This is a genomic window from Curtobacterium sp. ER1/6 (genome assembly GCF_001742745.1).
Taxonomy (GTDB): Bacteria; Actinomycetota; Actinomycetes; order Actinomycetales; family Microbacteriaceae; genus Curtobacterium; species Curtobacterium citri.
Genome location: NZ_MJAK01000001.1, coordinates 57,672 through 115,342 on the forward strand (window position 1 = coordinate 57,672; position 57,671 = coordinate 115,342).

Consider the following 57,671-nt stretch of genomic DNA (forward strand, 5'->3'; position numbering starts at 1 on the left):
TCGCCGAGCGGTGGGACGTCGACGTCGCCGCGGACGTCATCGGCGACGTGCCGCAGCGGCTGCCGGCGTCGGACCGGTTGCTCCGGCCCGGGGACCAGGTGACGGTGCTCCGCCGGTCGGGCCGGTTCGGGCAGGGCGTCGGCATCACCTCGCGGTGGGTCGCGGTCGGGCGGCTGCGGGACGCCGGGGTGCGGATGGTCGGCGGCGTGCAGGAGTACCTCCGGATCGAGCCGGGCGCGCTCTGGATCCGCGACGAGGACGGGCTCGAGCGGGCGGTCCCGGCCGACCACGTGGTGGTGTGCGCCGGCCAGGAGCGGGCGTCCCGACCGGACACCGACGGCGTCGACGGCCTGGTGGCGGCGCTCCGTGCGGCGGGTGTCGCGCACGAGGTGGTCGGCGGTGCCCGGGACGCCCGGAGCGTCGACGCGGTGCGGGCGACGAGCGAGGCGCTCGAGGCCGTCCGACGCCTCGCGCCGTGACCCGGTGATGCACCGGCGCGTCCTGACTCGCTTCTCGGCGGGAAACCTGCAAGAATGAACGGTCGAATCGCGTCTGCTCGACCCTCTATCCAGCAGGTCGCGACTCCCTTCGAGCTTCCACCGCGCGTGCCCCCACGCCCGCGGTTCCGGTTCAACCACAACAACACGCAACAGGAGTAATTGTGGCTGTCAAGATCCGTCTCAAGCGCCTCGGCAAGATCCGTGCGCCCTACTACCGCATCGTCGTCGCCGACTCGCGCACCAAGCGCGACGGTCGTGTGATCGAGGAGATCGGTCAGTACCACCCGACCGAGGAGCCCTCGGTCATCAAGATCGAGTCCGAGCGTGCGCTCTACTGGCTCGGCGTCGGCGCGCAGCCGACCGAGCAGGTCGCGGCGCTCCTCAAGCTCACCGGCGACTGGGGCAAGTTCAAGGGCGAGGGCAACACCGAGTCCACCGTCAAGGTCGCCGAGCCGAAGCAGGCCTTCGTCGCGGACACCGCCAAGAAGGCCGTCCTCAAGCCGAAGTCGGAGAAGACGGCCCCCGCCGCCGCTCCGGCCGAGTCGGCCGACGACGCCGCCGAGACGACCGAGGCCTGATTCCTTGCTCGACTCTGCGCTGACGCACCTCGTCAAGGGGATCGTCGATCACCCGGACGACGTCCGCGTCGCCAGTTCCACCTCCGCGCGTGGCGAGGTCCTCGAGGTGCGTGTGCACCCCGAGGACCTCGGTCGCGTGATCGGTCGCGCCGGACGGACCGCGAAGGCGCTCCGCACCCTCGTCTCGGCTCTCGCCGACGGCAAGCGGGTGCGGGTCGACGTGGTCGACACCGATTCCTAGGGAGACGACCCAGCTCCGGGTGGGTCGAATCACGAAGGCGCACGGGCTCAAGGGCGGCATCAAGCTCGAGCTCTACACCGACGACCCGGATCGTCGGTTCACGCCGGGGGCCGAGTTCACGCTCCAGGTCCCCGCGGACTCCCCGTGGTCGGGCAAGACCCTGACCATCGACGAGCTCCGCTGGTACAACGGCCACCCGGTCGCCTTCTTCGAGGGCGTCGCGGACCGCACCGCTGCCGAGTCCCTCGCGCGGGCGATCCTCTGGGTCGAGCAGGACGCCGATGCCGAGACCGGTGAGGACGACGCCTGGTACGACCACCAGCTCGTCGGGCTCCGGGTCCTCCGCGACGGCGTCGAGGTCGGCACCGTCGCACGGGTCGACCACCTGCCGGCGCAGGACCTGCTGGCCGTCGACACCCCTGACCGCGGCGAGGTGCTCGTGCCGTTCGTCTCGGCGATCGTGCCGTCGGTCGACATCGAGGCCGGCACGGTCACGGTCACGCCGCCGACCGGCCTGTTCGAGGACACCTCGCGGCCCGAGACGATCTCCTAGGCCGCCGTGCGCATCGACATCGTCACGATCTTCCCGGAGTTCTTCTCCGTGCTCGACGTCTCCCTGCTCGGGAAGGCCCGCGTCGACGGGCTGCTCGACGTGCACGTGCACGACCTGCGCTCGTGGACGACGGACCGGCACCGGACCGTCGACGACACCCCGTACGGCGGTGGCGCCGGCATGGTGATGAAGCCGGAGCCGTGGGCGCAGGCGCTGGCGTCGGTCCTCCGCGAGGACGGCTCGTCGACCCTGGTCGTCCCGACCCCGGCCGGTCGGCCGTTCACGCAGGCGATCGCGCGGACCCTCGCCGCGGACACCGACCACCTCGTGTTCGCCTGCGGGCGGTACGAGGGCATCGACGCCCGCGTGTTCGAGTGGGCGGCGTCCCGGTGCTCGGTCGTCGAGCTCTCGCTCGGCGACTACGTGCTGAACGGTGGCGAGGTCGCCGCGATGGCGATGATCGAGGCCGTCGGACGACTGGTGCCCGGCGTCGTCGGCAACCCCGAGTCCCTCGTCGAGGAGTCCCACGAGGACGGCCTGCTCGAGTACCCCTCGTACACGAAGCCGGCGGTCTGGCGTGACCTCGAGGTGCCGGACGTGCTGCTCAGCGGGCACCACGCCCGGGTCGCCGCGTGGCGGCACGAGCAGCAGGTGGAGCGGACGCGGCGCGTCCGCCCGGACCTGCTGCCGGACGACTCTGCGCGCTGACTCGACGACGAGGCGGACGGGAGGCGCGGTACCAGCCGGTACCGCGCCTCCCGTCCGTCAGTCGGTGGTGTCGGCGCGCTGGGCGCGACGCAGGGTCAGGACCTCCGGACCGGTGTCGGTGACGGCGACCGTGTGCTCGACGTGCGCGGCTCGCGACCCGTCGACGCTCTTCAGGGTCCAGCCGTCCTCGTCCTGCACCAGCTCGTCGGTGCCCTGCATGAGCCACGGCTCGATCGCGACGACGAGGCCGGGACGGAGCTTCAGGCCACGGCCGGGGCGGCCGTCGTTCGGCACGTGTGGCTCGCCGTGCATCGTGCGCCCGACGCCGTGCCCGCCGAACTGCGTGTTCACCGCGAACCCGGCGTCCTTCGCGACGCGGCCGATGGCGTACGAGACGTCACCGAGCTTGTTGCCCGGGCGGAACTGCTCGATGCCGGCGGCCAGGGCGCGCTCGACCGTGCCGATCAGCCGCTGGTCCTCGTCCCGCGCGGTGCCGACCTGCACGGTCACGGCGGAGTCCGCGACCCAGCCGTCCACGCTCGCGGCGAAGTCGAGGCTGACGAGGTCGCCGTCCACGAGCACGCGGTCGTGGGGGAGTCCGTGTAGTGCGGCGTCGTTGACCGACGTGCAGAGGTTCCGGCCGAAGGGCGAGTTGCCGAAGGACGGGTGGTAGTCGACGTAGCAGCTCACCGCACCCCGGTCGGCGATCAGGCGCGCGGCGACGCGGTCGAGGTCGAGCAGGTTCACGCCCACGTCGACGGTCTCGAGCAGTTCGTCGAGCACGTCGGCGACGAACCGACCGGCGGCGCGCAGGCCCTCCAGTTCGGCGGGGGTGCGGAGTTCGATCATGCCCCCATCCTGCACCGGTTGGCGGGGACCGCCGTCCTGTGGCAAGATGGATCGCTGTGCCCTGGCTGGACTCTGCCACGGGGGAGTCGCCGATTCCGGGTACACCACTTCCTTCCACCACCGATCCGCGGCGACCCGTGCGCGTCCGCAGAGAGTGAACGACCATGCAGCTCCTCGACCACGTCGACGCAGCGTCCCTGCGCACCGACGTCCCGGACTTCCGTCCCGGCGACACCATCAAGGTGCACGTCAACATCATCGAAGGCACGCGCTCGCGTGTCCAGGTCTTCCAGGGCGTCGTCATCGCGCGCCAGGGTCACGGCCTCGGTGAGACCTTCAAGGTCCGCAAGGTGAGCTTCCAGGTCGGCGTCGAGCGCTGGTTCCCGGTGCACTCCCCGATCATCGACCACATCGAGGTCGTCACCCGCGGTGACGTCCGCCGCGCGAAGCTGTACTACCTGCGCGAGCTGCGCGGCAAGGCAGCCCGCCGCAAGATCAAGGAGAAGCGCGACGCCTGATCGCCTTCACAGTGAGCGCCCGCGAGCCGGGTGCCGCTGGACGCCCCTCGCCGATGTACGGTTGTGCATCGACGGGGGGCTTTCCCGTCGTGCGCGCCGTCGGGGCGCGGACGGTCTGCACGCTCGTCGAGCGTGAGTGGGAACCTGCACGCTCCTCGAGCGTGGGTGTGAACGAGAGCTGGGATGACGGACACGACGCAAGGATCGGGGCGCCGCCCGCAGACCGAGAAGAAGGGCAACGGCGTCCTGACGTTCCTGCGGGACCTGGTCATCATCTTCCTCGCCGCGCTGCTCGTCTCGTTCCTCGTGAAGACGTTCCTGATCCGGTCGTTCTACATCCCGTCGGAGTCGATGGAGGACACCCTCCACGTGAACGACCGCGTGATCGTGAACGAACTCGTGCCGGACGTCGTGTCACTCAAGCGCGGCGACGTCGTCGTCTTCAAGGACCCGGGTGGATGGCTCACCGGCTCCGAGGTGCCGAGCGTGGCACCGACGACGCAGCCCGCGAAGGCGATCGACTTCCTGCTCACCCAGGTCGGGCTCGGGACCGGCGACAGCGACGACCACCTCATCAAGCGGGTGATCGGCCTGCCGGGCGACAAGGTGACGTGCTGCAACGACCTCGGCCAGATGTCGGTGAACGGCGTGCCGCTCAAGGAGCCGTACACGCTGTTGCCGAACGGGGCGCCAGCCTCCGCCGACCCGTTCTCGGTCACCGTTCCCGAGGGCACCATCTGGGTGATGGGGGACAACCGGAACAACTCGCGGGACTCCAGGTACAACCGCGACACCCCGTCGAAGGGCTTCGTGCCGCTGTCCGACGTCACCGGTCGCGCCTTCGTCATCTCGTGGCCGATGAGCCGCTGGACCTGGCTCGACGACCACCCCGAGGTCTTCGCGGGCGTGGAGGAGAAGGACGAGTGACCGCCGTCCGGCCGTCGCTCCGTGTCGAGAAGCGGTTGCTCGGCGCCGGTCGTGTGACGGTCATCGGCATGGACGAGGTCGGCCGCGGGGCGATCGCGGGTCCGGTCGCGGTCGGGGTCGCCGCCGTGACGATCGACGTCGGCCGCGTACCCGAGGGGCTCGCCGACTCGAAGCTCCTGTCCGCGACCCGGCGCACCGAGCTGGTGCCCGTGGTGCGACGGTGGGCGCGCACGGCCGTCGGGATGACCGCCGCCGAGGTCGTCGACCAGCAGGGGATCGTCCCGGCGTTGGGTCAGGCCGGCGCGGCAGCCCTCGGCGCATTGGTGCGCGACGGACTGTCGCTCGACGGTGCCGTCGTCGTGCTCGACGGGTCCTCCGACTGGCTCTCCCGCGCGCTGCCGCCGGTCCTCGCCTCCACGGACGGGCCGCTCGAGGTCGTCGTCCGCGTCAAGGCGGACCGCGACTGCGCGTCGGTCGCCGCGGCGTCGGTCGTGGCGAAGGTCGAGCGGGACGCCCTGATGGTGGCCGCCCACGACGACGCCCCGCACTACGCCTGGGCATCGAACAAGGGGTACGGGTCGACGGCCCACTACGACGGAATCCGGGCCGTCGGAGCGCACGCGCTGCACCGGAAGAGCTGGCTGCACCAGGCGTCGGCCGTGGCCCTCGACGGCTTCGACCTGCTCTCCGCCGTCGGCTGAGACCGCGTCGTCCATCGTCGGTCCGGTCGCCGTAGACTGTGCGGGCGATGGATGACGACGAATTCGACGACTACGACCGCGAGGTCGAACTTGCCCTGTACCGCGAGTACCGCGACGTCGTGTCGCAGTTCCGGTACGTGGTCGAGACCGAGCGGCGGTTCTACCTGGCGAACGAGGTCGACCTCGTTCGCCGTGACACCGAGCACGACTTCTACTTCGAACTGACGATGAACGACGTGTGGGTCTGGGACGTCTACCGTTCCGACCGGTTCGTGAAGTCCGTCCGTGTGCTCACCTTCAAGGACGTGAACGTCGAGGAACTCACCTCGCGGGAACTCGAACTCCCGAAGGAACTCGCGCTCGACGAGTGATCTTCGACTTCGTGTCCGGAATTGCGACGCGAGGGCATTCCGGTGACATTCCTGCAATTGTCGCGCTACGGTGGTGGAGATCCCCACCCCTCGACCCAGGAGCACGACATGGCACAGAAGGTCACCGTCCAGCTCGTCGACGACCTCGACGACTCACCCATCACCGCCGGTGAAGGCCGGACCGTCGAATTCGCATTCGACGGTTCCAACTACGAGATCGACCTCTCCGACGACAACGTGGACAAGTTCCGCGAGGCGATCTCCGACTACGTCGCCGCAGCACGCAAGGTCTCCGGCCGTCGTTCCGGTGGGAGCGCTGGTTCCGCGCCGAAGTCCGCCCCGAAGCGCGGCAACTCCGAGGAACTCGCCAAGATCCGCGACTGGGCGAAGGAGAACGGCTACGAGGTCTCGAGCCGCGGCCGTATCTCCACGCAGGTGCAGGAAGCGTACGCAGCCGCACACTGACGCTGTCGTTCCAGGACCCCGGGTGATCGCGCATCACCCGGGGTCCTGTCATTCCTGCACAGCAATTCCATGACATGTGCTTCTCCACAGTCTGCGTTCTCCACCGGCGGTGGAACGCCTCGTTCGGTGATCGTCGTGTGCGGAGGCGACGACATGGAACGACGAACACTCGGCAGGTACGGCGAAGACCGCGCCGTGGAATGGTTGACCGCGCAGGGGTACCGGGTGGTGCAACGCAATTGGCGGTGTGCACGGGGTGAGATCGACGTCGTGGTCCAGCAGGACGACACACTCGTCTTCGTCGAGGTCAAGACGCGGGCCGGTACGACGACCGGTCACCCGCTGGAGGCGATCACGCCCCTGAAGGTCGCCCGGCTGCGTCGGCTGGTGCCGATGTGGTTCGCCGCGCACCCCGGGGTGCACGCACGGGCGATCCGCGTGGACGCGGTCGCGGTGCACGTCGACGGCGACCGGTGCGGGTTCGAGCACGTGGCGGGTGTCCTGTGAGCGGCATCGGTCGGTCCGCCGCGGTCGCGCTGCTCGGGGTGACCGGGCGGCGGATCGAGGTCGAGGCGCACCTCACGAGCCAGCTGCCGGCCTTCAGCATCATCGGCCTGCCGGACACCTCGTTGGGCGAGGCCCGCGAGCGGGTCCGGGCGGCCGCGGCGAACGCCGGAGCCCCGCTGCCCGCACGGCGCATCACGGTCAACCTGACCCCGGCGGCCGTCCCGAAGCGGGGCTCCGGGTTCGACCTCGCGATCGCCATGGCCGTCCTGGCCGGGGCGGACGTCGCGCCACACGTCGACGAGCGGGTGGTGTACATCGGCGAGCTCGGGCTCGACGGGCGGCTCCGTCCCGTCCCGGGGGTGGTCCCGATGCTCCTCACGGCGCGGGACGCCGGGGTCGACCGGGTGGTGCTGCCCACCGGCAACGCCGACGAGGCCCGGTTCGTCCGCGGGGTCGACGTCCATCCCGTCGACTCGCTCCGCGCCGCGGCCATCGACGCCGGGGCGCTGCTGCCACCGGTCGAGGTCGAGCCGGTCCTCGTCCCGCCGGCCCTGCCCGAGCGGTCGCCCGTCGCCGAACTGGCCGACGTCGTCGGGAACCCCGTCGGCGTGCGTGCCCTCGTCACCGCGGCGGCCGGTGGGCACCACGCACTGTTCGTGGGACCGCCCGGAGCGGGGAAGACCATGCTCGCGGAGCGGCTGCCCGGACTGCTGCCGGACCTCGACGACGAGGCCGCGCTCGAGGTCGCGGCGGTGCGTTCGGTCGCCGGGCACGGAGCGGCGTCCTGGACCACCCGCCCGCCGTGGGAGGCCCCGCACCACTCCGCCTCCGCGGTGTCGCTGATCGGTGGCGGGTCCGGCACGGTACGACCGGGTGCGGTGTCCCGTGCGACGCGGGGCGTGCTCTTCCTCGACGAGGCGCCGGAGTTCCCGCGCGCGGTGCTCGACGCACTCCGGCAGCCGCTCGAGTCCGGGCGGATCACCGTGCACCGGGCAGCGGGTGCGGCCGAGTTCCCCGCGCGCTGCCAGGTCGTGCTCGCCGCGAACCCGTGTCCGTGCGGGAACGCCGGGTCGGCGCAGCAGCCGTGCGAGTGCCCGCCGGCGGCCGTGCGGCGGTACCTCGGTCGGATGTCCGGGCCGCTCCTCGACCGGATGGACGTGCGCGTCCGGGTCCCGCGGGTCACCACCGGGCTGATCCGCGGTGCGGACGGCGCCACCCCGACGACCGCCGAGGCCAGGCAGGCCGTCGCGGCCGCCCGGGCCGTGATGCGCGACCGGCTCGCCGGGACGGGCTGGACCCGCAACGCCGAGGTCTCCGGGGCGTGGCTCCGCGGTCCCGGTCGTGCGGTCCCCGGAGCCACCGCGGTCCTCGACCACGCGCTCGACCTGGGGACGCTGACGATGCGGGGGTGGGACCGCGCGATGCGCGTGGCCTGGACCCTCGCGGACCTGCAGGGCGCGGACCGGCCGGACGACCGGCACGTCCGTGACGCCCTCGCGCTCCGGAGTGCGCTGTGAACGGCGGTGTCGACCTGCTCGCGGCCGTCCGCACCCTGCTCGGGCCGGTCGGCGGTGGCCCCGCCGATGCGGTCGACCCGGTCGAGGCCGCCGCGCGGGTGGCGTGGTCGGCCGTGGTCGAGCCCGGGGATGCGGTCGCCGGTGCGCTCGTGCAGGGACTCGGGGCGGAACGTGCCCTGGCGTCCGTCCGGGCGGCGGAGGACGACGGTCCGCTCGCCCTGGTCGAGGAGTGCGCGGACGCCGGGGTCCCCGGCGCAGAGGACCCGGTGGCGTTCCTCGGCACCGTGCGCTCGGCGCTCGAGCGGTGGGGACCGCGGCTGGCCCGCTCCGACGTGTTCGCGGTCGTCGCGGCGGCCGGGAAGAGCAGCGCGCGGTTGCTCGTCCCCGGGTCGGCCGCGTGGCCAACAGGGGTGGACGACCTCGGACCCCACGCCCCGGTCGTCCTCTGGACCCGGTGCGGACGAGCAGCACCGGGACCGGCCCTCGCCGTCGTGGGGTCGCGGGCGAACACCGTGGCGGGCGCCGAGGCGACGGCGGAGATCACCTCGGCGGCGGCCGATGCCGGGTGCACGATCGTCAGCGGCGGCGCCTACGGCATCGACGCCACCGCGCACCGGGTCGCCGTCGCGGCCGGCACCCCGACGACCGCGGTCCTCGCGGGCGGGATCGACCAGCTCTACCCGGCCGGCAACGTCGAGCTGCTGCGGAACGTCGCGCGGCAGGGCGCGCTGCTCGCCGAGTCGCCGCCCGGGACGCGACCGACCCGGTGGCGGTTCCTCGCGCGGAACCGGCTGATCGCCGCGCTGGGGAGCGCGACCGTGGTGGTGGAGGCGGGAGCGCGGTCCGGGGCGCTCAACACCGCACACCACGCCGCGCAGCTGGGCCGCCCGGTCTTCGCGGTGCCCGGGGCGTTCTCCTCGCCGGCGTCGGTGGGGTGTCACCGGTTGGTCGTGGAGGGGCGGGCGCAGCTCGTCGTCCGGCCGCATGACCCCGTCGACGCGGTGGTCGGTCCACGCCGTCCGCGGGGCGGTCGGCACGTGCTCCACCCCGACGAACCGCTCGCGCCGGGGCGGGAGGACCCGGAGGTGCTGCGGGTGCTCGACGCGCTGGGCCGGCGGGCGCTGGGGGAGCAGGAGCTCGCCGTCCGCTCGGGGATGTCCTTCGCCGAGGTCGCGGACGCCCTCGCGCTGGCCGAGCTGCAGGGGCTCGTCGTGCACGGCGTCGGCGGGTGGACCCGATCGTGACGCGGCACGCGCCTACCCTGGGGTCGTGGCGGAGCGGACGGACGGACGGATCGTGGCGGCGGTGGAGTCGTTCCTCGAGCACGTCCGGCACGCCAGGGGGCTCAGCGACCAGACGGTCCGTGCGTACGCGAACGACCTCGACCAGTTCGTCGCCTTCGCTGCGGCGCGGGGGAGCACCGGCCTGCAGGACCTCGGGCTCGAACTGCTGCGCGACTGGCTCTGGGAGGCGGACCAGCGCGGACTCGCCCGGTCCACCATCGCGCGTCGGTCGTCGTCCGTGCGGGCCTTCACGCGGTGGGCGAGCGAGACCGGCGTGCTCGCCACCGACCCCGGGGTGCGGTTGCGCGCGCCGAAGGGCGCCGCGCACCTGCCGCGGGTGGTCTCCTCGGGCCAGGTGCGCACGGTGCTCGACCAGCTCGCGGCCCGTGCGGACACGGACGACGCCGGTGCGCTGCGAGACCTCGCGGTCGTCGAGCTCCTCTACGCGGCCGCCATCCGGGTGAGCGAGCTCGTGGGCATCGACGTCGTCGACCTCGACCGCTCCCGGCTGACGGTGCGGGTCCTCGGGAAGGGCGGCAAGGAGCGCGTGGTGCCGTTCGGGGTGCCCGCCCGCGACGCCCTGGAGGCCTGGCTCGAGCGCGGACGGCCGGTGCTCGGCGGCCGGACGACACCGCCGGAGCCCTCGGCGCTGTTCCTCGGCGACCGGGGGGCGCGCCTCGGGGTGCGGAGCGCGTACCGCATCGTCGCCCGGGCCCTCGAGGGGCTGCCTGGTGCGGGGCCGAGCGGGCCGCACACCTTCCGGCACACGGCTGCGACACACCTGCTCGACGGGGGAGCGGACCTGCGTGCCGTGCAGGAGCTGCTGGGGCACGCGAGCCTCGGGACGACCCAGGTCTACACGCACGTGTCCTCCGCCCGGCTGCGGGAGGTCTACCGCACGGCGCACCCGCGCGCCTGACCGGCCCCGGTCACCCCGGCCACCCCGGTCATCCCTGCCACGCCGACTCCGGCAGCAGCACGGGCCAGTCGGCCGACGGCAGGTAGGGGAGCGGATCGACGTACCGTCCGTCCACGCGCGCACCGAGGTGCAGGCACGGCGCGGTCGCGGGACAGTGCCCGGCGGCGACCGTGCCCACGGTGTCGCCCTGTGCGACCGTCGCGCCGGCGGTGACCGCCGGGTCGACCGAGTCGAGGGTGCTCACCAGGCCGCCGCCGTGGTCGATCGTCACGACCCCTCGCCCCGCCACCGGCCCCGCGAACGTGACCGTGCCGTCCGCCACCGCGACCGCCGTCGTGCCGACCGGCGCGGCGACGTCGATGCCGCGGTGGCCGGCGGCGTACTCGTCCGACGGCTGCTCCCAGCCCCGGACGACCTCGCGCGCTCCGGTCGGCCACACCCACGGCGCGGCAGTCTCGCCGGGCCGGTCGCCGTCCGGGGGCACCGCGGCGGACAGCAGCCGCGGTGCACCGAGGACGATCGACTCCGGCGTGACGACCACGGCGGTCGTGGACCCGGCCGCGACGCCCACGGCAGCGGTGACGACCACCGCAACGACCGCCGCGACGACCACCGTGACGACCGTCCGTGGTCCGGTCCGTGTACCTCGCGTGCGCATGACCCGAGCCTCGCGGACCGGGACCACCTCGGACACGACCACGGCGTGCGCTGTGGACGGCAGGCCGCCCCACCCACCCCGTGCAGGAACGCCGCGCCCCAGCGACGGAGCCGCGCCCGGCCCGCACGACACCTCCGCTGCGACACTTCCGCCACGACACCTCATCCGCGACACCGCACGCGTCGATCGACACGTGGAACGTCGCAGAACGCGTGCGGGCCCAGGCACTCCCCGATCCCGGCCCCGGCGCGCCCACCGCACCCCGATGTGCCCCGGCGGCCACCAGCGAGTACAGTCGGGCGCGCTCCGGAACCACGCAACGCCGCTCGGACGGCGAACAAGCCGACCGCCGGGGCACCGTGCGCCACCCAGCACGGCGGCAGGAACCTGGAGCACCGTGTCGAACACGTCCACCCAGCACGGCGAGGACCGTGCGTTCAAGGGGAAGGTCACCCTGTTCGCCATCGCGGCGGCAGTCGGTGGGTTCCTCTTCGGATTCGACTCCTCCGTCATCAACGGAGCCGTCGACGCGATCAAGGGCGAGTTCGGCCTGTCCGACGCCGCCAGCGGCTTCGCGGTCGCGTCCGCGCTCATCGGCTGTGCCTTCGGCGCCTACTTCGCCGGCCGCCTGGCCGACCGCTGGGGTCGCACCCGCGTGATGTTCTGGGCAGCCGTGCTGTTCTTCGTCAGCTCGATCGGCTCGGCGTTCGCGTTCGCGACCTGGGACCTCGTGATCTGGCGCCTGGTCGGCGGTCTCGGCATCGGCACCGCGTCGGTCATCGCCCCCGCGTACATCTCCGAGGTGTCCCCGAAGGCCATCCGCGGCCGTCTGGCGTCGTTCCAGCAGCTCGCGATCACGCTCGGCATCTTCGCCGCCCTGCTGTCCGACCAGCTCTTCGCGGTCACGGCCGGCGGAGCCTCGGAGCAGGTCCTCGGCCTCGCGGCCTGGCGCTGGATGTTCCTCGTCGGCGTCGTCCCGTCGGTCGTCTACGGCGTGCTCGCCATCACCCTGCCGGAGTCGCCGCGCTTCCTGCTCGCCAAGGGCCGGAAGGACGACGCCCGCGACGTCATGGGCAAGATCGTGCCGCGTGACACGGTGAACACGAGCCTCGAGGAGATCCAGGACGGCATCGAGAAGGAGGCCACCGAGAAGAAGGGCTCGATCCGGGGCAACCGCTTCGGGCTCCAGCCGATCGTCTGGGTCGGCATCATCCTCGCCGTCCTGCAGCAGTTCGTCGGGATCAACGTCATCTTCTACTACTCGACCACGCTCTGGCAGGCGGTCGGGTTCAAGGAGGAGCAGTCCTTCCTCATCTCGACGATCACCTCGGTGGTCAACGTCGCCGTGACCTTCATCGCGATCTTCACGGTGGACAAGCTCGGCCGGAAGCCGCTGCTCGTCGCCGGGTCGTCGGGCATGTTCGTGTCGCTGACGATGGTCGCGATCGCGTTCTCGCAGGCGTCGATCGTCGACGGTGAGCCGCAGCTCCCCGGCGCGTGGGGCGTCATCGCGCTGATCTTCGCGAACCTGTTCGTCGTGTCGTTCGGCGCCACGTGGGGCCCGCTCATGTGGGTGCTCCTCGGCGAGATGTTCCCGAACCGCATCCGTGCGACCGCGCTCGGCATCGGCTCGGCCGCCAACTGGGTCGCGAACTTCGTCGTCACGATCTCGTTCCCGGTGCTGTCCGGCTTCAACCTGACGGTCACCTACGGCATCTACGCCCTGTTCGCCCTGCTCTCCCTCTTCTTCGTCATCGCGAAGATCCCGGAGACGAAGGGCCGCTCGCTCGAGGAGATGGGCATCACGGCGGAGGGCGAGACGGTCTCCGCGAAGTAGCGGGGACCGAGCGTCACCACCTGACGGGAGGCGCGGTGCGGGTCGGACCTGCACCGCGCCTCCCGTCTGTTAGCATTGCCACCGCAGCGCGCTCCAGCGCGCTGACTTCGCGCGTCCACTCGCGTTCCCACCGGCCACCGGTCCTGCTCCCACGAGCGGGCGGCCGTGCGGACAGGACGCCAGGGGTCGCGACCACCGGGTCGCGACCGACACAACCGCAACCGTGCGCACGGCCTGACAGCCGCGCGCCGAGAAACGAGGAGGCACGGCATGGCCGTCGTCACCATCCGCCAGCTGCTCGACAGCGGCGTCCACTTCGGACACCAGACCCGTCGGTGGAACCCGAAGGTGAAGCGCTTCATCCTGGCCGAGCGCTCGGGCATCCACATCATCGACCTGCAGCAGTCGCTGGCCTACATCGACCGCGCGTACGACTTCGTCAAGGAGACGGTCGCGCACGGTGGCACGATCCTCTTCGTGGGCACCAAGAAGCAGGCGCAGGGCTCCATCGCCGAGCAGGCGACCCGCGTCGGCCAGCCGTACGTCAACCAGCGTTGGCTCGGCGGTCTGCTCACGAACTTCCAGACGGTCTCCAAGCGCCTCGCGCGCATGAAGGAGCTCGAGGAGATCGACTTCGACGACACGACGAAGGGCTTCACCAAGAAGGAGCTCCTCATCAAGAAGCGCGAGCTGGACAAGCTCCACAAGACCCTCGGTGGTATCCGCAACCTCACGCGGACCCCGAGCGCGCTCTGGATCGTCGACACGAAGAAGGAGCACCTCGCCGTCGACGAGGCGCAGAAGCTCGGGATCCCGGTCATCGGCATCCTCGACACCAACTGCGACCCCGACGAGATCACCTACCCGATCCCGGGCAACGACGACGCCATCCGCTCCGTCGGTCTCCTCACCCGCATCGTCGCCGACGCGGCGGCCGAGGGCCTGAAGACCCGCCACAACGGTGGCGACGAGGAAGAGGCCGAGCCGCTGGCCGAGTGGGAGCAGGAGCTCCTCGCCGGCCAGACGCAGGGCGAGGGCGCGACAGTCCAGGAGAACGACGCCGACGCGCAGGTCGCCGACAAGGAGATCGGCGAGCCGATCGCCGACGCCGACAAGAACGCGGAGCCGACGGCCGAGGCCGCCGCCGCCGCAGAGGCCACCCCGGCCGAGTGACCACCGGGGGCGCCGGGCCGGACGGCTCGGCGCCCCTTCCTTCTCTCTCGAACACACACAGTCCAGAAAGGACTCCAGTCAATGGCCAACTACAGCCTTGCTGACGTGAAGAAGCTCCGTGAGGACCTCGGGGCCGGCATGATGGACGCCAAGAACGCCCTCGTCGAGGCCGACGGCGACTACGACAAGGCCGTCGAGCTCCTCCGCATCAAGGGCGCGAAGGCCGTCGCCAAGCGCGACGACCGTGCGACCTCCGAGGGTGTCGTCGTCGCGTCGACCGAGGGCGGCGCCACGACCGTCGTCGAGCTCGCCAGCGAGACCGACTTCGTCGCGAAGAACGAGAAGTTCACCACCCTCGCCGACAAGGTCGTCGCCGCGGTCGCCGCCGCCGGTGCGTCCGACGTCGAGGCCGGCAACGCCGCGCCGCTCGACGGCAAGACGGTCGCCGAGGTCATCGACGAGGCCGCCGCCGCGCTCGGCGAGAAGCTCGCGCTCCGCACGGTCACCCGTGTCGAGGGCGACGCCTTCGAGGTCTACCTGCACAAGACCAGCCAGGACCTGCCGCCGCAGATCGCCGTCGTCATCGCCTACTCGGGCTCGGACGCCGCCGAGGCGCGCTCCATCGCGCAGCACGTCGCGTTCGCCAACCCGACGTACCTCACGCGCGACGAGATCCCGGCCGAGGCGATCGAGAAGGAGCGCGCGACCGTCGAGGCAATCACGCGCGAGGAGGGCAAGCCGGAGGCCGCCCTCCCGAAGATCGTCGAGGGTCGCCTCAACGCCTACCGCAAGCAGGTCGCGCTCCTCGAGCAGGACTACGCGAAGGACAACAAGCTGTCCGTCGCGAAGGCCGCCGAGAACGCCGGCATCACGATCCAGGGCTTCGCCCGCGTCAAGGTCGGCGCGTAACGAACCCGTGACGGGGCTCGGAACCACATCGGTTCCGGGCCCCGTTTTCTACGCGCTGCGACACGCGCGGACCCGGCCGGGAGGCACGACCTCCTCCGCCGGACCGGCTGCGGCCGGGTAGATTCCCACGAGACATTCGACGAAGGGTGCGCCACATGACGAACGAGAAGACCGGACGCCGCCGGGTCCTGCTGAAGCTGTCGGGGGAGGCGTTCGGAGCCGGGTCCCTCGGGGTGAACCCGGACGTCATCAGCACCATCGCCAAGGAGATCGCCGCGGCCGCGCAGGACGTCGAGGTCGCGATCGTGGTCGGCGGGGGCAACTTCTTCCGCGGCGCCGAGCTGTCGCAGCGAGGCATGGACCGCGGTCGTGCCGACTACATGGGCATGCTCGGCACCGTGATGAACGCGCTCGCGCTCCAGGACTTCCTCGAGCAGGCCGGTGCCGCCACGCGCGTGCAGTCCGCGATCAGCATGACCCAGGTCGCGGAGCCGTACATCCCGCGTCGCGCCGAGCGCCACCTGGAGAAGGGCCGCATCGTCATCTTCGGTGCCGGCGCGGGCCTGCCCTACTTCTCGACCGACACCGTCGCGGCGCAGCGTGCGCTCGAGATCGACGCGCACGAGGTCCTCGTCGCGAAGAACGGCGTCGACGGGGTGTACACCGCCGACCCGAAGAAGGACGCCACCGCCGAGAAGCTCCACCACGTGACCTACCAGGACGCGCTGCTGCAGGGCCTCAAGGTCGTCGACGCGACGGCGTTCTCGCTCTGCATGGACAACGGCATGCCGATGCACGTCTTCGGCATGGAGGGCGAGGGCAACGTGGCCGCCGCGATCCGTGGGGAGCGCATCGGCACGGTCGTCAGCAACTGAGCCGCACGCTGACTAGACTCGACGCAGTACCGAAGGAGAACCACCGTGATCAGTGATGTCCTGACCGAAGCCACCGAGAAGATGGCGAAGGCCGTCGACGTCGCCAAGGACGACTTCGCGACCGTCCGTACCGGACGCATCAACGCCGCCCTCTTCCAGAAGATCCCGGTCGACTACTACGGCACGCCGACGCCGCTCGCGCAGCTGGCGTCGCTCCAGACGCCCGAGGCACGCACGCTCATCGTCACGCCGTACGACAAGTCGGCCCTCAAGGAGATCGAGCGCGCGATCGCGACGTTCCCGAACCTCGGCGCCAGCCCGTCGAACGACGGCGAGATCGTCCGCGTGACGATCCCGGAGCTCACGCAGGACCGCCGCAAGGAGTTCGTGAAGCTCGTGCGCGGCAAGGGCGAGGACCACAAGGTCGTCATCCGCAACATCCGCCGCAAGGCCAAGGACGACCTCGACGCGCTGAAGGGCGAGATCTCGGACGACGAGATCAGCCGTGGCGACAAGGACCTCGAGAGCCTGACGAAGAAGCACGTCGACCAGATCGACGACGCGCTGAAGAAGAAGGAAGCCGAACTCCTCGAGGTCTGATGCGTCTCCCCGAGCCGGGCGGTGACCGCCCCACCCCACCGCGCCCGTCCGCGTCCGAGTCGACCGCGAAGAAGGGGCTCCGCCAGGACTTCGACGCCCGTGCCCGTGCGGCACGCGCCGACTTCGAGGCGCAGCTCCGGCAGCGGAAGGCCGACCTCGGTGCGCGCAACGAGGCCCTGACGGCGCGGACCGGCCGGAACCTGCCCGCGGCGATCGGGATCGCCCTGGCGTTCGCGGTCGTCATGCTGGGGTCGCTCCTGCTGTGGACGCCGTCGTTCATGGTCGTCGCCGCGTTCCTGCTCGGCGTGGCCGTCTACGAGCTCACGAGCGCCATGCGCTTCGCGGGTCGAGACGTCCCGCGCATCCCGAGCGTCGCGGTGAGCGTCGCGATCGTGCCCGCCGCCTTCCTGGGCGGGCAGGTCGCGGCGCTGTTCACGCTGCTCGGCGGCATCGTCCTCGTGTCGCTCTGGCGACTGGTCGAGGTAGCCGTCGCCCGCGACAAGCCACCGGCCGGGCACGTCGTCCGCGACCTGACGAACGGCCTGTTCGCCCAGGCGTACGTGAGCCTGCTCGGTGCCTGCGTGGTCCTGCTGTCGGCGCAGCCGAGCGGCCCGCTCTGGGTGATCGCGTTCATCCTCGTGGTCGTGGCGGTCGACACCGGTGCCTACGCGACGGGGCTGAACCTGGGCAAGCACCCCATGGCACCGCGGATCAGCCCGAAGAAGACGTGGGAGGGCTTCGCCGGCTCGGTCGCCGCGAGCATCCTCGTCGGCATCCTCGTCACCTGGCTCATGCTCGGCCTGCCCTGGTGGACCGGCATCGTCCTCGGCGTGCTGATCTCGGGCTCCGCGACGCTCGGCGACCTGACCGAGTCGATGATCAAGCGCGACCTCGGGATCAAGGACATCTCGTCGTTCCTGCCCGGTCACGGCGGGTTGCTCGACCGGATCGACAGCATCCTGCCGTCGGCGGCCGTCGGCTACGTGATGTACCTCGTCATCGTCCACTGACGGATCCCTCGAGCGCCCCTCCGCGGCCTGTGCGGCGAGTTCGCGCGTCCAGGTGGCGCCAGGCTCCGGTGCTGGCAGAATGTCGCCGTGGCCACCACCTTCCCCACCGCAGACCGCCGAGCACTCGGGTACGACGTCGACGAGGTCGACCGGTTCCTCGAGGACGCCCGCCGTGCGTACACCGCGGCGGACACGGCGCCCGGCATCGAGGCCGCGAAGATCCGCGCCACGGCCTTCTCGATGCGCAAGGGCGGGTACTCCACGGCGCACGTCGACGCCGCGCTCGAACGGCTCGAGGACGCCTTCGCCGCCCGGGAGCGTGAGCGCGAGGTCGCGGAGGTCGGGCAGAAGGCCTGGTACGCCGAGGCCCGCGGCAAGGCCTCGGACGTCGTCGCGCGCCTCGAGCGCCCCACCGGGCAGCGCTTCGCCCGGACGAGCTTCCTCGGCACCGGGTACCACCCGAAGGACGTGGACGCGTTCGCCGAGCGGCTGGCCGGCTACTTCCGCGACGGCAAGCCGCTGAGCCTGACCGAGGTCCGGTCGGTCGTCTTCCGGCCGAAGCACGGCGGCTACCGCGAAGCGCAGGTCGACGCACTGCTCGATGCGGTCGTCGAGGTCATGCTCGCGGTCCGCTGACGACGCGCGGGGGACCGGTGCTTCCCTCCCCGTGACCGTTCCGTTATCCTGGACGGACTCATGGGCAGGCACACGGCAGATCTCAGCTCCGACCGCGGTACCCGCGAGCACCTCGACCGTCCGGTCGTCGGTGAGCGCCGCGCGGCACGTGACCGACTCCGCACGTCGGAGCACGCGGTTCTCCACGCGACCCCGCAGGTCGAGACGGCGACGCTGCCGTTCGCCCCGCTGAGCGCGCCCGCGACCACCCGTTCCGCAACGGGGACGCCTGCGACCGGTCCGGTCCCGACCGGCGCGGTCCTCTCGCGTCCGGCTCCCGCCGACACCGCCCGCGGTCCGCTCGGTGTCCGCTCCGTCAAGCAGGGTCGCGCCGTCGCGCCGGTCGAGCGTGCACCGCGCACCGTCAACTCGGTCATCCGCGGCCGGGGCACGATCCCCGTGCTGTCCTTCGTGGCCGTCTTCGGGTTCGTGGGCGGATCGCTCTTCAACCCGATGCAGCCCGACGTCGCGCAGGCGGCGGTCACCGCTCCGGTGCTGGTCAAGGCGCCGGTCGAGCCGCAGCAGTACACCGCGCACGGCACGTACGCCGCGTTCGACCTGACCCGCGACGGGTACGGCGTCACCGTCCCGAAGCCGAAGGTCACCGCACCGCCCGCGACCGACGACACCACCGACGCGACGGACACCGACGCAGCGAAGGACGGCACGGCGAAGACGGTCGAGCCCTCGAACACCCTCGCGGCAGCGGCGGCGACGCCCGACCCGGGCAGTGCGCAGGCGATCGCCCAGCAGATGGTGGCCGACCGCGGGTGGGGTTCCGACCAGTTCAACTGCCTCGTCTCGCTGTGGAACAAGGAGTCGGGCTGGCGCGTCAACGCCTACAACCCGAGTGGTGCGTACGGCATCCCGCAGTCGCTCCCGGGCAGCAAGATGGCGTCCGCCGGTGCCGACTGGCAGACCAACCCGGCCACGCAGATCACCTGGGGCCTCAACTACATCTCCGGCGTCTACGGCACCCCGTGCGGGGCCTGGGCGCACAGCGTCGCCAACAACTGGTACTGATCGGCGCCCGGGGGTGCCGCGCAGCAACCGACCGCGGCGGCCCCGCGGCGTCGGGCCGGAGTCGGTCGACGAGGAGACCGGTCTCGACCGGCTGATGAGTTCCTGGCGGCGGACCGAGTTCCGTCGCGGGCGCGAGTACACCGTGCAGCCGATCTCGTCGGCGTCCGCGCAGAAGGAGTACGTCTGCCCGGGTTGCGGCGGCACGGTGCTCCCGGGGACCGCGCACGTCGTCGTCTGGCGTGCGGACGGGGTCCTGGGCGACGAGGCCGACCTGGCATCGCGGCGTCACTGGCACAACCACTGCTGGAGCATCGCATGAGCACTGACGAGACGAGCACTGACGAGACGCGCACCGACGAGACGCGCACGGAGATCCGGTCCGGCACCGAGCTCCCGGCACGGCGCACGGACGTCGAGCTGGTCACCGACGACCACCTGACGCTCGTTGGGGAGCTGGCCGAGCCGCTCGGACGCCCGGCCCGGGGCACCCTCGTCACCCTGCACCCGCTGCCCACCGCGCAGGGCTTCATGGACTCGCACGTGCTCAAGAAGGCCGCGGCCCGGCTGCCCGCCCTCGCGGACATCGCGGTGCTGCGCTTCAACTTCCGGTCGGTGACCTCGCCCCGCGGGACGTCGGAGGGTGTCTTCGGGGACGGTGTGTCCGAGGGCTTCGACCTCCGCGCCGCGGTGCACGAGACCGTGGCGCGCGGCCTCCCCACGCCGTGGCTGCTCGGCTGGTCCTTCGGGACCGAGGTGGTCCTCAAGCACGCGCTCGAGCACGTCGCGTCCGGCGACGTCGCCGGCGTCGTCCTGCTGTCCCCGCCCCTGCACCGCACGTCGGAGGCGGAACTGGCACGGTGGGCGGACGTCGACGTCCCCGTCGTCGCCCTCGTGCCGGAGCACGACGACTTCCTGCGGCCGGACGAGGCCGTCGAGCGGTTTGCCGTCGCTCCGAACGTCCGGGTCGTGCCGGTCGCGGGTGCGAAGCACCTGTGGGTGGGGGAGCGGTACGTCCGCATCGTGCTCGACGCGGTCGCGGACCTCGTGGTGCCGGGCAGCGCGCCGCTCCCGACGCACGTCGACGGCTGATCCCGGGTCCGGCCGGCGGGTCGACCCGTCGACGACGTGAGCCGGACGCGAGGCGCTGGTCGCGCCTCCCGTCCGGCTCACGTCGTGCGGTGGCCCGGTCTCAGCGCCGGGCGCCGTCCTCGGGGCCGGTCGCGTCGTCGGGGCCGGTCGCGTCGTCGGGGTCGGCCGCTGCCGGACCGTCGAACAGGCCGGTCGCGTGCGTGAGGACGCCGCGCAGGTTCTCGAGGTACCCGGCAACGGCGTCGCGCTCGGTGCGGATCGCGGCGAGACGGTCCTCGGCCTCGGCGACGACGGCTGCGCTGCGCTCCTCGGCCTCGGCGATCATCCGGTGCACCCGCTCCTGCGTCTCGGCGACCAGGGTGCGGGCGCGCTCCTGCGCCTGCGCGGTGCTCGAACGCTCGAGGTCGTCGGCCTCCTGCTGGAGCCGCTCGGCGCGTTCCCGGGCCTCGGTGGCCCGGCGGGTCGCCTCGGCGAGCTGCAGGTTCGCCTCGTCGAGGTACTTCTGCGTCTCGGCCACCGTCTCGTGGTGCTTCTGCAGGTACTCCTGCTCGGCGTCGTCGCGTCGGGCGGCGAGTTCCGACTCGAGTGCAGCGGCGGCCTGGTCGCGCTCCCGGGCGATCTCGGCGCGCCCCGCGTCGCGGTCCCGCTCGAGGTCGGCGCGCATCGTGTCGATCTCCTGACGGAGGGCGGTGCGCTCGGCCTCGAGGCCGGCGAGCTCGGCGACGCGGCGGTCGGCGATCTCGGTGTCCACCTCCGCGTGCTCGCGCTCACGACGCGCGGCCAGCTCGTCGGCGTGCTCCCGCGCGGCGCGTTCGGCGGCGTCGGCGGCCTCGGCCCGCTCGCGCGCGATGCGGCTGCGGTGCTCCTCGAGCTCGGCCGCGATGCGCTCGGCGGTCTCCTGCACGAGCCGCTCGTTCTCGGTCCGGGTCTGCTCCTCGTCGACCCGCAGCTGGGCACGGGCGGCCTGCAGCTCCTGGTCGAGTGCCGTGCGGGCCTCGGCGACCTCGCGCTCCCATCCGGCGCGAGCGGCGGCGAGCTCCTCGTCGAGGGCACGGCGGCGGTCCCCGACCTCGGCGTCGAGCTCGCTGCGGCGGCGTGCTGCCTCGGCGTCGAGTTCGGCGCGCTCGGTCTCGAGCGTGAGGGCGTGTGCGCGCTGCTGCTCGTCGCGTTCGCGCTGCCACGCTGCCCGACCCTCGGTGACCTCGCGCTCGAGCGCGGCGCGGCGGGTCTCCTCCTCGCGGGCGAGGTCCTCGGTCCGTCGCGTGTGGTCGGCCTCGAACACGCTGCGCCGGTGCTCGGTCTCGCGGTCGAGCTCGGCCGCGGCGGTCCGTGCGGCCTCGGCGGCCTGCTGCGCGTCCTCGCGGAGCTCGGCGGTCTCGCGTGCGACGCGGGCACGGAGGGCATCGGTCTCGCGGATCGCGACGGAACGGACCTCCGCGGCCTCGGTGACGGCTGCACCACGGACGGCGGCGGCCTCGTTGCGGGCGTCCTGCGTCAGCAGCCCCGCCTCGGACCGGGCCCGCTCGATGGTGTCCGCCGACTCCGCTCGGGCACGGGTGAGTTCGTCGGTTGCGCGGGAACGGGCGTCCTCGAGGGTCTCGGAGGCCTCCTGCCGGGCCTCGCGCAGCAGCCGCTCGGCCTCGTTGCGGCTGGAGGCGCGGAGTCGCTGGGCGTCGATGTCGGCCTGGCTGATCAGGCGGGTGGACTGCTCCTCGGCGACCCGGAGCGTGGACTCCAGGCGCGTCCCGAGTCCGCTGTACGTGGGCGTGCCGGCCTCGTCGAGCTCGCTCTGCAGGTCGGCGACGCGGGCCTGCAGGAGACGGATCTCCTTGGCGGCCTCGGCGCGGTCGGTGTTCGACTTGATGAGCTCGCGACGGAGTTCGTTCAGGGAGCGATCGACGTCGTCGCGGCGGTACCCGCGCAGCTCGGTCCCGAACTCGGCCTCGTCGTTCGCCACGTGTTGCTCCTCGGGGTCGGCGGAGGGCCAGCACCTGGCCCGGGCACGATCCTAGCGGCGGCCCTCCGACCGGGACTGAGACCGCGGCCAGCGGTGGGGGATGCGACGTCCAGGGTCCCTCGCTATCCTGGAGCGCTGATTCGCGCGCCGACCCCCCACCCCGGCGCGGTAGGGAGAAGATCCGTGCGATTCGTCCTGGCGATCGTCAGTTTCGTCATCGGTCTGCTGCTCGTCGCGCTCGCGGTCGGGCAACGCACCGTGTTCGCCCCGCCCTCGTCCCTGGTGGCGCAGTCCTCGAGCTCGGCGTCCGCGCCGGTCACCGTCATCCCCGGGTCGACGCTCACCGCGAACCCGGGCTACCAGCGCATCAACGTCTCCGGCTCGGGCAAGGTCTTCGCCGCCTACGGGCGCACGAGCGACGTGCAGGCCTGGGTCGGCGACGCGAAGCACACCACGCTGCGCTTCGACGCCGAGCAGGACCGCCTGGTCGGCAGGACGACCGGGAGCGGCGACTCCGTGCCCGACCCCTCGGGCAGCGACCTCTGGTACCAGGAGTGGGACGGGGCCGGTCAGTTCACCGTGCGCCTGCCCGCCGACGTGTCGATGGTCGTGCTCAGCGACGGCTCGGCGGCCGCCCCCACGGACGTCTCCGTGACCTGGCCGCGCGACACCGCGACGCCCTCGGTCGGACCGCTGCTCGTGGCGGGCGGGCTCTTCCTGGCCGGCGGCATCGCGCTGCTCGTCTGGGCGTTCCTCCACCAGCGCCGCGGCCGGGGTCCCCGTCGCCGCAGCGGTGGCTCGCGTCCGCCGCGCGTGCGGGCATCGCGGCGTGCCGCCGCGGCCGGCGCCCAGGTGCCGGCCCGCGCACGTCGGGGACGCCGACCGTTCGTCGTCGTGCCGATCCTGGTCGTCGGCGCGCTCGGGCTCACCGGCTGCTCGTCCGACTACTGGCCGCAGGGCGGCGGTGCGGCCGCGACGCCGACCCCGACCGCCTCGGCCACCGGCGCCGCCGAGGACACGACCCCGACGGCGGCAACCTCGCAGCAGATCCGCCGGATCGTGCAGCGCGTCGCCGAGGTCGCGTCGAAGGCCGACGGCGACCGCGACGCCTCGCTCCTCGAGTCGCGCTTCACCGGCGCCGCGCTCGAGCTCCGGAAGGCGAACTACGCCATCCGCGCGAAGGACGCCGACGTGGACGCCCCGCCGGCGATCTCCGCCGAGCAGGTCTGCGTCGCGCTCCCGCAGCAGACCGACAGCTGGCCGCGCACGGTGTTCACGGTCGTGGCCGAGGACTGCGGTGCGAAGACCGCTCCGCAGGCCCTGACGCTCGTGCAGGAGAGCGCGCGGGACGACTACAAGGTCGCCTACGACGTGTCCCTCGAGGCCGCGGCGGAGATCCCGAGCCTGGCACCGACGTCGCTCGGCGCCGCGCAGCTCGCCGGGGACACGAAGCTCCTGCGCATCGCGCCCGACGACATCGCGGCAGCGTACGGCGACGTCCTGTCGAAGGACGCCGACAGCGAGTCCGCCTCGCTCTTCGCGTCCGACGGCGACGGCCTCCGGTCGACCATCGGCAAGGCGTACAAGGACAAGAAGGCCGAGTCGCTGCCGGACACCGCGAAGATCGAGTACTCGTCGGAGGTCCCCGACGACAGCGCGATCGCCATCGCGACCGACGGGGCCGGCGCGCTCGTGTCCGCCGACCTCGACGAGATCGAGAAGGTCACCCCGACGGCGAAGGGCGCCGAGGTCAACACCGAGGGCGCCGTGAAGGCGCTCTCCGGCGTCGACTCCAGCACGAAGGGGGTCAGCGCCACGTACAGCGTGCAGCTGCTCTTCTCCGTGCCGCCGGTGGGCAGTGATGAGAAGGTGGTCCTGCTCGGGTTCACGCAGGGCCTGACCGCAGCGAGTGAGGTGCAATGACCAACGTCCCCCCGACCCCGTCCGGTCTCCGCGGAGCCGTCGACCTGTCGTCCCTCGTCGACCGCGCACAGCGGCCGGCGCAGCCCGGACCGGCGTCGACGGCGGGCGGCCAGCCCGGGACCGCCCCGACCGGGGCAGCCCCGGCGGGTGCCCCCGCGGCCGGTGACCTGACCGTCCCGTCTCTCGTGCTCGACGTCACCGACCAGACCTTCCAGGACGTGCTCCAGCTGTCCTCGGTCGTGCCGGTGATCGTCGACATCTGGGCCGAGTGGTGCGGCCCCTGCAAGCAGCTGTCGCCGATCCTCGAGCGGCTCACCGCCGAGTACGACGGCCGCGTGGTGCTCGCCAAGGTGGACGCCGACACGAACCCGCAGCTCGTGCAGGCCTTCCAGGCACAGTCGATCCCGACCGTCGCCGCGGTCATCGGTGGCCGGCCGCTCGGCCTGTTCGTGGGCGCACTGCCCGAGGCCGAGGTGCGCGACGTGTTCGAGCAGGTCGTCGCCGCCGCCGAGCAGAACGGCGTCACGGGCCGCGTGACGGTCGACGGCGCGTCCGCCGCCGAGCCCGTGGGTGAGCCCGAGCCCGAGCCGCTGCCGCCGCACCACCAGGCCGCGTACGACGCGATCGAGCGGGGCGACTACGCCGCCGCGGTCCAGGAGTACCGGACCGCGATCGCACAGGACCCGAACGACCAGATGGCCGTCGCGGGGCTCGCGCAGGTGTCGCTGCTCGCCCGGCTCGACGGCCGGACCGCCGACGAGCTCCGGAGCGCGGCCGCGTCGGCGCCGCAGGACGTCGAGGCCCAGATGGCCGTCGCCGACCTCGACGTCAGCGGCGGACACGTCGAGGACGCCTTCGGGCGGCTGCTCGACCTGGTGCCGACGGTGTTCGGCGCGGAGCGCGAGGCACTGCGCGTGCGGCTCGTCGAGTACTTCGAGCTGATCGGTGTCGACGACCCCCGGGTGGCCGTCGCGCGGCGGCGGTTGGCGAGCGCGCTGTACTGACGCAGGCGGGCAATCGCGGGTCGCGACCGCACGACGGACGGGAGGCCCGGTGCCAGCTGGCACCGGGCCTCCCGTCCGTCGCGTGGTGGGTCGCTCCTGTGGCGCGTCAGTCCGCGAGCCGCAGCCAGACCGCGCCGAGCGGCGGCACGACGAGGTGCGCCGAGGCCGGTCGGCCGGCCCACGGGGTCTCCTCGGCGGTGACGGAACCGAGGTTGCCGACACCGGAGCCGCCGTACTCGGTGGCGTCGGTGTTGAGCACCTCGACCCACTCGCCGGCGGTCGGCAGACCGAAGCGCCGCTCGACCGGTACGCCGGAGAAGTTGACGAACACCGCGAGCCGCTCGTCACCGGCCTTCCGCAGGAACCCGATCGTCGAGTGCGGTGCGTCCCCGCCCTCGATCCACTCGAAGCCGTCGGCGGTGGCGTCGTGCGTCCACAGCGCCGGCGTCTCCCGGTAGACCCGGTTGAGCTCGGCGACCAGGCGCTGGACACCGTTGTGCCCCGGGTCGTCCGCCTGCCACCAGTCCAGCCCGCGCTCCTCGGACCACTCGGCGACCTGCGCGAACTCCTGGCCCATGAAGAGGAGCTGCTTGCCGGGGTGCGCCCACATGAAGGACAGGTACGCGCGGACGTTCGCGAGCTTCTGCCACTCGTCGCCGGGCATCTTGCCGTAGAGGGAGCCCTTGCCGTGCACGACCTCGTCGTGGCTGATCGGCAGGGTGAACTGCTCGCTGAACGCGTAGACGAACGAGAAGGTCAGCTCGTCGTGGTGGTACGCGCGGTACGCCGGGTCGCGCTGCACGTACTCGAGCGAGTCGTGCATCCAGCCCATGTTCCACTTCTGCCCGAAGCCGAGACCGCCGGCACTCGTCGGCTGGGTGACGCCCGGCCACGAGGTGCTCTCCTCGGCGATCATCACGATGCCGGGGTAGCGCTTGTACGCGGTGGCGTTCGTCTCCTGCAGGAAGGAGATCGCCTCGAGGTTCTCGCGACCGCCGTGGATGTTCGGCAGCCACTCCGTGCGCGAGTAGTCGAGGTAGAGGATCGAGGCGACGGCGTCGACACGGAGCCCGTCGATGTGGAACTCCTCCATCCAGTACAGCGCGTTGGCGACGAGGAAGTTCCGCACCTGCGGCTGCCCGAAGTCGAAGACGTAGGTGCCCCAGTCGAGCTGCTCGCCGCGTCGGGGGTCCGGGTGCTCGAACAGGGCGTGGCCGTCGAACTTGGCCAGGGCCCACTCGTCCTTCGGGAAGTGCCCGGGGACCCAGTCCATGATCACGCCGATGCCCGCGGAGTGCAGCCGGTCGATCAGGTACCGGAGGTCGTCGGGCGAGCCGAACCGGGCCGTCGGCGCGTAGTAGCCCGTGACCTGGTAGCCCCAGGAGCCGCCGAAGGGGTGCTCGGACAGCGGCAGGAACTCGACGTGCGTGAAGCCGAGGTACTGCACGTGCCCGATCAGCTGGTCGGCGACCTCGCGGTACGAGAGCCCCGGGCGCCACGAACCGAGGTGCACCTCGTAGACGCTCATGGGCTTGTCGTGCGTGGTCGTCGCTGCGCGCTGGTCCATCCAGGCGCGGTCGCCCTCGGACCACTCGTACCGGGAGTCGGTGATCACCGAGGCGGTGAGCGGCGGGACCTCGGTGCGGCGCGCGAACGGGTCCGCGCGCTCGACCCAGCCGCCGTCGGTGAGGATCTGGAACTTGTACCGCTGCCCCTCGAGGGCACCGGGCCAGAACAGCTCCCAGACGCCGAGGTCGTTCAGGCGGCGCATCGCGGTGGTGCGGCCCTCCCAGCCCTCGAAGTCGCCGATGACGCGGACGGCCGTGGCGCGCGGCGCCCAGACCGTGAACGCGACGCCGTCGACGCCGTCGACCGTGCGCACGTGGGCGCCGAGGTGCTGCCAGAGCTGCTCGTCGCGGCCCTCGCCGAAGAGGTGCAGGTCGAGCTCGCCGATCGTGGGCGGGAAGCGGTAGGCGTCGTCCGTGGTCCAGGTCGCGTCGTCCGCGTCCGATGCGTCGTCGAGGTCGTAGTCCGCCTCCACGCGGTAGCGCCCGAGCGTGTCGGCCGTGGCACCGGCCCAGAGGCCGTCGCCCTCGGACTCGAGCTCGATGTCGTCGCCGTCCAGGCGGACCAGGCGCACCGCGGTGGCGAGGTGTCGGACCACGCGCACGCTGGTGCCGCCGTCGACCGGGTGCGGGCCGAGGACGTCGTGCGGCTGGGACCAGCGGCCCTCGGCGACCTGTCGGCGGAGCCACTCCTCGACCGGTGCCGGACGGGGCGCGCCGGCCGGGACCGGTGCGGTGCCGGCGGTGGGGGCCGCGTCGTCGGGAGCCGCGGTCGGGGCGTCGGGCGTGCCCTCGACCAGTTCGGCAGCCGTCGGCACGACGTGGCGACCGCCCTCGGACAGCGGCGCGTCGGCGCCGTCGTCGGCGGACGTCTGTGCACCGGGGGTCGGGGTCGCGTCGGGGGTCGGCGCCACGTGGGCACCGGTCCCGGTCCCGCTCGTCGGAGCCCCGCCCGACTCCGGGCGCTCCCCACCGGCGAGGGTCGCCGACTCCTCGACCCCGCGGTCCGGGGTCTCCGGAGCGGCCGGAGCGGCGCCGGGCAGGTCCTCGCCCGGTGCGGAGGCCCGCGGTTCGTACCGCGGACCCGTCTCGTCGTTCGCGGGCACCGCACCGGGCGCCCGCACCCGGGTGACGGGCGGCGGGGGCGGCGGCACCGGCGGGACGCTCGGTCCCTGTCCGCGGGCGGGGGTGGCGGGGTTCGGTCGGTCGGAGCCCATCGGCGGGTTCCCCTTCGGGTCGCGGTCGGTCATCGGTGGGGTCCCTCCACGACGAGCAGGTGCACGGGTTCCTGGAACGCGTCGAGCCGGACGTAGTTCGACGAACCCCAGACCCAGCGCTGGCCGGTCACGACGTCACGGACGTCGAAGGCCTGCTCCGTCGGCAGCCCGAGGGCGGCGAGGTCGAGGTGGACCGTGGTCTCGCGCGCCGAGTGCGGGTCGACGTTCGCCACGACGATGACGGTGTCGTCACGGCCGGAGCGGGTGAAGGCGCCCGGCAGGTGCTTCGAGTAGACGACGATCGCCGGGTCCTCGGCGTGGTGGACGTGGAGGTTGCGCAGCTGGCGGAGCGCGGGGTGCGCCTGCCGGAAGCGGTTGAGCATCGTGACGTACGGCGCGAGGCTCGCGCCCTCGGCCTCGGCCAGCGCGAAGTCACGCGGCTTGTACTCGTACTTCTCGTTGTCGATGTTCTCCTCGGAGCCCGGTCGGGCGACGTCCTCGAAGAGCTCGTAGCCGGCGTACATGCCCCAGGTCGGAGCGCCGGTCGCGGCGAGCGCGGCGCGCACCTTGTAGCCGGCGCGACCGCCGAACTGCAGGTACTCGGTGAGGATGTCCGGGGTGTTCACGAACAGGTTCGGGCGGAGGTAGGCGCTCGTCTCGTGACTGAGCTCGGAGAAGTACTCCTCGATCTCCTCCTTCGTGTTCCGCCACGTGAAGTACGTGTAGGACTGCTGGAACCCGGCCTCGGCGAGCGCCCGCATCATCGCCGGACGGGTGAACGCCTCGGCCAGGAACACCGTGTCCGGGTGCTCGTCGCGGACCTCGCGGATGACCCGCTCCCAGAACCAGAGCGGCTTCGTGTGCGGGTTGTCGACGCGGAAGATGCGGATCCCGAACGCGATCCAGTGGCGCAGGACCCGGTGGACCTCGGCGACGATGCCGTCGGGGTCGGAGTCGAACTGGATCGGGTAGATGTCCTGGTACCGCTTGGGCGGGTTCTCGGCGGTCGCGATCGACCCGTCGGCGCGGACCGTGAACCACTCCGGGTGCTGCTGCACCCACGGGTGGTCCGGGGAGCACTGGAGGGCGAAGTCGAGCGCGACCTCCATCCCGGTGTTCTTCGCCGTCTCGACGAACTCGCGGAAGTCCTCCTCGGTGCCGAGGTCCGGGTGGATGGCGTCGTGGCCGCCCTCGGGGGCACCGATCGCCCAGGGGCTGCCGGGGTCGTCCGGCCCCGGGGTGAGGGTGTTGTTCGGTCCCTTGCGGGCCGTGGTGCCGATCGGGTGGATGGGCGGCAGGTAGACCACGTCGAAGCCCATGCGCGCCACGGCCGGCAGGCGCCGTGCGGCGGTGCGGAAGTCCCCGCTCTTCCAGGAGCCGTCGGCGTTCTTCTTCGCGCCCTCGCTGCGGGGGAAGAACTCGTACCAGGCGCCGACGCCGGCGCGCTGGCGCTCGACGTCGAGCAGCTGCACGGGGGAGTGGGTGCGGAGGGAGGTGAGCGGGGAGTCCTCGACCTCACCGGTGATGCGCGGGTCGTCGACGGCGGCCAGACGGTCCGCGGGCTCGAGCGCGGTGTCCCGGAGCTGCTCGGCCGCCCGGACGGCGGCGGTGGAGTCGGTCTCCTCGGCGAGACGGTCGAGCAGGACGGCCCCGTCGAGGAGCGTCGCCTCGGTGTCGACGCCGGCGGCGATCTTGAGGCGCGCGGCGTGCAGCCAGGTCGCCCAGTCGTCGGAGAAGGACTCGACGTGCCAGGTCCAGACACCGACGTGGTCGACCTGCACGGTCGCCTCGTACCGGTCGGTGCCGGGCGCGCCGAGGAGCATCGGCACCGTGCGGGTGCCTCCGTCGGGGCGTTCGAGCACGAGGTCGGCGCCGATGATCCCGTGGCCCTCGCGGAAGACGGTCGCGCCGAATGTGATCACCTCGCCGTCGAACGCCTTGCCCGGGAACCCGTTCGGGGTCGTCGGAGCGAGCTGGGTGATCGGGATGCGTCCGATCTTGGGTCGGCGAGGTCGGTCTGCGGTGGCCACGGAGCCGACGCTACCCGGCTGGCGGGTCCACGTTCCCCGGATCGCGTCCGCGGTGCGCGGTCGGGCGTGCCGAGGAGCCCGTGCCGGGGAGCCCGGGCGCGGCGGGTGACGCCTGCGCGGGCCGCGGCCTACGCGACCTCGAACAGGTGGATGCCGGGCCCGTACGCGGTGAAGACCTGTCCGCCCGGTCGGAGCCGCTCGTGGTCGCGGTGCTTCTCGCTCGACCACGCCAGCCGGTACCCGCGCACGTCATCACGCGCCGGCAGGGTGAGGTCGCGCGTCCGGCCGCTGCCGTGCACGACGACGAGCACCCGGTCGACGGCCTCGTGCGCCCCGTCCGGTGTCGGTGTCGACTCGGCGAAGTACTGGACGACGCGGTGGATCGGCTGGTCCCACCCGGCGGTCGTCATCGGCTGCCCGTCCGGCCCGTACCAGGACATCCGCGTCGCGCCGGGGGTCTCCTGCCCCTCGACGCCGAAGCGCGTGGGCCGGAGCGCCGGGTGCGCGGCGCGGAGCCCGGTGAGCGCGGCGACCGCCTCGGTCATCGCCTCCGCGTCCTCGTCGTCCGTCCAGTCGACCGGCGTCAGGTCCTCGGACACGACGTAGGCGTTGTTGTTGCCGTGCTGCGTGCGGCTCCGCTCGTCGCCGGCGGTGAGCATCGGCACGCCCGCCGAGAGCAGGAGCGTCCCGACCAGGTTCCGCATCGACCGTCCCCGGGCCGCGCGGACCCCGCGGTCGGCGGTGTCCCCCTCGATCCCGTGGTTGAAGGACCGGTTGTCGTCGGACCCGTCCCGGCCGTCCTCGCCGTTCGCGGCGTTGTGCTTGCGGTCGTGGGAGACGAGGTCGAGCAGGGTGAAGCCGTCGTGGGCGGTGACGAAGTTGATGCTCGCGAGCGGGCCGCGCTCCTGCCCGAACGTGCTGCGCGAACCGGTCATCGCGTCGGCGAGCCGACCGATGCCCGCGTGGGGCGTGCCGTTCCGGCGCTCCTCGGCGATGTCGGTCAGCCAGAACTGCCGCACGGTGTCCCGGAAGCCGTCGTTCCACTCGCTCGTGCCGACGCCGAAGGCGCCCGTCCGCCACCCGTCCGGTCCGACGTCCCACGGCTCGGCGACGACGAGCACGTCCTGCAGGTCCGGGTGCTGCCGGATCCGCTCGAGCAGGGGGTGCGCGGGGTCGAAGACGTGCCGGCCGTCGCGGGCGAGCGAGGCCATGAGGTCGAAGCGGAAGCCGTCGACCTGTACCTCGCGCGCCCAGTAGCGCAGGCTCTCGACGACGAGGTCCGCGGTCGCCCCGACCGAGGTGTCGAGGGTGTTCCCGCAACCGGTCGTGTCGTAGTAGGCGGCGTCGTCCTCGGTCCAGCGGTACCGGTTCGCGCCGTCGATGCCGCGCAGCGAGGTCGTCGGACCGCCGGGCCCCTCCTCAGCGGTGTGGTTGTAGACGACGTCGAGCAGCACCTGGATGCCCGCCTCGTGCAGGAGCCGCACCATCCCCTTGAACTCGCGGAGGACCGCCGTCGCGCCGGCGGCCCGGGCGTCCGAGGACGCGTACGCGGCGTGCGGTGCGAAGAAGCCGAGCGTGTTGTAGCCCCAGGCGTTCTCGCGCCCGGCCGCCCGGAGCCACGCCTCGGTGTCGAACGCCTGCACCGGCAGGAGCTCCAGCGTCGTCACGCCGGTGCGCCGCAGGTGGGCGATCGTGCTCGGGTGCGCGACCCCCGCGTACGTCCCGCGCAGGTGCTCGGGGACGTCGGGGTTCGCCGCCGTGAGGGTGCGGACGTTCGCCTCGTACACGACGGCGCGGTCGCGGGGCACGTCGGGCTTCCGGACGTCGCCCCAGTCGAACGACTCGTCGACCACGACGCCCGTCCAGCGCGGGTGGGCACCCGTGGGGTCCGCGGGCTCGATCCCGCGTGCTGCCGGGTCGAGCAGCGGACGGGTCGGGTCGAAGTCGTGGCGGGGACCCTCCGGACCGTCGACGAGCAGGTGGTACCGGTCCCCGGGGCGGACGTCCGGGGTGCGGGCCGTCCAGCGGTCGGTGTCCGCCTCGCGCTCGAGGCGGTGCTCGGTCGTCCGGCCGTCGTCGGCGGAACGGACCACGAGGGCCACCGCGGTCGCGGTCGCCGAGCGCACCGTGAACCGGGGGTCGCCGTCACCGAGGCGGAAGCCGGGGGTCTCGTCGGTCGCGGTGCTGGGCATGACGACCAGGGTACGAGGAGCCGCGGCTATCCTGGGAACGCACGACCACGGAGGTGCAGTCATGTCGGTCTACCTCGACCACGCCGCGACGACGCCGATCCGAGCCGAGGCGCTCGCCGCCTTCACGGAGGCGCTCGCGACCGTGGGCAACCCGTCGTCGATCCACAGCGCCGGTCAGCGCGCGAAGATGCTCCTCGAGGACGGTCGCGCCGCGGTCGCACGCTCGCTCGACGCCGAACCGGTGGAGGTCGTGTTCACCTCGGGCGGCACCGAGAGCATCAACCTCGCCGTCAAGGGCCTGTTCTGGGCGCGACAGCAGGACCGGCCCCGCCCGCGCATCGTCGTCCCCGCGGGGGAGCACCACGCGACGGTCGACACGGTGGAGTGGCTCGCGCGCCACGAGGGCGCGGTCGTCGACGTGGTCCCGCTGGACGCGCAGGGTCGCGTGGACCTCGCCGGTCTGGAGGCACGGCTCGCCGACGCCTCGGACGTCGCCCTGGTCACGTTCCTCTGGGCCAACAACGAGGTCGGCACCCTGCAGCCGGTCACCCGGATCGTCGAGCTGGCGCACGCCGCCGGCGTGCCCGTGCACAGCGACGCCGTCGCCGCCTACGGCCAGGTCCCGGTGTCCTTCGCCGGCTCCGGTCTCGACGCCCTGAGCGTGTCCGCGCACAAGATCGGCGGGCCGGTCGGCATCGGCGCGCTCGTGCTCGGCCGACGGGCGACGGTGGAACCGCTCATCCACGGCGGCGGACAGCAGCGCCAGGTCCGCAGCGGCACGCAGGACGCGCCGGCCGCCGCGGCCTTCGGGGTCGCGGCGGGCGCGGGGCTCCACGACCGCTCGGCACTGCGCGACCGCCTGGTCGCGGGCGTTGCCCGCGCCGTGCCGTCCGCGGTGCTCAAGGGGGACCCGGTCGACCGGCTGCCCGGCAACGCGCACTTCACCTTCCCCGGGTGCGAGGGCGACTCGCTGCTCTTCCTGCTCGACGCGGCGGGGGTCGCCGTGTCGACGGGGTCGGCGTGCCAGGCCGGCGTCCCCGAGGCGTCCCACGTCCTCCTCGCGATGGGGCTGTCCGAGGAGGACGCCCGCGGGGCGCTCCGCATCACGCTCGGCCACACGACGACCGAGGGCGACGTCGACGCGTTCCTCGCGGCGCTGCCGGACGCGGTCGCCCGCGCGGGCCGCGCCGGGATGGCGTCCCGGGCCCCGCTGCTCGGACGGTGACCGACGGGGCGGGCGCGCACCGTGCCTCCCGTCCGTCGAGCCGCCCGTGGAGCCGCGGTCGGCCGCCGCACGGCCACGCCGGTAGGATCGGGGACCATGGTCGAACTTGACTTCACCGAGCAGCTGTCCGCCCTCCGCGAGACCTTCGGCAACATCCGCTCGGTCGTCGACGTCGACCGGCTGCAGCGCGAGATCGCCGAACTCAGCGAGCAGGCGGGCGCCCAGGACCTCTGGGACGACGTCGAGCACGCGCAGGAGGTCACGAGCGCGCTCTCCCACAAGCAGGCCGAGCTCCGCCGCATCACGGACACCGAGCAGCGCATCGACGACCTCGAGGTACTGGTCGAGATGGCCAACGAGGGCGACGACCAGGAGTCGGCCGACGAGGCCGCGGTCGAGCTCAAGGCCATCCAGAAGACGATGGGCGACCTCGAGGTGCAGACGCTCCTCGACGGCGAGTACGACGACCGCCCGGCGGTCATCACCATCCGCGCGGGCGCCGGTGGCGTCGACGCAGCCGACTTCGCCGAGATGCTGCTGCGCATGTACCTCCGGTACGCCGAGCAGCACGGCTACAAGACGACCGTGATGGACACCTCCTACGCGGAGGAGGCCGGCATCAAGTCCGCGACCTTCGAGGTGGACGCGCCGCACGCCTTCGGCACGCTCTCGGTCGAGGCCGGCACGCACCGCCTCGTCCGCATGTCGCCGTTCGGCGCGGCCGGCAAGCGTCAGACGTCGTTCGCCGCGGTCGAGGTGATCCCGCTCATGCCGGAGACCGCCGTGATCGACATCCCCGAGAACGACATCCGCGTCGACGTCTTCCGGTCGTCCGGACCCGGCGGCCAGTCGGTCAACACGACCGACTCCGCCGTCCGCCTGACGCACATCCCGACCGGCACCGTCGTCTCGATGCAGAACGAGAAGTCGCAGATCCAGAACCGCGCCGCGGCCATGCGTGTCCTGCAGTCCCGCCTGCTGCTCCTGAAGAAGGAGGAGGAGAACGCGAAGAAGAAGGAGCTCGCCGGCAACATCACGGCGAGCTGGGGCGACCAGATCCGCTCGTACGTCCTCGCGCCGTACCAGATGGTCAAGGACCTGCGCAGCGAGCACGAGGTCAACAACCCGTCGGCCGTGTTCGACGGCGACCTCGACGGCTTCATCAACGCCGGCATCCGCTGGCGCAAGCAGGGCGACGATTCCTGAGCACCCTCGCGGGGCAGGTGAGCCGCGCGCCTCGGTTGACTTCCGACCGACCCGACCTACCCTGATCCGGTCATGATCAAATTCGACCAGGTCACCAAGGTCTACTCGGGCAACCCGAGTCCTGCGCTCGACGACCTCTCCCTCGAGATCCTCAAGGGTGAGTTCGTCTTCCTCGTCGGCGCATCCGGCTCCGGGAAGTCGAGCTTCCTGCGCCTCGTGCTCAAGGAGGAGAAGCCCTCCCGCGGCCAGATCCACGTGCTCGGGCAGCGCCTGGGTGCGCTGTCGTCGCGCAAGGTCCCGTACTTCCGCCGCAACCTCGGCGTGGTCTTCCAGGACTTCCGTCTCCTGCCGAACAAGAACGTCTTCGACAACGTCGCGTTCTCGCTCCAGGTGATCGGCAAGAGCAAGGGCTTCATCAGCGAGGCCGTGACGGACGTGCTCAAGCTCGTCGGTCTGGCCGGCAAGGCCACCCGCATGCCGCACGAGCTGTCCGGCGGCGAGCAGCAGCGCGTCGCGATCGCCCGTGCCGTCGTCAACAAGCCGGCGATCCTGCTCGCCGACGAGCCCACGGGCAACCTCGACCCGACGACCTCGGCGGGCATCATGGCGCTCCTCGAACGCATCAACCAGGGAGGCACCACCGTGCTCATGGCGACGCACGACGCCAGCATCGTGAACCAGATGCAGCGTCGGGTCATCGAGCTCTCGAACGGCACCGTCCTGCGCGACGAGCAGTCCGGCGGGTACCAGACGCAGGCGCTCCCGATCCAGCGCGGCTCCGGCGTCTCGAACACCACGGGCATCCAGACCATCCCGGGGCTCATCCGATGAGGCTCGGACTCGTCATGGCCGAGGTCGGCTCGGGCCTGCGGCGCAACGCGTCGATGGTCGTGTCGGTCGTCCTCGTCACCTTCATCTCGCTGACGTTCGTCGGCACGGCGATCCTGCTGCAGATGCAGATCAACCAGATGAAGGGCTACTGGTACGACCGGGCGCAGGTCGCCGTGTACCTGTGCACCGACACGGACACGACCGGCAACTGCACCGGCGCGAAGGCCACCGAGGACCAGCGTGACCAGGTCCAGGCACAGCTCGCGTCCTCGACCCTCAAGCCGTACATCGAGAAGACGTACTACGAGGACCAGGACCAGGCATACGACCGGTTCAAGCAGCAGTTCAAGGACTCGCCGGCGACCGAGTTCGTCAAGCCCGAGTACCTCAACGAGACCTTCTGGGTGAACCTGAAGAACCCCTCGCAGGCCGACGTGCTCGTGGAGAGCCTGTCGAAGGTCGCCGGCGTGCAGAGCGTGGTCGACCAGCGCGGGTACCTGCAGCCGATCTTCAACCTGCTCAACGCGTCGTCGTACACGGCGATCGGCATCGCGTCGCTCATGCTCGTCGCCGCGGTCCTGCTCATCGCCACGACCATCCGGTTGTCGGCGTTCAGCCGACGGCGTGAGCTCGGCATCATGCGCCTGGTCGGCGCGTCGAACCGGTTCATCCAGACACCGTTCGTCCTCGAGGGCGTCATCGCCGCGGCGATCGGTGCCGTCCTGGCCGGCGGAGCGATCGTCGCCGTGGTCTGGTTCTTCGTCCGGAACTACCTGGCACAGCGCTTCTCCGGCACGGCGTTCATCGGCATGGGGGACGCGGCCGTCGTCGTGCCCGCGGTGATCGTCATCGGCGTGCTCCTGGCGGGGGTCTCGGCCTTCATCGCCATCCGCCGGTACCTGCGCGTCTGACCGGACACCTCGACCGCGGCGCGCCGGGAAGGTGCGCCGCGGTCGTCGTGTTCACTAGGCTGTAGGGCTGCGTACAGCAGCACCGGGGCCGGCCCCGGACACCGAAGGGAGCCACCATGGCGAAGGAACGCGGCGAGAAGATCGTGGCGACCAACCGTCGAGCGCGCCACGACTACCTCATCGAGGACACGTACGAGGCGGGCATGGTGCTCTCCGGCACCGAGGTGAAGTCCCTGCGCGAGGGGCGTGCGTCGCTGGTCGACGGCTACGCGTTCATCGACGCCGGTGAGGCCTGGCTCGATTCCGTGCACATCCCCGAGTACACCGAGGGGACGTGGAACAACCATGCCCCGCGGCGGAAGCGCAAGCTGCTCCTGCACAAGCAGCAGATCGTCAAGATCTCGCACAAGACGGCGCAGGGCGGCTACACGCTCGTGCCGCTGCAGATCTACTTCCACGACGGGCGCGCCAAGGTCGAGATCGCGGTCGCGAAGGGCAAGCGCGAGTTCGACAAGCGCCAGGCGCTGCGCGAGAAGACCGACAAGCGCGAGGCCGAGCGCGCCATGCGGTCCCGGAACCGCCTCGGCGAGTGAGCGCGGCGGGGTGAGCCCTCGGCGAACGCCGGTGGCATCGTCCAGCACACCCCGCTAAGCTGGGGTCCGCTCCTCACGGGGAGCGTTGGCAACTCAACAGCGTGACAGCGGTTCGCACGTCCGGCCCGTACGGGGATGATCGGTTTCGACATTGCCTGTGTGCCGACGGGAAGCGGGCCGAGGACCCACGGTCATCTCGTGAACGATCCGTGGAAAACAACAAGTGCCAATTCCAAGCGCACTGACTTCGCTCTCGCTGCGTAAGCAGCCCAGCACATGAAGTCCGTCGGCCAGGTGATCGTCTTCTAACCTGAGTTCCGGCGTCATCCAGAGGACTTGCTGCACGGTTGCGCCTCAGGGCCGTGCGGGACTTGCACTGGGACTGGGCCCGTCGTCCTAGAAGCCGGTAGCAAAGGACGGGGCCGAGCAGAACGCCTCATCCGGATACGCCCGTAGAAGACGTCGAACCGCAGCGATGGACGGGGGTTCGATTCCCCCCATCTCCACCATCGCCGGTCGTCGGACCGCTGTCACGCTGATCCTCGCGGGAGGTCCCGCATGAGCGCCCCGTCGTCGTCTTTGGACGTCGACGGGGCGTTCGCTGTTCCTGCGGGTGTCGAGGACTACCGTTCGGTGCAGACGCGGGGCGAGCCCGCGTCGTTCCCGAACGAGAGGCCCACGCGTGGCGCAGGAGATCGCGATCCGAGTCCGTCTGCGAGAGCAGGACCGTCTGGGGTTGGCGGAGTACGAGCGGCTGGTCGGCTCCGTCGCGTCCGTCGCCGCCGTGGTCGCATGGCTGCCCACACCCGACGAGCGGCTGGTGTTGCGTGGCCGGACCGCCGAGCCGGTGCGACTCGAGACGGTGTCGTACGGCGACGTCTTCGAGATGCTCGTCGTGCTCGACCAGGACTCCGCCGCGGTGGAGCGGGCGGCTGCGGCCGTCGCCGCACTCGTGGCCTCGGTGCGCGACGAGGCGGTCGCGGACGACGTCACCGGCATCGCGGGAGAGCTCGACCGCCTCGACCGGTCCGCTCCGCGGGGGCGCTCCACGGTCGAGCGCTCGCTCCGCGCGTTCCTCGAGGGAGCGCGCGCGGACGTCCTGGCGCGCCGGACCACCACGAAGGTCCGTGCGGCGCAGGCGCTGCTGCGGCTCGCCGAGGACGGCGCCGAGCTGGTGGTCGAGCGGGTCGAGGACGCGCTGGCGCCCGTCGTCGAGGAGCAGCCCGTCGAGGTGCTCGCGGACTCCGGGAGCGCCGTGGTGGTCGAGCCCGTCGACGGTCTCGCACCCTCCGGCGTGGGCGCTCCCCGCACGGAGGAGCAGCCCGTCGAGGAGCAGCACGACAAGAAGAAGGACGAGAAGAAGTCCGACGCGAAGAAGAAGGATAAGAAGAAGTCGGACAAGAAGTCCGACAAGAAGAAGTCCGACAAGAAGAAGGACAAGAAGAAGTCCGACAAGAAGCAGTCCGACAAGAAGCAGTGAGCCCGAGCGCGGAGGAGCGGGTGCGGGTCAGAAGTCGAACAGGTTCGCCCGCAGGCCCCCGTCGCCGTACTCCCGGCGGAGGAGCCCGCGACGCCGGAGCGCCGGCACCAGGTCGCCCGTCATCCGGTACACCTGCGCGGGGTGCAGGTCGCCGGACAGGATGAAGCCGTCGTTGTCGGCGTCCGCGCCGAGCTCCTCCGCGAAGTCCGCGAACTCCTCGGCGGTCCCGACGAAGCCCTCGTGCGCACTGATCCGACCGAGCCGGGCCTTCCGCGCGAGGAGCTCCCGCAGCGGTGCGTCCGGGGTGTCCCCGACGAGCCCGCGGATCGTCCCGGCCGACACGTGGTCGCCGAAGGTGCCGGCCGGGATCGGCGCGTCGAGGTCGAGGGCGAGCAGGTCGGTCTCCGAGTCGCTCGACCACGCGACGGCCGCGGCGCGCAGGTCGTCGTCGGACGGGTGTCGTGACGCCTCGACGATCCGGTCGGCCTCCTCGACGGAGGGCACCAGCACGGGCTTCAGCACGAACAGCACCCGGAGGTCGTCGGCGCTCCGCCCCGCGTCCGTGGCGGCCGTCAGGACCTGCTCACGGTAGGAGCGGACCGCGGCGGCCGTGAGCGGCGCCAGCGCGAGCTGGACGTCGGAGTGCGTGCCGGCGAAGCCCAGGCCGCGGCCCGAGCCGCCGGGGGAGACGACGACCGGGTCGGTGTCGAGCGGCAGCGCGTTGAGCGGGCCGTCCGCGGTGAAGTACGCGCCCTCGTGGTGGAACGCGTCGAGGGCGCCGCCGTCGGCGAAGTGCCAGTCGGAGGGGTCGCCGACGTACCCGTCGCCCCACGAGCGCCAGAGGCGACGGAGCAGGGTGATCCACTCCTCGGCGCGGTCGTAGGCGGCGTCGTGGGGGAGCGGGGCCGCACCGACGTGCCGGGCGCTCCCCGTGTCCGTGACGACGTTGAGCCCGAACCGGTCCGAGGACAGGTGCGCGAGCGTCGCCGCCTGCCGGGCCGCGAGGTACGGGGGCGTGATGCCCGCGTTGACGGTCGGCGCGATGCCGATGTGCTCCGTCGCCGCGAACAGGTACGGCGCGAGGAGCAGCGGGTCGTGCTTCGGGCCGCCGTACGCCTGGCGGATGCGCAGGTCGAGGGTCGCGGGGCTGCCGAGCGAGATCGCGTCCTCGGCGATGACGAGGTCCATGCCGGCGTCCTCGAGCGCACGCACGGACTGCTGGTACAGGGCCGGCTTCGTCCAGTCGTGGCCCCAGTCCCAGTCGGCCCGACCCCACGCCTGCGGGCCGAAGCCCCGCGAGAAGAAGTACCCGAAGTGCTGCAGGTCGCCCATGCTCAGACCTCCTCGACCACGACGTGGCCCTGCGGGACCGTGTGTGCGAGGGAAGCGACCTCCGAGGCGGGGGCGGGGCGTGCCTCCCGGCCGGTGACCGCGCGCGCCGCGGCGAGGCCGCGCTCCAGGTCGCGGAGCAGGTCGGCGACGTCCTCGATGCCGATCGACAAACGGACCAGCCCGTCGCCGATCCCGAGGTCCGCCCGCTCGGACGCGGTGCGCCCGGCGTGCGTCGTGGTCGCCGGGTGGAGCACGAGCGAGCGGACGTCGCCGAGGTGGGTCATCCGGCTGAACAGCTCGACCGCGTCGATGAACGCGCGAGCCGCGGGCTCGCCGCCGGCGAGCGTGAACGCGAAGACGGAGCCGGCCCCGCGGGGCAGGTAGCGCTGTGCGAGGTCGTGGTACGGACTGGAGGCGAGACCCGCGTGGTCGACGCTCGTCACCTCCGGCTGCTGCTCCAGGAAGGACGCGACGGCCAGCGCGTTCGCGCTGTGGCGTTCGACGCGCAGCGACAGGGTCTCGATGCCCTGGCGGAGCAGGAACGCGTTGAACGGCGACGGCGACGGGCCGATCCGGGAGGCGACGACGTCGCGGGCGTAGACCACGAAGGCCCGGCTGCCGTACCGCTCGACGTAGCTCTGACCGCCGAGGGCCCGGTCAGGTGTCGTGAGGTGCGCGAAGCGCTCAAGGTGGCGGGACCAGTCGAACCGGCCGCCGTCGACGACGAGCCCGCCGAGGCCGGCACCGTGCCCGGAGAGGAACTTCGAGGCGGAGTGCACGACGACGTCGGCGCCGTGCTCGACCGGCCGGACGAGGTACGGCGTCGCCAGGGTGTTGTCGACGACGAGCGGCACCCCGGCCCGGTGCGCGGTGTCGGCGACCCCGGTGATGTCGAGGACGTCGTTCTTCGGGTTCGGGATCGTCTCGGCGAAGAAGAGCTTCGTGTTCGGTCGGACCGCGCGCGCCCACGCGTCCAGGTCGCGCTGGTCGGCGACGAAGTCGACCTCGATGCCGAGGCGCGCGAGGTTCTGCAGGAGCAGGCCCTTGGTGCCCTCGTAGATGCTCCGGGCGCTCACCACGTGGTCGCCGGCCTCGAGCAGCCCGAGCAGCGCGACCGTCACCGCGGCCTGGCCGCTGCCGACGAGGATCGCCTCGGGGCTCCGCTCCAGCAGGGCGACGCGGCGCTCGACGTCGGCGTTCGTCGGGTTGCCGAGCCGGGTGTACGTGTAGCCGTCGTCGGTGCCGGCGAAGCGGTCGCGGGCCTGCTCGAAGTCGTCGAAGAGGAACCCGGAAGACATGTGGATCGCGGGCACCCGTGCGCCGTGTGCGGTGTCGGGCAGGAAGCCGCCGTGCACCTGTTCGGTCGCGAAGCCGTGGCCGTCGTCCGTCATGGTCCCCTCCTGGTGTCCTGGGTCGTGCGGGTACTCTCGCAGCCCGCGCGGCGGCGCGCCGTTGTGCGGCGTCCGGTTACGTCCGCGGGTGCCCCCGCTCGCGCAGCGACGGCGCGACGGCGGTGCGTTAGACCAGCGCGCGCACCCCGGCCGCGACGGTGTCCCAGGTCGCCAGCAGCGGCTCGCGAGCGAGCCAGACCACGACGCCGTTCACCGCGACGAACAGCACGAACCAGAGCACGGCCGGCACCCGCATCTCGGCGGCGGCGATGTGGAAGTCCGTCTGCACGCGTGCCCCCGTGGCGAGCCACCGGGCGACGTGCACGAGCGACCGGAGCCCGTCGACCACGAACGCCGCGCCGACCGCGGCGACGACGAGCACGGTCGCCTCCGAGGGGCGGAGCGCGACCCACAGCGCGAGCGCGTCGAACCCGACCACCACGAGCAGCCCGAACCAGTTCCGGACGAACGCCAGGGCGACGAGCCCGACGACCGCGAGCACCGCGACCGGCAGCCACCGCGAACCCTCGAGCACCCCGGTCACGAGCAGGACGCCCGCCCAGAGCGGGGCGCTGTACCCGGCGAACAGGTTGAGGACCCGGACGAGCCAGCGGATGCCGCCGGGCACCCGGCCGAGGCGTACCCAGGCCTCGCCGGAGCCGTCGGGGTGCAGGTCGATGCGGTCGATGCGGCCGCCGAACGGCACGACGACGACGCAGTGACCGACCTCGTGCACGATGGTCGCGGCGATCCGCGCGACCCGGCCGAGCAGGGGGACGAACGGCAGGACGGCGCCGACCAGGACGGCGACGAACACGAGGGGCGGGGCTGCTGCGGTCAAGGCACCAGGATCGCAGGCCCCGACGGGGAGACGTCTGGGCGCGGTCGCGGGCGCGCCTGCGCAGCCGCCGACGCCGGCCGTCTAGGTGATGGCGTCGACGACCACGAGCACCACGACCACGACGGTCGCGACGATCGCGAGGCCCGCCAGCACGGCGAGGAACACCGTGAGCTTGTTGGTGTGCGTGTGCCTGGCTATTCGACCGTCACCCACTTCGCGAGGTTGCGGGGCTTGTCCACGTCGCAGCCGAGCTGCAGCGCGAGTTCGCGGGCGAGCATCTGGAGCGGCACGACGGCCTCGATCGGACCCCACGGTGCGGTCGAGCGTCCCCACGCCAGGTCGGCGGCGTCGGTGCGTCGGGGGAGCGCCGGCAGGTCGGTGCCCTCGCCGCCGACGGTGACGACGAACCCGCCCCGCGCCCGTACCTCGGCGACCGCCCACTGCAGGCGCGGGTCACCGTGGTCGACGACGACGACCGGGGTGCCCTCGTCGACGAGGGCGAGCGGGCCGTGCTTCAGCTCGCCGGCCGGGTACGCCTCGGCCCAGCGGTAGCTGAGGACCTCGAGCTTCAGCGCTCCCTCCGCCGCGTAGGGGAGTCCGGGTCCGCGGCCGAGGAAGAGGAACCCCGGGGCGTCCCGCACCGTGGTCGCGAGCAGGGGCACCCGGTCGGCGGCGACGGCTGCGGCCGTGGCCATCCGCTCGGGCAGCTCCGCCAGCTCGTCGACGAGGGCGGCCGCACGGCTCGCCTCGAGCCGGCCCGAGGCGACGAGGGCGGACACGACGGCGGTGACCCCGACCAGGACCTGGGCCGTGAACGTCTTCGTCGCGGCGACGCCGACCTCCGGTCCCGCGTGGCAGTCGAGGACGGCGTCGGCCCGCCGGGCCAGGGACGAGTGCACGTTGTTCGTCAGCGCGAGCACCGGGTGCCGCTCGTCGAGCCGGTCGAGCGCACGGAGGACGTCGGCGGTCTCACCGGACTGGCTGATGGCGACCACGAGCGTCCCCGGCGTGAGGACCACGTGGTCGACCTCGCTCGCGACGACGATGTCCGTCGGGACGCCGCCGAGGGTGCGGAGCGTGCCCGCGATGACCTGCCCGGCGTGCAGGGACGTCCCGCACGCGACGACCGCCAACCGATCGAACGGCGGCAGGCCGAGCCCGACCCACGTGCTGCCGTCCGCGGTCCGCCGTCGGACCCGGTCGAGCAGCGCCGCGACGACCTCCGGCTGCTCGCCGATCTCCTTCGCCATGTGGTCCGGGTGGTCGCCGAGCTCGAGCGCACTCGGCGCGAACGGCGATGCTGTCGGGAACGGCACCGGCACCGCGACGCCCTCCGACGACCAGCTCCACGCCTCGCCGAGCTCCACGACGTCGCCGTCGCGCAGCGGCACGAAGGTCTCGCACCACTCCGCGATGGCACCGACGTCACTCGACACGAAGTCGCCGCGGTCGGACCGTGCGACGACGAGCGGCGAACGGTCCGCCGCCGCGACCATCCGGCCGTCCCGGGCGTCGAGGACGACGATCGCCCACGACCCCTCGAGCTGCGCGACCGCGATGTGGACGGCCAGCAGGAGGTCGGGGTCGACGCCCAGGGCCCGCTCCACGAGGTGCGCGATCACCTCGGAGTCGACGTCGGACCGGAACACGTGCCCCTGCCGCTCGAGGGTGGCACGGAGCCGGTCGGCGTTGTCGATGGTCCCGTTGTGCACGATGCTGATGCGCCCCGAGCAGTCGGCGTGCGGGTGCGCGTTCTCCTCGCGCACGGCACCGTCCGTGGCCCAGCGCGTGTGCCCGATGCCGACGCCGGAACGGGCGTCGGACGCGGGGGCGGCGTCGGCGCGCGCGGCGACCAGCGCACGGAGGTCGCCGACGCGGGACACCGAGCGGACCGTCTCGAGCTTCCCGGACGCCGTCCGCACGGCGATGCCGACCGAGTCGTACCCCCGGTACTCCAGGCGCTCGAGACCGTCGAGCAGGAAGGGGGTCGCGTCGTCACTGACACGGGCCGCGATGATGCCGCACATCTGGTGTCCGTTCGGGTGGGGACCGCGGGGTCGGTCGAGGGGAGCGGCACCGACCGCCGTCGGGTCTGCCGCGTGTCCGGGTCCGTCGGTCGTGTCCGTCCGCGGATCAGGCGGGGACGGACCCGGGGCGACGGTTCGGGTACCGGACGTTCGGGGTGCGGGCTGGCCCTCCGGGGAGGGCACGGCGGTCGGTGCACGAGAAGCCTCACCCGGTGCCCCCGTCGCGACAACACCCGCCGCCCGCTCTTGCGGTTCACCGCCGTCGCGGTGCGACGCGGCGGCGGACGGTGCGGTCTCCCGCAACCCGGCACCGGGGCGGACGCCCCCGACCACGCGACGGGAGGCCCGGTGCCAGCCGGCACCGGGCCTCCCGTCGCGTGGTCGGGTCGCGACCGGTCAGGTGAGCAGCGCCACCAGGTGGGAGCGCGAGCGCGCACCCACCTTGCGGTAGATCTGCGTCAGCCGGAGCTCGACCGTCCGCTGTGACATGAAGAGCGACGACGCGATCTCCCGGTTGCGGTAGCCCTCGGTCACCTTCTGCACCACGGCACGTTCCTCGGCCGTCAGCGACGTGAGCACCGCCGACGCGTCCGGAGCGCTCCGCGGAGTCCCGGGACCCGGCGCGGACGGCGTCGGGCCGGAACGGAGCGAGGTCGGCACGCCGAACGACGGCATCGCGGCCGGGGCCTGGGGCGTCGCCAGCGGGCGCCGGAGCCCCGCCGCCTCGTACGCCGCGGCGGCGGCGGCACCGAGCCGCGGACGCTCCGCGACGGTGCCGACGACCGCGAGCGCGGCGAACGTGCGCGCGCGCTCGTACTGCGAGTCGTGCGGCTGGAACAGTTCCAGTGCCCGACGCCGTGCGGTCTCGCGGGTGGTGTCGTCGGCGACGAGCGCCAGGCTCCGAGCGAGCACCAGGGCACCCCAGCGCGACGGGCGGGCGTGGTGGTCGGCCGCGAGCCGGGCCGTCGCCGCACGGGCGTCGTCGATCCGGCCGGAGCGGACGTACCCCTCGACGAGGTCCCCGAGGTGCCGGAGCACCGCCGGGTTCCGCAGGGACCGACCGACCGCGTCGGCCGCCTCGAGTGCCACGACGGCCTCCTCGACGCGCCCGTCGAGCAGGAGCACCCGACCGCGCAGCGCGTGCAGCTTCGCCGTCGTGCCCCAGAGGAGCGCCGTCGAGCGGAGTGCCAGGCAGCGGTCGACGACCTCGAGCGCCTCGTACGAGCGTCCCTCGGCGAAGTGCCGCCAGGCGATCGCGACGACCCGCGAGGGCTCCCGGACGCGCTGGGCGGCCCCCGCACCAGCCTCCCACGCGTCCACCGCGCGGAGGGCCTGTCGGAAGTTGCCCGACCGCAGCTCGTTCTCCGCCGTCAGGTACCGGGCTCCCTCGGCCCAGACGGTCTGCGTGTCCTGGCTGCGGGCCAGCACGAGGGCGAAGACCCGCCGGGCGCTGCGGGCGCGCTCGGCGATGCTCAGGGCGTGCGCCACCAGGAGCAGGGCGGGGTCCGACATCGCGAGGAGCCGCGCGGTCGCGAGTCCGTCGTACAGCTCGGTGTCGGCCGGCAGGGTGCCGTCGACCGCGGCCACGAGGCACTGCACGGCGCCGGCGATCTCCGCGGTGTGCGGGGTGAGCACCGGTCCGAGCTGCTCCACCCGAGCGAGGAGGTCCCTGGCCTGCTCGAGGTCCCACGTCTCCGCGCGGAAGCTCGCGACCATCGCCAGGAGTCCGGCGACGGCGGGGGCTTCGGGTGCTCCCGCCGCGACGGGGACGAGCAGCTCGTCCGCGTGCACGGTCTCGCCGCGCAGGTACTGGACCGAGTACAGCAGCCGGAGCCGCCGCACCTCGTCCTCCTGGCGACGGAACGGACGGATCGCGGCGAGGTAGCGCGCCGCCAGGCCGAGCAGGCGCTGCGCGAGCATCGCCTCGGCGACGCGGAGCAGCGCGGCGCGCTCGTCCTCGCACCCCGAGCCGACGTGCAGGGCACGCTCCGCCAGGGCGACCGCGGCGTGCGGCGCTCCGTCGGCGACGTGGCCCGCGGCGGCCTCGAGCAGCGCGACCGAGTCGGGCACGTCGTCGACGAAGCTGCGGTGCCACGCGGCGGCACGGGGGTCGACGTCGGCGCTCGCCGCGGCCAGCTCCGTGTGCAGGGACCGGCGGGACCTCGCGGTCATGCGCCAGTACAGCGCCGACCGGACGAGCGGGTCGCGGACGGTCGCGGACTGCCCGCGGACCACCACGAGCCCCGCGTCGGCGAGGTCGTCGAGGGCGTCGCGGTCCCATCCGGTGGTCCGCGCCACCGGCACGAGTGCGAGCCGGGCGAGGACGTCCAGATCACGTCCCGCGTCGGCGCCGTCGGTCCGCGCGCCGCCGGCGGCGACACCGTCGAGACGCTCGAGCGTCGACGCGGCGATCGCCTCGGTCGTCGCGGTGGGGCGCAGCGGCAGCACGAGCGGCTCCGCTCCGGTGAGCTGCGCGTGGCTCAGTGCCTCGAACTGCTCACGGAGCACCCCGGGGTTGCCCCCGGTCGCGTCGGCGAGGATCGCGAGGACACCGTCGTTGGCACCCTCGGGCGCCATGCTCCTGGCGAGGACGAGTGCGTCGTCGGCCGCGAGCGGCTCGAGGCGCAGCATCGGCAGCGCGGCGAGCGGGCTGCCGGACGACACCGAGCGCACCGTGGCCACCAGGCGGAGCGCCGTGCCGGCGAGCCGACCGGCGAGGAACGCGATGAGCTCCTGGCTGTCCTCGTCCATCCGGTCGAGGTCGTCGATGAGGACGACCGTCGGCGGGAGGGTCAGGGTCTGCACGGCCTCGAGGAAGTCGTGCGCGGCCGCCAGACCGGACGGCGCACCGGTCCCGGCAGCGCCCGCCTGCAGCAGGTGGGCGATGTGGGCGGTGGCTCGGGGGTCGTCGAGCGCGGTGAACAGGGAGGTCACGCCGGCCAGGGGCCAACGGGACTCGCTCCCGTTGACACCGACCCGCACGACGGGGAGGGGGACGCGGTCTGCGACCGCGTCGAGGACGCTGCTGCGCCCGGAACCAGGGTCGCCGACGACGACCATCGCGGACTCACGAGGGAGTGCTGCGAGGGTCGTGATCCGGTCGACCTCGAGACGGCGACCGGTGAGTGCCATGACTCACCGGCCTCCGGGTCCGGGGACGGGACGTGCGGAGGGCGTCCGGTCGACGGCACGGCGGGTGACCGTGGCGACGGACGGGGTCCGGTCGTCGGCACGGCGGGTGACCGGTGCGACGGACGGACGCGAGGCGGCGACGGAGCGCGCACCAGGGCTGTCGGTGAGATAACGCGGACGACGAGTGAGGGTGCACTCGGTTCCGCCTGGGAACGATGAAGTCATCGTCTGGACCACCCCTCGGGTTAGGGTTTTTCGGACGAAACGCACGACCCGCGGGACGGAGCCCGGATCTAGGGAATCCGGGCGACTCCCACCGGTCGCCTGTGAGCACGATAACAAAGGCGACGAACGGCCTCGACTGGTCCGTAAGCTCCTTGTCCGACGGACGTGTCCCCAGTCCGGGGGGTGCCCACCCCCAGATCGGGCCCCCTTGCCCCCGGACGGGGGTCGTCAGGCATCCCTGCGACTCGTCGAGGGGGACAAGCGGGGTACACCGCCGGTGCTCGGTGCTCGGTCCTCGGTCTCCGGTGCTCGGTGGAGAGCGGTTCAGGCGTCCGAGCGGCGGATGACCTCGACCACGGCGTCGTGCACCAGGCCGTTCGTGGCGAGCGCGCTGCCGTGCCAGGGCCCGGGGTCGCCGTCGAGCGAGGTGAAGCGGCCGCCAGCCTCCTCGACGATCGGGACGAGCGCGGCGATGTCCCACGGCTTGAGGTCCGGCTCGCCCGCGACGTCGAGGACCCCCTCGGCGACGAGCACGTACGACCACATGTCGCCGTATGCCCGCGTCCGCCAGACCTTCCGGGACAGCGCGACGAGGGCGTCGAGGCGGTCGTCCTCGTCCCACTGCTGGATGCTGTTGTAGCTGAGGCTCGCGTCGGCGAGCTCGGCGATGCCGGAGACGCGCAGCGGACCGTCGGTGGAGTGCGCGCCGAGGCCCTCCGCCGCCCACCAGCGCTTGCCGAGGGCCGGAGCGCTGACGACACCGAGGACCGGTCGGCCGTCGACGGCGAGGGCGATGAGCGTCGCCCACACGGGCACGCCCCGCAGGTAGTTCGCGGTCCCGTCGATCGGGTCGACGACCCACTGCCGGTGCCCCTCGCTGACTGCGTCCGCGCCGGTGTCCGCCGTCGTCTCCTCGCCGAGGAAGGCGTCGTCGGGTCGCTCCGCAGCGAGCCGCTCGCGGAGCGCCCGCTCGACCGCCTGGTCGGCGTCGGTGACGTGCGTGCTGTCGGCCTTCGTCGACACGTGCAGGTCGGCGGCGCGGAACCGCTCGAGGCTGATCGCGTCGGCGGTGTCGGCGAGCGAGCGGGCGAAGTCCAGGTCGGCGCTGAGGTCCACGGAGGCCAGGCTAGCGGCTCGGCCCGGCTCGGCTCAGCTCGGCGGCTAGGCGGCCACGACCTCCTCCTCCTCGAGCCGGGTGACCGCGCGCTCGCGGGCGAGCCGCGTGCGTCGGGCGGCGAGCCCGTGCACGAGGACGCCGAGCAGCACGGCGACGACGAGCCAGAGCGCCAGGACGACCAGCGGGCGGGCGAGCGACGCCGCCGGGAAGTACACGAGGTCCTGCGCCGCGGCGAGCCACGCGGCACCGCTCCAGAACGTGTTGAGCGCCGCGAAGAAGCCGGGCTGGAACGCCGGCTGGAAGATGCCGCCCGAGCTCGTGAAGTTGAGCATCACGAACAGCATCGTGAGGATCGGCGTCGTCCACCGCCCGAGCAGCGGGTGCAGTCCGACGCCGAGCGCGATGATCACGGCGTCGTAGAGCCAGGCGACGAGGAAGACCTCCCACCGGTGCGCCGGGACGACCCCGTAGAGCGGACCGGCGACCACGACGCCGATGCCGGCGACCACCGCGGCCGTGGCGGCTCCGACGACCACGGTCCAGAGCGCACGGAGCCGGGCGGCCGCGGCGGCGACCGCGATGGCCGAGGCGTAGCCGCCGACGCTCAGGCCGACGAGCAGGAAGAACAGGCCCTGGCCGGTGGCGTCCTCGCTGCCCGTGGGCACGACGTCCTCGACCGTGAACGGCAGGTGCTGCTCGTAGGCGATCGGCAGGAACACCTTCTCGGCCGCCGACGCCGTGGTCTCGCTCGCCGCGGTCGAGACGTAGAGCGTCGCACCGGACGTGCCGGGTGCGTACACGGCGGCGAGGTCGCGGTCCCGCACGGCGCGCTCGGCCTCGGTCGTGGACCGGACCACGTGGGCGACGAGCCCGCCGTCCGACTCGTCGGTGACGGTCTGGGCGAACACCTGCGCGGTGGGACCCTGACCGACGATGCCGACGGGGAGCTCGTGCGGGGTGGGGGCGTGGAACGCGCCGAGGTAGGCGAGCGTCATCCCGACCGCGAGGAAGAGCGGGACGAGGACGTGCGACCCGAACGACCGGAGCGTGCTGCCGAGGTGCTCCGGCCGGAGGACCGCGAGCGTCCGGGCGCCGTGGCGGTCATCACGCGCGGCGTGGTCGGCGTGGTGGGGGTGCGGCACGCGCGCATTGTTGTTCTCTGCAACTTCGGGCACGGGGAGCAACGGTACACCCGCCGCGCGCGGCCCGTCCGCCGGGTTCAGTCGGTGCCGGGGTCCTCGCCGCCCATGCCCGTCAGGAGCGCCCGGAACGAGTCGAGGCGCTCGACGCCCGTCGGGCCGAGCTCGCCGTCCTGCACACGGTCGACGATCTCCCAGTCGTGCGCCTGGTCGAGCGGGATGCCGTCGGCCGGCTCGCGGACCGGGACGGCGTGCGCGGCGAAGGCGCGGAACACGTTCGCCGGCTCGACGTGCCCGAGGCCGAACGAGCGGACGCCCGGGGTGTCGATGATCCACCCGCCGTCGCGGACCCGCAGGGCGATCGACGACGACGAGGTGTGGCGCCCGCGCCCGGTCACCGCGTTCACGACGCCCGTCGCACGGGTGGACCCGGTGATCGCGTTGACGAGCGTGGACTTGCCGACGCCCGAGTGGCCGACGGTCACGGTGACCTTGCCGTCGAGCACCTCGTGCAGGGCGTCGAACGGCACGTCGTCGGACCGGCTCGTCACGATCCGCAGGTCGAGGCACGCGAAGTGCGCGAGGAACTCGGTCGGGTCCGCGAGGTCGGTCTTCGTGATGCAGAGCACCGGGTCGAGCCCCGCGTCGAACGCCGCGACGAGGTACCGGTCGATCAGTCGCGTGCGCGGTTCGGGGTCGGCCGCGGCGACGACGACGAGCATCTGGTCGGCGTTCGCCACGATCACGCGCTCGACCTCGTCGGTGTCGTCCGCGCTGCGGCGGAGCAGCGTCGAGCGCTCCGCGACCCTGACGATCCGCGCGAGGGAGCCGGGGTCGCCGGACACGTCGCCGACGAGCGAGACGTGGTCACCGGTGACGACCGACTTCTTGCCGAGCTCGCGCGCCTTCGTCGCGGTGATGACCCGCTCGCCGGCCGCGTCCGGCCCCGCGCCGTCCGTCACGAGGACGCCGAAGCGCCCGCGGTCGACGTTCGTCACCCAGCCGACCGGGGCGTCGTCGTGGGTCGGCCGGACCTTCGTGCGCGGCCGGTTGCCCTTCGGGTTCGGCCGGATGCGCACCTTCGACTCGTACTGCCCGTACGGCTCGTCCTCGTCGGTGTCGTCGCCGTCGACGTCGTCCCACCAGCTCACGGTCTCACGCCCCCTTCGTGCCGGTCGCCACGAGGTCCGCCCAGAGGTCCGGGAACTGCGGCAGCGTCTTCGCCGTGCAGCCGACGTCGTCGACCGCGACGCCGTCGACGACGAGGCCCACGAGGGCCCCCGCGGTCGCCATCCGGTGGTCGTCGTACGCGGCCCAGTCGCCGCCGTGGAGGCGAGCGGGGGTGATCCGCAGGCCGTCGTCGAGTTCCTGCACCGAGCCTCCCGACCGGTTCACGTCCGCCGCGAGCGCGGCGAGCCGGTCCGTCTCGTGGCCGCGCAGGTGCCCGATCCCGGTGATCTCGCTCGGTCCGTCGGCCAGCGCCGACAGCGCGACCAGCGCGGGGGCGAGCTCGCCGCCGCGGGTCAGGTCGAGCGTGACACCCGGCAGGGAGGCCCCACCCGCCACCCCGACGCCGCCGTCGAACACCAGGTCGTCACCGTCACGCGTCACGGTCGCCCCCCACAGGGGCAGGAGCGTCTCGAGGTCGGCGCCGACCTGCGTGGTCGCGGTCGGCCACGTGCGGATGCGGACCGTGCCGCCCGCCACGAGCGCGGCCGCCGCGAACGGCGCCGCGTTCGACAGGTCCGGCTCGATCGTGACGTCACGGGCGGCGATCGGACCGGGGTGCACGACCCACTCGCCGACGGCCGGCTGGTCGACGCGGACACCGCGTGCACGGAGCACCTCGACGGTCATGTCGATGTGGGGCAGGCTCGGCAGGCGGTCGCCGACGTGCGTGAGGTGCAGGCCCTCGTCGAAGCGCGGAGCCGACAGGAGCAGGCCGGAGACGAACTGCGACGAGGCCGACGCGTCGATCGTCAGCCGACCGCCCCGTACCGAGCCGGTGCCGGTGAACGAGAACGGCATCGCGCCGTCGCCGTCGTCCGTGACGTCCACGCCGAGGTCGGCGAGGGCACCGATCACCGCACTCATCGGACGCTTCCGGGCGTACGGGTCGCCGTCGACGGTGACCGGACCGGTGGCCAGCGCGGCGAGCGGCGGGAGGAAGCGCATCACGGTCCCCGCGAGGCCGCAGTCCACCGCGACGTCGCCGTGCAGCGGGGCCGGCGTGATCCGGAGGTCGGGGCCGTGGGGGTTCGGCTGCGCGCCGTCCGCGGGTGCGACCTCCTCGATGCCGACGCCGAGCTGCCGCAGCGCCGCGACCATGAGCGCGGAGTCACGGGAGTGCAGGGGGAGCCGGATCGTCGAGGGGCCGTCGGCGAGGGCGGCGAGCACGAGCTCCCGGTTCGTCAGCGACTTCGAGCCGGGCAGGGCGACGTCGCCGTGCAGCGGCCCGCGTGCGCGGGGTGCGATCCACGGATCGGGGTGGTGGGAATGCGTCGACTCGGCCATCGGTTCACCAGGGTACTGAACGCAGCGGGAGGACCATTGGCGACAGCGACCCTGGAACGGACACGGACGGCTCTGCCGCCCGTGCGGACGACGCTCGACGGCCGACCCGGCCTAGACTCGACCGTGATGACGACCGACGAACCGCAGGCAGCACCGCACGACCTGGTCGAGGAGACCGAGGCCCAGCTCGACGCGGTGTCCGAGGAGGCGGATCTCGACGGCACCGAGCCCGAGCCGGCCGACGAGAAGACGGTGTCCGAGGCCGAGCTCCGCTCCCTCTTCGAGGACCAGGCGCTCCCGTTCATGGACCAGCTGTACGGCGCCGCGATGCGGATGACGCGCAACCCGGCCGACGCGTCCGACCTCGTGCAGGAGACGTTCGTCAAGGCGTACGCCGCGTTCCGGCAGTTCCGCCAGGGCACGAACCTCAAGGCGTGGCTGTACCGGATCCTCACGAACACGTTCATCAACACGTACCGCAAGAACCAGCGGAACCCGTACCAGGGCACCATCGACGAGCTCGAGGACTGGCAGCTGGGCGGCGCCGAGAGCGTCACGCAGTCGATCTCCGCGCGCTCCGCCGAGGCCGACGCGATCGACCACCTGCCGTCCTCCGCCGTGAAGGACGCGCTGCAGTCGATCCCCGAGGACTTCCGGATGGCCGTGTACTTCGCGGACGTCGAGGGCTTCTCCTACCAGGAGATCGCCGACATCATGAAGACCCCCGTGGGGACGGTCATGAGCCGTCTCCACCGTGGTCGCCGGCTCCTCCGGGGGCTCCTGGCGGACCACGCACGCGAGACCGGCATCGTCCCGGACGCAGCGTCGACGGCGACGATGCGTGGACGCGGCCGGAAGACACCTGCGACCGCTGGTCGCACCGACGGGAAGGACGCACGATGAGCGGCTGCGACTGCTCGAAGGCCAAGGCCGAGCTCGAGGAGTTCCTCCACGACGAGCTCCGGGGCGCCGACGCCGCGGACATCCGCGAGCACATGGAGACCTGCGAGGACTGCACGAGCGAGCACCGCGTCGGCGTCGTCCTCATGGAGACCGTGAAGCGCGCCTGCAAGGAGACCGCGCCGGACCAGCTCCGGTCGGAGATCCTGGCGCGCATCCGCGTGGAGCAGGCGACCCACTAGCCGTCGCGGGCGCACCGGTCGTCACACGGTCGGTGCCGTCGGTAGGGTCGGCCCCATGACCCTCACCGCCGAGTCGATCACCACCTGGTCCGACACGGACGTCGCCGACGTCACCGCCCTCGTCCGCCTGCTCGGGCACGTCGTCGACGAGCCCGCCATGCGCGCTCGGCTCGAGCGGCTGGTCCCGGAGGCGGGACACCGCACCTGGCTCGTCCGCGGCGCCGACGGTCGCGCGGTCGCGGTGGCGGGCGCGCAGGTGACGTGGTCCTACGCCAGCGACGAGCCGACGGCGCAGCTGCTGCTGCTCGTCGTGGACCCGGCGGCCAGGAGGGACGGCACCGGTTCGGCGCTCATCGACGTCTTCGAGACGTGGGCCGCCGAGCAGGGTGCCCACCGTCTCAGTGCGGTGTCGGCCGCCGCGACCGACAGCGCGCACCGGTTCTACCAGAAGCGCGGCTACCACGAGTCGGGCGTCCGGTACACGAAGCTCCGGTAGCCGCAACGGACGACGCGCCCCGTTCCCACGGGGCGCGTCGTCCGTTGCGGGGCGCTGCTGCGCCTCGTCTGGTGCGCTCGGTCAGCCGAGCGCCTTGCGGACGACGTCCGACGCCTCCTGCGCGGACCGCTTCGACGACCCGGTCGCCGGCGCGGCACTCGCGGGGCGCGCGGCCACCGAGAGCGGCCGACCGTCCAGGTGCGGCGACAGGTTCATGCAGACGTACGGCCATGCACCCTGGTTCTCCGGCTCCTCCTGCGCCCACACGACCTCGGCCTGCGGGTAGCCGGCGAGCACGTCGAGGAGCTGGCCGAGGGGGAGCGGCGCGAGCTGCTCGAGCCGGACGAGGGCGACGTCGGTCGCGCCGGACTTGTCGAGCTCGGCACGCAGGTCGTGGTGCACCTTGCCCGAGTGCAGCACGACGCGGCGCACGGCGCCCCGGTCGGCCACGCGGTCGTCGTCGAGCACCTCCTGGAACGTGCCGCCGGTGAACGCCTCGATCGGGCTCGTGGCCTGGCGCAGGCGGAGCATCGCCTTCGGGGTGAACACGACGAGCGGCTTCTGCGGCCGCGCCCACGCCTGACGGCGCAGCAGGTGGAACCACGACGCCGGCGTCGACGGACGCGCGACGATCATGTTGTCCTCGGCGCAGAGCTGCAGGTAGCGCTCGATCCGGGCGGAGGAGTGGTCCGGCCCCTGGCCCTCGTAGCCGTGAGGGAGCAGGAGCACCAGGCCGGAGCGCTGGCCCCACTTCTGCTCGGCGGACGAGATGAACTCGTCGATGATCGTCTGCGCGCCGTTCGCGAAGTCGCCGAACTGCGCCTCCCAGAGCACCAGGGCCTCGGGACGCTCGACGGAGTAGCCGTACTCGAAGCCCATGGCCGCGTACTCACTGAGCAGCGAGTCGTAGATGTAGAACCGTGCCTGGTCCTCGGCGACGTTCGCCAGCGGCAGCCACTCCTGGCCGTTGATGCGGTCGTGGAACACCGCCTGGCGCTGCACGAACGTGCCGCGCCGGGCGTCCTGGCCGGCGAGCCGCACGGGCTTGCCCTCGACGAGCACCGAACCGATCGCCATGAGCTCGGCCATCGCCCAGTCGATGCCGCCCGAGCGGGTCATCTCCGTGCGCTTGGTGAGCAGCTGCTGCAGCTTCGGGTGGATCGAGAACCCGGCGGGCGGGTTGCTGTGCGCGTCGCCGATGGCCCGGACGAGCTCCTCGGAGATCGCGGTGTCGTGCACCTCGACCTCGGTGTCGTCGCGCTGGGCGGTCGGACGCTCGAGGCCGTCGACCGCACCGTCGTCGTCGGCGGTGACCACCGGCATCGTCCCGGTCTGCGCCTCGTGCGTCTCGGCGAACGCGCGCTCCAGACGGTCCTGGAAGTCGCGGTGGGCCTCGTCGTACTCCTCCTGCGTGATGTCGCCGCGGCCGACGAGGGCCTCGGTGTACAGCGTGCGGACCGAGCGCTTCGCCTCGATGAGGTTGTACATGAGCGGCTGCGTCATCGACGGGTCGTCGCCCTCGTTGTGCCCGCGGCGGCGGTAGCAGATGAGGTCGATGACGACGTCGCGGTGGAACTCCTCGCGGTACGCGAAGGCGAGCTCGGCGACGCGGGCCACGGCCTCCGGGTCGTCCCCGTTGACGTGGAAGATCGGCGCCTGGATGGTCTTGGCGACGTCGGTCGAGTACACCGAGCTGCGGGCCGACTCCGGCGGCGTGGTGAAGCCGACCTGGTTGTTGATGACCAGGTGCACCGTGCCGCCGGTGCGGTACCCGCGGAGCTGCGACATCTGCAGGGTCTCGACCACGACGCCCTGGCCGGCCATCGCCGCGTCGCCGTGCACGAGCACCGGCAGCACGCCGAAGGTGCCGGGCGCGGTGCGGTCCTGCTTGGCGCGGACGATGCCCTCGAGCACGCCGTCCACGGCCTCGAGGTGGGACGGGTTCGCCGCGATCGTCACCGGGATGCTCGACCCGTCGGAGGCGCGGAAGACGCCCTCGGTGCCGACGTGGTACTTGACGTCGCCCGACCCCTGGCCCGACACGGAGCCCGGCAGGGACGACCCCTCGAACTCGCGGAAGATCTGTCCGTAGGTCTTGCCGGCGATGTTCGTCAGCACGTTGAGGCGACCGCGGTGGGCCATGCCGATCGCGACCTCGTCGAGCCCGGCGGCGGACGCCTGCTGGATGAGCGTGTCGAGGAACGCGATGGTCGACTCGCCGCCCTCGAGCGAGAAGCGCTTCTGGCCGACGTACTTCGTCTGCAGGAACGTCTCGAAGGCCTCGGCCTCGTTGAGCTTGCCGAGCACCCGCAACTGCTCGTCCTTCGACGGCTTCGAGTAGGGGACCTCGATGTGTGCCTGCACCCAGCGGCGCTGCTCCGGGTCCTGGATGTGCATGTACTCGATGCCGACGGTCCGGCAGTACGCGTCGCGCAGGATGCCGAGCACGTCACGCAGCGGAGCGTTCGTCGTGCCGGCCAGGCCACCGGTGACGAACTCGCGGTCGAGGTCCCAGAACGTCAGCCCGTGGTTCTCGATCTCGAGGTCCGGGTGCGTGCGCTGGCGGTACTCGAGCGGGTCGATGTCCGCCATGAGGTGCCCGCGGACCCGGAAGCTGTTGATGAGCTCCTGCACGCGCGACGTCTTGTTGACGCGGTGGGCGAGGTCGACGTTGATGTCGTTCGCCCACTGGATCGGCTTGTAGGGGATGCGCAGCGCCGAGAAGATGCCCTCGTAGAAGCCGTGCTCGCCGATCAGGCGCTCGTGCACCTTCTTGAGGTACTCGCCCGACCCGGCGCCCTGGATGACGCGGTGGTCGTAGGTGCTGGTCAGCGTGATGGTCTTGCCGACGCCGAGCTCGACGAGCGTCTTCGTCGCCGAGCCCTGGAACTGCGCCGGGTACTCGAGCGCGCCGGCGCCGATGATCGAGCCCTGGCCCTTCGTCAGGCGCGGGACCGAGTGCACGGTGCCGATGCCGCCCGGGTTCGTCAGCGAGATCGTGGTGCCCTGGAAGTCGGCCGGGGTGAGCTTGTTGTCGCGGGCACGCTTGACGAGGTCCTCGTAGGCGGAGAGGAACTGTCCGAAGGTCAGGGTCTCGGCACGCTTGATGCTCGGCACGAGGAGGGAGCGGGTGCCGTCCTTCTTGGGGACGTCGATCGCGATGCCGAGGTTCACGTGCGCGGGCGTGACGACGAAGGGCTTGCCGTCGCGCTCCTCGTAGGAGACGTTCTGGCTCGGGAAGTCCTTGAGCGCCTCGACCATCGCCCAGCCGATCAGGTGCGTGAACGAGATCTTGCCGCCGCGGGCCCGACGCAGGTGGTTGTTGACGACGATCCGGTTGTCGATCATCAGCTTCGCGGGGATGGTCCGCACGCTCGTCGCGGTCGGCACCGTGAGCGAGGCGTCCATGTTCGACGCGAGGGTCTTCGCCATGCCCCGGAGCGGGGTCGCGACGTCCTCGTGGGTCTCCTCGTGGTCGTCCGCGGCGTCGTTCGCCTCGGCCGGGATCGGCTGCGGCGTCGGCTGGCGGGACGTGGTCCGCGCCTGGATCGACCCGGCGGGCTTCGCCTCGGCCGGGGCGTCACCGGTCGCGGGCTGCTGCGTGGTCGACTGCGTCTGCTCGGTCGACTGCTGAGCCGGTGCCGACGGGGCTGCCGGAGCACCGGCGGCCTGGGAGCGGTGGTAGCTCTCGAGGA

52 protein-coding genes and 1 other RNA gene (2 of these 53 cut by a window edge) are annotated in these 57,671 nt (G+C 72.4%); 36 read left to right on the forward strand and 17 right to left on the reverse strand.

Annotated features, from left to right (window positions below; genetic code table 11):
• The 5 genes from Cus16_RS00265 to trmD all read left to right on the forward strand — a co-directional run.
• On the forward strand, positions 1–479 hold the final stretch of the coding sequence (locus Cus16_RS00265) for an FAD-dependent oxidoreductase (protein WP_069711321.1). Its footprint begins 1,657 nt before the window's first position; only the last 479 of its 2,136 coding nucleotides appear in the window; the start codon falls outside the window, past its left edge; the stop codon is at positions 477–479.
• A 182-nt stretch (positions 480–661) separates the two neighbouring features.
• Positions 662–1,078 carry a 30S ribosomal protein S16 gene (rpsP, locus tag Cus16_RS00270; protein ID WP_066654835.1) on the forward strand — a complete coding sequence of 139 codons (417 nt, stop codon included), beginning with the start codon at positions 662–664 and terminating at the stop codon, positions 1,076–1,078.
• Between the two features lie 4 nt (positions 1,079–1,082).
• Positions 1,083–1,319: an RNA-binding protein gene (locus tag Cus16_RS00275; protein WP_058730104.1), complete on the forward strand. Its 237-nt coding sequence runs from the start codon at positions 1,083–1,085 to the stop codon at positions 1,317–1,319.
• A 19-nt stretch (positions 1,320–1,338) separates the two neighbouring features.
• Positions 1,339–1,872, forward strand: a complete 534-nt coding sequence (rimM, locus tag Cus16_RS00280; RefSeq protein WP_083263576.1) for a ribosome maturation factor RimM — start codon at positions 1,339–1,341, stop codon at positions 1,870–1,872.
• A gap of 6 nt (positions 1,873–1,878) precedes the next feature.
• A complete protein-coding gene (gene trmD / locus Cus16_RS00285) occupies positions 1,879–2,580 on the forward strand; it encodes a tRNA (guanosine(37)-N1)-methyltransferase TrmD (RefSeq protein ID WP_069710676.1) in 702 nt (233 codons plus the stop codon).
• 57 nt (positions 2,581–2,637) lie between these two features.
• On the opposite strand, the gene map is transcribed toward trmD, so the two are convergent.
• Positions 2,638–3,429: a type I methionyl aminopeptidase gene (map, locus tag Cus16_RS00290; protein WP_069710677.1), complete on the reverse strand. Its 792-nt coding sequence runs from the start codon at positions 3,427–3,429 to the stop codon at positions 2,638–2,640.
• A 164-nt stretch (positions 3,430–3,593) separates the two neighbouring features.
• Here map and rplS point away from each other — a divergent pair, with 164 nt between their 5' ends.
• The 9 genes from rplS (at position 3,594) to Cus16_RS00335 (ending at position 10,637) form a co-directional block, all read left to right on the forward strand.
• Entirely contained in the window at positions 3,594–3,947 is a 354-nt protein-coding gene (gene rplS, locus Cus16_RS00295) for a 50S ribosomal protein L19 (RefSeq protein WP_058730094.1), read from the forward strand.
• 183 nt (positions 3,948–4,130) lie between these two features.
• Positions 4,131–4,874 carry a signal peptidase I gene (lepB, locus tag Cus16_RS00300; protein ID WP_069710678.1) on the forward strand — a complete coding sequence of 248 codons (744 nt, stop codon included), beginning with the start codon at positions 4,131–4,133 and terminating at the stop codon, positions 4,872–4,874.
• A complete protein-coding gene (locus tag Cus16_RS00305; protein WP_069710679.1) occupies positions 4,871–5,575 on the forward strand; it encodes a ribonuclease HII in 705 nt (234 codons plus the stop codon). Before lepB ends, Cus16_RS00305 begins: the two co-directional genes overlap by 4 nt.
• A gap of 47 nt (positions 5,576–5,622) precedes the next feature.
• On the forward strand, positions 5,623–5,946 hold the full coding sequence (locus tag Cus16_RS00310; protein ID WP_058730091.1) for a DUF2469 family protein: 324 nt from the start codon (positions 5,623–5,625) through the stop codon (positions 5,944–5,946).
• 108 nt (positions 5,947–6,054) lie between these two features.
• Positions 6,055–6,411, forward strand: a complete 357-nt coding sequence (locus Cus16_RS00315) for a histone-like nucleoid-structuring protein Lsr2 (RefSeq protein WP_069710680.1) — start codon at positions 6,055–6,057, stop codon at positions 6,409–6,411.
• Between the two features lie 153 nt (positions 6,412–6,564).
• Positions 6,565–6,918: a YraN family protein gene (locus Cus16_RS00320; RefSeq protein WP_069711323.1), complete on the forward strand. Its 354-nt coding sequence runs from the start codon at positions 6,565–6,567 to the stop codon at positions 6,916–6,918.
• Positions 6,915–8,435, forward strand: coding sequence for a YifB family Mg chelatase-like AAA ATPase (locus Cus16_RS00325; RefSeq protein WP_083263577.1), 1,521 nt, complete (start codon positions 6,915–6,917; stop codon positions 8,433–8,435). Before Cus16_RS00320 ends, Cus16_RS00325 begins: the two co-directional genes overlap by 4 nt.
• On the forward strand, positions 8,432–9,679 hold the full coding sequence (dprA, locus tag Cus16_RS00330; RefSeq protein ID WP_223246466.1) for a DNA-processing protein DprA: 1,248 nt from the start codon (positions 8,432–8,434) through the stop codon (positions 9,677–9,679). Before Cus16_RS00325 ends, dprA begins: the two co-directional genes overlap by 4 nt.
• A gap of 25 nt (positions 9,680–9,704) precedes the next feature.
• The gene (locus Cus16_RS00335; RefSeq protein ID WP_083263578.1) at positions 9,705–10,637 is read left to right on the forward strand and encodes a tyrosine recombinase XerC; all 933 of its coding nucleotides are present in this window, start codon (positions 9,705–9,707) and stop codon (positions 10,635–10,637) included.
• A gap of 28 nt (positions 10,638–10,665) precedes the next feature.
• Here the strand turns inward: Cus16_RS00335 and Cus16_RS00340 are convergent, their stop codons facing one another.
• Complete coding sequence (locus Cus16_RS00340) at positions 10,666–11,295, reverse strand: murein hydrolase activator EnvC family protein (protein WP_083263672.1); 630 nt, start codon at positions 11,293–11,295, stop codon at positions 10,666–10,668.
• Between the two features lie 397 nt (positions 11,296–11,692).
• Between Cus16_RS00340 and Cus16_RS00345 the strand changes: the two genes are divergently transcribed.
• The 10 genes from Cus16_RS00345 (at position 11,693) to Cus16_RS00390 (ending at position 20,486) form a co-directional block, all read left to right on the forward strand.
• On the forward strand, positions 11,693–13,132 hold the full coding sequence (locus tag Cus16_RS00345) for a sugar porter family MFS transporter (protein ID WP_069710681.1): 1,440 nt from the start codon (positions 11,693–11,695) through the stop codon (positions 13,130–13,132).
• 270 nt (positions 13,133–13,402) lie between these two features.
• Positions 13,403–14,305, forward strand: coding sequence for a 30S ribosomal protein S2 (gene rpsB / locus Cus16_RS00350; protein ID WP_069710682.1), 903 nt, complete (start codon positions 13,403–13,405; stop codon positions 14,303–14,305).
• Positions 14,306–14,386: 81 nt separating this feature from the next.
• Positions 14,387–15,214 carry a translation elongation factor Ts gene (gene tsf / locus Cus16_RS00355; protein WP_069710683.1) on the forward strand — a complete coding sequence of 276 codons (828 nt, stop codon included), beginning with the start codon at positions 14,387–14,389 and terminating at the stop codon, positions 15,212–15,214.
• A gap of 155 nt (positions 15,215–15,369) precedes the next feature.
• Positions 15,370–16,089 (forward strand): UMP kinase, encoded by a 720-nt coding sequence (gene pyrH, locus Cus16_RS00360; RefSeq protein ID WP_058742043.1) that lies wholly within the window; start codon positions 15,370–15,372, stop codon positions 16,087–16,089.
• A gap of 45 nt (positions 16,090–16,134) precedes the next feature.
• Positions 16,135–16,689, forward strand: coding sequence for a ribosome recycling factor (frr, locus tag Cus16_RS00365; RefSeq protein WP_069710684.1), 555 nt, complete (start codon positions 16,135–16,137; stop codon positions 16,687–16,689).
• A complete protein-coding gene (locus Cus16_RS00370) occupies positions 16,689–17,699 on the forward strand; it encodes a phosphatidate cytidylyltransferase (protein WP_069710685.1) in 1,011 nt (336 codons plus the stop codon). The genes frr and Cus16_RS00370 overlap by 1 nt, the downstream gene beginning before the upstream one ends.
• An 87-nt stretch (positions 17,700–17,786) precedes the next feature.
• Positions 17,787–18,335, forward strand: coding sequence for a DivIVA domain-containing protein (locus Cus16_RS00375; protein WP_069710686.1), 549 nt, complete (start codon positions 17,787–17,789; stop codon positions 18,333–18,335).
• A gap of 60 nt (positions 18,336–18,395) precedes the next feature.
• Entirely contained in the window at positions 18,396–19,397 is a 1,002-nt protein-coding gene (locus Cus16_RS16785; protein ID WP_223246467.1) for a lytic transglycosylase domain-containing protein, read from the forward strand.
• Positions 19,398–19,410: 13 nt separating this feature from the next.
• Positions 19,411–19,716 (forward strand): hypothetical protein, encoded by a 306-nt coding sequence (locus tag Cus16_RS00385; RefSeq protein ID WP_069710687.1) that lies wholly within the window; start codon positions 19,411–19,413, stop codon positions 19,714–19,716.
• Positions 19,713–20,486 (forward strand): alpha/beta hydrolase, encoded by a 774-nt coding sequence (locus Cus16_RS00390; protein WP_069710688.1) that lies wholly within the window; start codon positions 19,713–19,715, stop codon positions 20,484–20,486. Before Cus16_RS00385 ends, Cus16_RS00390 begins: the two co-directional genes overlap by 4 nt.
• 100 nt (positions 20,487–20,586) lie before the next feature.
• Here the strand turns inward: Cus16_RS00390 and Cus16_RS00395 are convergent, their stop codons facing one another.
• Positions 20,587–22,443, reverse strand: a complete 1,857-nt coding sequence (locus Cus16_RS00395) for a hypothetical protein (protein WP_069710689.1) — start codon at positions 22,441–22,443, stop codon at positions 20,587–20,589.
• Positions 22,444–22,626: 183 nt separating this feature from the next.
• Here Cus16_RS00395 and Cus16_RS00400 point away from each other — a divergent pair, with 183 nt between their 5' ends.
• Positions 22,627–24,366, forward strand: a complete 1,740-nt coding sequence (locus Cus16_RS00400) for a hypothetical protein (RefSeq protein ID WP_069710690.1) — start codon at positions 22,627–22,629, stop codon at positions 24,364–24,366.
• Positions 24,363–25,370 (forward strand): tetratricopeptide repeat protein, encoded by a 1,008-nt coding sequence (locus Cus16_RS00405; protein WP_069710691.1) that lies wholly within the window; start codon positions 24,363–24,365, stop codon positions 25,368–25,370. Before Cus16_RS00400 ends, Cus16_RS00405 begins: the two co-directional genes overlap by 4 nt.
• A gap of 106 nt (positions 25,371–25,476) precedes the next feature.
• Here Cus16_RS00405 and glgB read toward each other — a convergent pair whose 3' ends face one another.
• The 3 genes from glgB to Cus16_RS00420 all read right to left on the reverse strand — a co-directional run bounded on the left by glgB (position 25,477) and on the right by Cus16_RS00420 (position 32,374).
• Positions 25,477–28,185: a 1,4-alpha-glucan branching protein GlgB gene (gene glgB / locus Cus16_RS00410; RefSeq protein WP_223246468.1), complete on the reverse strand. Its 2,709-nt coding sequence runs from the start codon at positions 28,183–28,185 to the stop codon at positions 25,477–25,479.
• Complete coding sequence (locus Cus16_RS00415) at positions 28,182–30,182, reverse strand: alpha-1,4-glucan--maltose-1-phosphate maltosyltransferase (protein WP_223246469.1); 2,001 nt, start codon at positions 30,180–30,182, stop codon at positions 28,182–28,184. The genes glgB and Cus16_RS00415 overlap by 4 nt, the downstream gene beginning before the upstream one ends.
• Positions 30,183–30,310: 128 nt before the next feature.
• Complete coding sequence (locus tag Cus16_RS00420) at positions 30,311–32,374, reverse strand: glycogen debranching protein (protein WP_069710692.1); 2,064 nt, start codon at positions 32,372–32,374, stop codon at positions 30,311–30,313.
• A 61-nt stretch (positions 32,375–32,435) separates the two neighbouring features.
• Here Cus16_RS00420 and Cus16_RS00425 point away from each other — a divergent pair, with 61 nt between their 5' ends.
• The 7 genes from Cus16_RS00425 to Cus16_RS00455 all read left to right on the forward strand — a co-directional run bounded on the left by Cus16_RS00425 (position 32,436) and on the right by Cus16_RS00455 (position 38,620).
• Positions 32,436–33,599: a cysteine desulfurase family protein gene (locus tag Cus16_RS00425; RefSeq protein WP_069710693.1), complete on the forward strand. Its 1,164-nt coding sequence runs from the start codon at positions 32,436–32,438 to the stop codon at positions 33,597–33,599.
• A gap of 96 nt (positions 33,600–33,695) precedes the next feature.
• The gene (prfB, locus tag Cus16_RS00430; protein ID WP_069710694.1) at positions 33,696–34,805 is read left to right on the forward strand and encodes a peptide chain release factor 2; all 1,110 of its coding nucleotides are present in this window, start codon (positions 33,696–33,698) and stop codon (positions 34,803–34,805) included.
• 72 nt (positions 34,806–34,877) lie between these two features.
• Positions 34,878–35,636, forward strand: a complete 759-nt coding sequence (ftsE, locus tag Cus16_RS00435; RefSeq protein WP_083263579.1) for a cell division ATP-binding protein FtsE — start codon at positions 34,878–34,880, stop codon at positions 35,634–35,636.
• Complete coding sequence (ftsX, locus tag Cus16_RS00440) at positions 35,633–36,547, forward strand: permease-like cell division protein FtsX (RefSeq protein WP_069710695.1); 915 nt, start codon at positions 35,633–35,635, stop codon at positions 36,545–36,547. The genes ftsE and ftsX overlap by 4 nt, the downstream gene beginning before the upstream one ends.
• Positions 36,548–36,663: 116 nt before the next feature.
• A complete protein-coding gene (gene smpB / locus Cus16_RS00445; protein ID WP_069710696.1) occupies positions 36,664–37,140 on the forward strand; it encodes an SsrA-binding protein SmpB in 477 nt (158 codons plus the stop codon).
• A 131-nt stretch (positions 37,141–37,271) separates the two neighbouring features.
• Positions 37,272–37,649: a transfer-messenger RNA gene (gene ssrA, locus Cus16_RS00450) on the forward strand.
• 227 nt (positions 37,650–37,876) lie between these two features.
• Positions 37,877–38,620: a hypothetical protein gene (locus Cus16_RS00455; protein WP_141718747.1), complete on the forward strand. Its 744-nt coding sequence runs from the start codon at positions 37,877–37,879 to the stop codon at positions 38,618–38,620.
• A gap of 27 nt (positions 38,621–38,647) precedes the next feature.
• Here Cus16_RS00455 and Cus16_RS00460 read toward each other — a convergent pair whose 3' ends face one another.
• The 10 genes from Cus16_RS00460 to aroA form a co-directional block, all read right to left on the reverse strand.
• Positions 38,648–39,952 (reverse strand): LLM class flavin-dependent oxidoreductase, encoded by a 1,305-nt coding sequence (locus Cus16_RS00460; protein WP_069710698.1) that lies wholly within the window; start codon positions 39,950–39,952, stop codon positions 38,648–38,650.
• A gap of 2 nt (positions 39,953–39,954) precedes the next feature.
• Complete coding sequence (locus Cus16_RS00465) at positions 39,955–41,343, reverse strand: O-acetylhomoserine aminocarboxypropyltransferase/cysteine synthase family protein (protein ID WP_083263580.1); 1,389 nt, start codon at positions 41,341–41,343, stop codon at positions 39,955–39,957.
• 127 nt (positions 41,344–41,470) lie between these two features.
• Positions 41,471–42,184, reverse strand: a complete 714-nt coding sequence (locus Cus16_RS00470) for a M50 family metallopeptidase (RefSeq protein WP_083263581.1) — start codon at positions 42,182–42,184, stop codon at positions 41,471–41,473.
• Positions 42,185–42,265: 81 nt separating this feature from the next.
• A complete protein-coding gene (locus Cus16_RS16960; protein WP_262982029.1) occupies positions 42,266–42,397 on the reverse strand; it encodes a hypothetical protein in 132 nt (43 codons plus the stop codon).
• Positions 42,379–44,211: a glutamine--fructose-6-phosphate transaminase (isomerizing) gene (glmS, locus tag Cus16_RS00475; RefSeq protein ID WP_069710700.1), complete on the reverse strand. Its 1,833-nt coding sequence runs from the start codon at positions 44,209–44,211 to the stop codon at positions 42,379–42,381. The genes Cus16_RS16960 and glmS overlap by 19 nt, the downstream gene beginning before the upstream one ends.
• A gap of 396 nt (positions 44,212–44,607) precedes the next feature.
• Entirely contained in the window at positions 44,608–47,343 is a 2,736-nt protein-coding gene (locus Cus16_RS00480; protein WP_069710701.1) for a helix-turn-helix transcriptional regulator, read from the reverse strand.
• Between the two features lie 549 nt (positions 47,344–47,892).
• Positions 47,893–48,684: an inositol monophosphatase family protein gene (locus Cus16_RS00485; protein WP_083263582.1), complete on the reverse strand. Its 792-nt coding sequence runs from the start codon at positions 48,682–48,684 to the stop codon at positions 47,893–47,895.
• A gap of 45 nt (positions 48,685–48,729) precedes the next feature.
• Positions 48,730–49,860: a hypothetical protein gene (locus Cus16_RS00490; RefSeq protein WP_141718748.1), complete on the reverse strand. Its 1,131-nt coding sequence runs from the start codon at positions 49,858–49,860 to the stop codon at positions 48,730–48,732.
• A gap of 44 nt (positions 49,861–49,904) precedes the next feature.
• Positions 49,905–50,975: a ribosome small subunit-dependent GTPase A gene (gene rsgA / locus Cus16_RS00495; protein ID WP_069710703.1), complete on the reverse strand. Its 1,071-nt coding sequence runs from the start codon at positions 50,973–50,975 to the stop codon at positions 49,905–49,907.
• Between the two features lie 4 nt (positions 50,976–50,979).
• Entirely contained in the window at positions 50,980–52,338 is a 1,359-nt protein-coding gene (gene aroA, locus Cus16_RS00500; protein ID WP_069710704.1) for a 3-phosphoshikimate 1-carboxyvinyltransferase, read from the reverse strand.
• Positions 52,339–52,464: 126 nt separating this feature from the next.
• On the opposite strand from aroA, the gene Cus16_RS00505 reads away from it, so the two are divergent.
• From Cus16_RS00505 to Cus16_RS00515, 3 genes are read left to right on the forward strand one after another with little or no spacing between them, the layout of a single operon-like run.
• Positions 52,465–53,241: a sigma-70 family RNA polymerase sigma factor gene (locus Cus16_RS00505; protein WP_069710705.1), complete on the forward strand. Its 777-nt coding sequence runs from the start codon at positions 52,465–52,467 to the stop codon at positions 53,239–53,241.
• Positions 53,238–53,480, forward strand: a complete 243-nt coding sequence (locus Cus16_RS00510) for a zf-HC2 domain-containing protein (protein WP_069710706.1) — start codon at positions 53,238–53,240, stop codon at positions 53,478–53,480. Before Cus16_RS00505 ends, Cus16_RS00510 begins: the two co-directional genes overlap by 4 nt.
• Before the next feature lie 55 nt (positions 53,481–53,535).
• A complete protein-coding gene (locus Cus16_RS00515) occupies positions 53,536–53,976 on the forward strand; it encodes a GNAT family N-acetyltransferase (protein WP_069710707.1) in 441 nt (146 codons plus the stop codon).
• Positions 53,977–54,057: 81 nt separating this feature from the next.
• On the opposite strand, the gene Cus16_RS00520 is transcribed toward Cus16_RS00515, so the two are convergent.
• Positions 54,058–57,671, reverse strand: partial view of a multifunctional oxoglutarate decarboxylase/oxoglutarate dehydrogenase thiamine pyrophosphate-binding subunit/dihydrolipoyllysine-residue succinyltransferase subunit gene (locus Cus16_RS00520; RefSeq protein WP_069710708.1) — the 3' portion only. It continues 127 nt past the right edge of the window; 3,614 of the gene's 3,741 nt are visible here — the last part of the coding sequence; the start codon falls outside the window, past its right edge; it ends in the stop codon at positions 54,058–54,060.

Coding starts and splice junctions, on each gene's coding strand:
- map (WP_069710677.1), bottom strand. CDS start 3,429: ATGATCGAACTCCGCACCCCCGCCGAACTGGAGGGCCTGCGCGCCGCC.
- rplS (WP_058730094.1), top strand. CDS start 3,594: ATGCAGCTCCTCGACCACGTCGACGCAGCGTCCCTGCGCACCGACGTC.
- lepB (WP_069710678.1), top strand. CDS start 4,131: ATGACGGACACGACGCAAGGATCGGGGCGCCGCCCGCAGACCGAGAAG.
- Cus16_RS00310 (WP_058730091.1), top strand. CDS start 5,623: ATGGATGACGACGAATTCGACGACTACGACCGCGAGGTCGAACTTGCC.
- Cus16_RS00315 (WP_069710680.1), top strand. CDS start 6,055: ATGGCACAGAAGGTCACCGTCCAGCTCGTCGACGACCTCGACGACTCA.
- Cus16_RS00320 (WP_069711323.1), top strand. CDS start 6,565: ATGGAACGACGAACACTCGGCAGGTACGGCGAAGACCGCGCCGTGGAA.
- Cus16_RS00340 (WP_083263672.1), bottom strand. CDS start 11,295: ATGCGCACGCGAGGTACACGGACCGGACCACGGACGGTCGTCACGGTG.
- rpsB (WP_069710682.1), top strand. CDS start 13,403: ATGGCCGTCGTCACCATCCGCCAGCTGCTCGACAGCGGCGTCCACTTC.
- tsf (WP_069710683.1), top strand. CDS start 14,387: ATGGCCAACTACAGCCTTGCTGACGTGAAGAAGCTCCGTGAGGACCTC.
- pyrH (WP_058742043.1), top strand. CDS start 15,370: ATGACGAACGAGAAGACCGGACGCCGCCGGGTCCTGCTGAAGCTGTCG.
- Cus16_RS00370 (WP_069710685.1), top strand. CDS start 16,689: ATGCGTCTCCCCGAGCCGGGCGGTGACCGCCCCACCCCACCGCGCCCG.
- Cus16_RS16785 (WP_223246467.1), top strand. CDS start 18,396: ATGGGCAGGCACACGGCAGATCTCAGCTCCGACCGCGGTACCCGCGAG.
- Cus16_RS00390 (WP_069710688.1), top strand. CDS start 19,713: ATGAGCACTGACGAGACGAGCACTGACGAGACGCGCACCGACGAGACG.
- Cus16_RS00405 (WP_069710691.1), top strand. CDS start 24,363: ATGACCAACGTCCCCCCGACCCCGTCCGGTCTCCGCGGAGCCGTCGAC.
- glgB (WP_223246468.1), bottom strand. CDS start 28,185: ATGACCGACCGCGACCCGAAGGGGAACCCGCCGATGGGCTCCGACCGA.
- Cus16_RS00420 (WP_069710692.1), bottom strand. CDS start 32,374: ATGCCCAGCACCGCGACCGACGAGACCCCCGGCTTCCGCCTCGGTGAC.
- Cus16_RS00425 (WP_069710693.1), top strand. CDS start 32,436: ATGTCGGTCTACCTCGACCACGCCGCGACGACGCCGATCCGAGCCGAG.
- prfB (WP_069710694.1), top strand. CDS start 33,696: ATGGTCGAACTTGACTTCACCGAGCAGCTGTCCGCCCTCCGCGAGACC.
- ftsE (WP_083263579.1), top strand. CDS start 34,878: ATGATCAAATTCGACCAGGTCACCAAGGTCTACTCGGGCAACCCGAGT.
- ftsX (WP_069710695.1), top strand. CDS start 35,633: ATGAGGCTCGGACTCGTCATGGCCGAGGTCGGCTCGGGCCTGCGGCGC.
- smpB (WP_069710696.1), top strand. CDS start 36,664: ATGGCGAAGGAACGCGGCGAGAAGATCGTGGCGACCAACCGTCGAGCG.
- Cus16_RS00460 (WP_069710698.1), bottom strand. CDS start 39,952: ATGGGCGACCTGCAGCACTTCGGGTACTTCTTCTCGCGGGGCTTCGGC.
- Cus16_RS00465 (WP_083263580.1), bottom strand. CDS start 41,343: ATGACGGACGACGGCCACGGCTTCGCGACCGAACAGGTGCACGGCGGC.
- glmS (WP_069710700.1), bottom strand. CDS start 44,211: ATGTGCGGCATCATCGCGGCCCGTGTCAGTGACGACGCGACCCCCTTC.
- Cus16_RS00480 (WP_069710701.1), bottom strand. CDS start 47,343: ATGGCACTCACCGGTCGCCGTCTCGAGGTCGACCGGATCACGACCCTC.
- aroA (WP_069710704.1), bottom strand. CDS start 52,338: ATGGCCGAGTCGACGCATTCCCACCACCCCGATCCGTGGATCGCACCC.
- Cus16_RS00505 (WP_069710705.1), top strand. CDS start 52,465: ATGACGACCGACGAACCGCAGGCAGCACCGCACGACCTGGTCGAGGAG.
- Cus16_RS00510 (WP_069710706.1), top strand. CDS start 53,238: ATGAGCGGCTGCGACTGCTCGAAGGCCAAGGCCGAGCTCGAGGAGTTC.
- Cus16_RS00515 (WP_069710707.1), top strand. CDS start 53,536: ATGACCCTCACCGCCGAGTCGATCACCACCTGGTCCGACACGGACGTC.